Here is a 57671-nt window from a genome sequence, read left to right on the forward strand (position 1 = left end):
GCGGCACGTCAACGGGACGGTGTGAGGCGGCCACAGGACTTCTGGCCGAACAACGTCCCCCCGAACAGCCGGTGTTGATCGCTGAGCACAACCATCAACACCGGCACCGGCCGCGAACCGAGCACCGGTCAAACGGAGGGCCGGCCCCCCGGGCGACGCCGTGATCAACCGGCGGCCCAGTTCAAGCCAGACTGAAACCGTGCGCCTGACGTCCCGCGTCAGCGTGCGCGCGAAAGGGAGACACCGCCATGGCCAAATTCCTGCTCAGCATCCACGTGCTGGCGGCGATCCTGCTCATCGGACCGGTCACCATTGCGGCGAGTTTGTTCCCGCGTTTTGCACGCCAGGCACTGGCCGACGGACCCGAGCAGCAATCGGCCAAGGGATCGGTCCGGCTGCTGCACCGGATCTGCCGGGTCTACGCTGTGGCCGGCGTCTCCGTCCCGGCCTTCGGTATCGGCACCGCCCAGGTGATGGGCGTGATGGGCAGCGCCTGGCTCATCGCCTCCATGGCTCTGACAGCGGTGGCCGCCGTCCTGCTGGGCATCGCGGTGCTCGGCACCCAGGACAACGTGGTCACCCAGCTCGACAAGCCCGACCAGACGTCGACCGCCGCGGAGTCCCTGATCGCCCGGCTGCCCCGCCTGTCGATGATCACCGGCCTGTTCGCCCTCACCTGGCTGATCGTGGTGGTCCTGATGATCGTCCGCCCCGGCTCGACGACAGGCGCATAACGACTCAGCCACCGCAGTGAACCCCGCGCTCTACCGATGGCTGTTGACGTGGTCGTGCTGTTCAACGCAGAACTCGTTGCCCTCCGGGTCGGCGAGGCCCCCGGCCACACCCCGGCGATGTCTCACGCCCACCGACCCCCTGGGTGACTATCTCGACTCACTGGAGTGCATCGGCCGGCTCGGGGTCGCCGAGGTGCTGCTGGCCCACCAGTACGCGTTCACGGACGCGGCAGGGCCGTACGGGAACTCCTCGACCATCACGAGGAACGGCTGACCGGCCTGCTCGCGCTGTTGGCCACCCCGCTAACACCGTGGCAGCTGGCCGAGCGGATGGGGTGGAACAGGCCGTGGGGACAGATCTCGCACGGTTCACGGAACTTCGCCGTCTCCGGGACGGGGGCACATCTGCGCCGAAGCTGGGACCCGCGGAGACCGTGCCGGTGACATACGTTGCCGCGTGAGGGGCGCGAGTGATCCACCCGTGAGGAAGCGCCCAGCTCGCCCACAGAGACCTCTCGCCGCGGATTCGATGTCGGATCCGCGGCGAGATGCCGGATACAGGACCGGGCCGGCCGGTCGAGCAGATGCCGGGCTCGTCCGGCGCTACTGAGCCGTCAGGCCTTGACCGCGGCCTGATCGGATTCGGTGACAGGGGCGGTCTCGTCGCCGGAGCCTGCCACCACGCGGACTGCCGGAATGGCAGCTGCGATCACCGCGCCGAGCAGGGCGACGCCGCCGCCGATCATCAGAGCAGTGCGGAAGCCGTCCTCGGAGGCGAAGGTGTAGCCGCCCATCGTGGTGGTCATCTGGGCGAGGACCACTCCGATCACGGCCGAGCCGACCGAGGTGCCGAGCGAGCGCATCAGCGTGTTGAAGCCGTTGGCGGCGGCGGTCTCGGAGAGCGGGACCGAACCCATGATCAGGGCGGGCATCGCACCGTAGGCGAGGCCCACACCGCTGCTGGTCACGATGGTGACCAGCATGAGACCCCAGGCCGAGCCCATCAGTGCCAGCGACAGACCGTAACCGGCCGCGATGACCAGGACCCCGGAGATCAGCGTGAACTTCGGGCCTCGGGCATCGGTGAGCTTCCCGCCGAGCGGGGAGACGATCATCATCATGAGCCCGCCGGGAGCCATCCACAGGCCGGCGGCGAGCATCGACTGGCCCAGACCGTAACCAGTGGCCTCGGGGAACTGCAGCAGCTGCGGCACGACCAGCATGCTGGCGTACATGGCGGTGCCCACGAAGATCGAGGCGAGGTTGGTGAGCAGCACCCGGGGGCGGGCGGTGGTGCGAAGGTCGACCAGCGGGTCGCGGGTCCGCAGCTCCCACATCCCCCATCCGACCAGAATCACGACGGCTGCGGCGAACAGGCCGAGCGTGGTCGCCGAGCCCCAGCCCCAGTCGGCGCCCTTGGAGACCGCGAGCAGCAGGGAGACCAGGCCGGCGCCGAGGCCGAGCGCTCCCGGCAGGTCGAAGCGCTGACCCTTGGCGCCGGCCGGTACGTCCGGGATCAGGAACCAGATGAGAGCCGCAACCGCTACGGCCAGGACCGCGGAGCCCCAGAACAGCACGCGCCAGTTCGTGTACTGGGCGACCGCTGAGGCGATCGGTAGGCCGAGGCCACCGCCGATGCCCATGGAAGCGCTGACCAGAGCGATCGAGGAGCTGAGCTTCTCCGCAGGGACCACGTCACGCAGAAGGGCGATGCCGAGCGGCAGCATGCCCATGCCCATGCCCTGCAGACCACGTCCGATGATCATGGGGATGACCGAGGAGGACAGTGCGCACACCACCGACCCCGCGATCAGCGGCACCGAGCACGCGATAAGCATCCGGCGCTTGCCCAGCAGGTCGCCCAGGCGTCCGGAGACCGGCACGAAGACGGCCGCCACGAGCAGGGTGACGGTGATGACCCAGGCGGCGTTCGACGAGGTGGTGTGGAGGATCTGAGGCAGCTCCGCGATGAGCGGCGTGACCAGGGTCTGCATGATCGCTGCCGTGATGCCCGCGAAGGCCAGCGTGGCGACCACACCGCGTGAGCGGCTTGATGCCTGGGAGGCATCCATAGAGGACTCCTTGATTGCATGATGAGAGAACGATATGCATCGTACACGTCTCATGTATCCATCACATCTTGTGCGTGACACATATGCGCATGAGAGGATGCAGGAGAAGGCCGTCGCGAAGGACAAGGTCAGCGCGTCGGACTGGCAGGAAAGGGAAGGCAGCAGGCATATGGTCAGGCCCACGAGTGACGTCGAGTACGAGCAGATGTTGCTCAGCCGCCACGGACTCGTTCACCACAGGAACGTCCGGCGCGAAGGCGGGCTGGAGCGCAGCGCTTACATACTGCTGAGCCGCATTCGTGTCCAAGGACCCATGTCCATCGGTGAACTGAGCGCCGCCCTCGGACTCGACACATCCACTCTCAACCGGCAGACCGGCGCAGCGATGCGCTCCGGCCTCGTGGACCGCATCCCCGACCCCGACGGCGGGATGGCCCGCAAGTTCCGCGTCACGGACAAGGGTGCGAGCCTGCTCGACGAGGAACGCGAACGCACCGTCGACAACCTGGACCGGGTCATGGCCGACTGGTCGGACGAGGACATCGCGGGCTTCGCCGCCTACCTCAAACGGTTCAACACCGACATCGAACGTCTCGCCGGACGCCCCTGGCCCCGGCCGTGAACCCGCGGTCGCGAGCGCGGGCCGACCTCCGCCTCGTGGCCGGGCAGGTGGGTTTACGGCACGAACGCTTCCACCGGGGCCTTGCCCGAGGCCGCGAGGATCTCCGGCTTCCGGTCAGAGACGTTGCGCCGCACCATCCGGTAGGAAACAGCGCTCCTCGACGAGCCGGTGGAAGATCCGCGTGATCGTATGACGCTGTTTACTGATGGCTTTTGATTTCGAGGCCGTGAAGGGCCGAGATCGTCACTCGCTTGGCTCGGTGCCCCGTGGTTCAAGCGGCTGATCACTGAACATGAGTTGCATCTGTTCTTCTCGCCGACTCGCGACGAGCTGAAGTGGGCGGCCGAGGCGACGGACAGCGGCGGGACAGCAGGCATCCAGTCAGCGCGGCGGCGAGGCCGGCCAGCCCGGCCGCCGCGAAGCCGCCCGCCGGCACGGAGGCGTCGATTACCACCCCGACGATCGGGGATCCGAGCGCGAAACCCGCACTCTGCGCCGAGGATTGCAGACCTGTCGCCTCACCCCGCACGCTGGCCGGCGCCAGTCGGCTCACCGCGTCGGCCACCGCGGAAAGGGTCGGCGCGGCGAGAAACCCGGTGCCGACAACGGCCACGCACAACCAGGGCCAGTCGTGGGCAAGCCCCGCAGGAATCGTCACGAGCCCGAGCAAGCCGAGCAGCAACCACGTGGGCACCGACCGGGACAGCGCGCCGTAGATCAGCCCGCCGACGACAGAGGTCACGCCGAGCACGGCCACGACCACGGCGGCCCAGGACACCTGACCTCCTTCTTCGAGCGTGGCGACGATGGCGAGGTCGACGCCGCTGAGCAGCGTCGTAGTACCGAACGCCATCGTCAGTACGGCCATCATGCCGACGCGCAGCCACTCCCGTCGCGGGGGCCGTCCCGTCGCGCCGGCATCCGCCTCGTCCTCGGCACGCAGCGGCGGGTTGAGCAAGGCGATCCCGGTTCCGCCGGCCACGATCGCGGCGCCGAGCCCCCACGCCACCACACCGGGGGACACCTTCGCGGCGCACAGGATCACGACCGCCGGGCCCACCATGTACGACAGCTCGCCTTGCACCGACTCCAGCGCGAACGCGGCCCGGCGCTGTTCCGCCGTCGTCATCGCGGCGATCGCCTGCCTGGTCACCGGCTGGGCCGGCACCATCAGTAGACCCGCCGCAAAGGCGGCACCCAATAGGGCCCTGTACGGCAGGATCGGCACGCTCAGCCAGAACACGACCTGCACTGCGACAGTTACCAGCAGCACCGCACGCAGGCCCCGCCGATCGATCACGCGGCCAAGCAGCGGCCCGCCCAGCGCCAGCCCGGTGGTCAGAGCCGCCGTGACACCGCCGGCTGCCGCATAGCTCATATTCAGGCCCAGCACGACATACATCGTCAGTGCCATCACGACAGCCGTGATCGCGGTACGGGCGAGAAGGGAAACGCCCAACAGCGATGCCATCCCTGGCACGGCGAGTATCTGCCGGTATCCGGTCACTTGCGTGACGCTAGATCCTCCGCCATGCCATAGGTAGTGGTTCATTTACTGGGGCTGACATAATGAATCGTTATGGCCAGGGATCTTGAAACCGCATTGCTGCGGTCCTTCGTCACCATCGTGCAAGCGGGCAGCATCAGCCGCGCCGCGACCACGCTTGGACATACCCAGTCCGCGCTCAGCCAGCAGGTGCGCAAGCTTGAGAGGGCCATCGGCCGTCCGCTGCTTTACCGATCACCGTCCGGTGTTTCGCTGACCCGGGCGGGCGAGGAGCTCCTGCCGTACGCCGAACGCATTCTCTCGCTCTCCGCACAGGCACTCACCGAAACCGGGCGCACGCTTACCGGCCGCTGCGGCGTCGGGTTGCTCGAAGACCTCGCTGCGTCCCAGCTTCCGCAGGCCCTCGCCGACCTCGCCCGGCTGCACCCCGGCGCAACCCTGGAAGTGCTCAGCATGTCCAACGCCGCGATGCGGGAGGCCTACGACACGGGCCGCGTCCAACTCGTGCTCAACGAGGTGCCGGCCGTTCCCGGACCGCCGCGCTGGACGGTACGCCGCCCGCTGGTCTGGGCGATCGGCCAGGGTGTGGACGTGGCTGCCGATCCGCTGCCGGTGGTGCTGTTCTCGAACATGTGCTCCTGGCGTACGGCGGTGCTGGAAACCCTGGAACGCGCCGATCGGCCCTGGCGGGTGGCGTTCGAAAGCAACAGCCTGGTCGGTGTGCTCGCCGCAGTACGGGCAGGGCTCGGCGTCGCGGCGCTCATGCCCACGAACCTAGAACCGGCCATGGCCTGCCACGACGCGGACGCCCTGCCCACCCTGCCGGACGTCGAGCTCGGCCTCGCACGGCACCCACGATCCGAAGGCGATCCGCTGATCGATGCCGTTGAGACCGCGCTACGACGCATGATCTGAGTTTCGCGGCTGGCCAACGCGCCGGTTTGCGTCCAACCCGCAACAGGAATTGGCCAGACGCCCATGCGCCGGCGTCGTGAACTTTCCTGTGGTGCCGGAGCTCTGCCGGTCTGGAGCCGAGGTGGGAAACGTGGCTGCCAACTCCCCGTGACGCGGGAGACCAAACCAACGATTCCGCGGTTTCGTCCCGCCCTGCTGAGCGTCCTGAACCAGCTCGTGGAGGGCCTCTCACACTCCGGCTGAGAAGCCATGTGCTGCCGTCCGCTGCGCGATGCGGCGGCCGGGCCGAGGGTGGTCTTGGTCTCGGCGAATCCCTGGCCTCCCGGCTGGATGCCCCGCTGACGGATCCTGGCCACAACTTCCCCGCCGGCGCTGGCCGAAGGCCCGGCAGCCGTCGTCGCGTCCGACTGTCACGTCAAGGCCACAGGTCTCAACTTCTGAGCCCCCCGGATACGTCCCGATGGTAATTTCACCGGCCAATTGACCTTGCGATACGACACCTCAAAGGGGAACCACGTTGACCACTCCGCCGCCTGGCCGTGATCCGCACACCCAGCCCCTCAACGCTCCCTACGGTCATCAGGGCGGCAACCCGTACAGCCACCCCGCCGTCGCGCCGGTCCCTGCCCGCCGCATGAGTCTCAAGGGAATCGTGAGGGGAGTCGGCGGTGTCGTCGTGGCCGCCGTTGTCGTCTTCGGCATCTACGAAACCTGGTTTGCGGGCGCCGCGACCGCCGATGCGGGCGACTGCTTGAACGCTGCCAACTGGACGGCCACCAGCGTGGTCAGCGTCGGCGATCCTGAGTTCGAGATCGTGGACTGCGGTGACCCCAAGGCCGAGTTCAAGGTCATGAGCAGAGAATCCGGCACAGACGGAACCTGCGACCCCCAGCACAGGAGATACACCCAGGGCGGCTCCGGCCGGGACTTCACGCTCTGCCTCGATCCCGTTAAATGAGCAGTCTTATGAAGGGGTGAGTTCGCCGGCGCCCGGCGTTCGGCCTGCCGCCTCGCGCAGCACGTCATTCTCAGTCCCAGCAGGATCGGTGATGTGGCCTGCGTTGCCCTCGTTCTCAACGGGAGCTGGAAGTGATCACCGTTGAGAAAGCCTCACTGAGCCGGATTCCTTCATCATCGCCCCGGTCACCAACCAGCTCGGTCGCCTCCCGTATCTGGGGTTGACAAGCCGCAGCGGTCGACGCTGACGCCCAGTCAGGGGCGCTACGCGATCTCAGTAAGCGGGTGTGGTCTGCGATGGTGATTCGTGCCTGGCGGTGTTGTCCCCTCGAAGCCGATGCCACCGCCAGGCAGCCACGCCGGTCATCTGCCCGGTGGGGTGCGGCTGCCGGGAGCGCAGTTGCCCGGGTGTCGCCGATGGCCGGGTCGGGGTGCTGCACGGGGTCCCAGCAGGCGTACGAGGCCGGGTGCCGGGCGGCCGGTGAGCGGGCACCGGGTCACGGACGACGCGGCCCGCGACTGAGCGGCCCCGAAGTCGAGCCGCCCGTCGCACCAGATCACTGCCTCGCCGTCCAGCGCGGTGTCCGGCCGCAGCGCCATGCCGGCCAGGGCCAGGTCCATCCAGCACAGCGTGACGACCCTCCCGGACCGGGCGTACAGGATCACCGTGTCATCGGTACGCCGCAGCACGACTCGGCGTCTGCTGTTCTCCAGACTTCGGTGTGTCTCATGAGACACGAAGTGACCTGCTGGTGGGTGGCGTTGGGCGGTGAGGGAGTGCGCCGGCGTCGGTCCGGGTTACGCGAAGCGTTCGTGGTCCGCCAGCACCGCGTCGATCACATCGAGATGGATAGCGACTTGCCCGTCCCTGGGATCGGAGCACTGGGTCAACGTCAGCAGGGACTTCCACAGCGCCCAGCCCCTGGCCCTGGCCCAGGTGCCGTCATCCTGGTCGACTGTGTCCCGGAATGCCTCGCGGCTTTCCTCGCGGAGCATCGTCCAGGCGATCACGAGATCGCAGGCGGGGTCGCCGATGCCCGAGGTGCCGAAGTCGATGACGGCCGACAGCTTGCCGTCGGTGACAAGAAGGTTGTTGCCGCCGATGTCGCCGTGGAACCACACCGGAGTTCCACGCCATTGGGCCTCGAGTGCCGCTTGCCAGGTCTCGGTGGCCCTCACGGTGTCGATCCGGCCGCTCAGAGCGGTGATGCAGCGACGCGTCTCGTCGTCGTAGTGGGCGGGTGACGCGCCGCGATAGCCGCTGTGCGCCCCGGCGAGAGGACCGCCCGTGGGGTCACAGCGCTGAAGGGCGAGGATGAACCCGGCGAGACTGGTGGCGAACTGGGTCATGTCGTCGACGCGTTCGGGAGAAGCCGTCTCGCCGGGCAGCCAGCCGCGCACGGACCAGGGGTAGGGGTATCCCGCGCCGGGGGCTCCCTTGGCCAGGACGGTGGGGACAGCCACCGGCAGCGCGGGGGCCAGGCGAGGCAGCCAGTCGCATTCCTTGTCGACCGCAGGGGCGTAGCCGGCTGCGGTGGGCAGGCGGACCGTCATGCCGTCACCGAGGCGGTAGGTGCGGTTGTCCCAGCCGTCCACAGCCACCGGGACCACGGGCAGACGGCTCCACTGAGGGAACTGGGTGGTGATCAACCGCTTCACCAGGGCGGTGTTGATTCCCGCGCGCCCGTCCGCACCAGCTGTAAGCACCCGCTGATCCTCACCGGTGAGGTCGTACCAGGCAAGTGATTAACGACGCGAGACACATCTGAATGTCTGGAGAACCGTCGAACTTCGGCTCGTACCACCACCCCGGTCCCTCGGGCAGCGTCGGGACCGCCCGGGCCAGCGCCACCTTGACCCGCGCAGCGCGAAGGAGCGAGCCGAGGCGGTAGCTGCGCTGCGTCTACGGCGCGATCCGGGAGGCGGTCGAGCACCGCGGCCAGCGTAGCCAGTTCGCATGAGCTCACGGACAGGCAGGGCACGGGCGTCCTCGCAGTGGGGCGCGAGGACGCTGATCAGAGAAGAGCATGCGGGCGCGGCTCCAGGTCAATCTTCGGCCTCAGTAACCTTGATCATCTGGCGTCGCGTCCCTCCTTTCCGTGTCGGCGTTCAGGGGAATGCGCAGAGCCGTGTGCGGAGCGGCTGCATGTGGGCTGCGCTGTGTGTTGCCGGCGGAGTTCGGGGCAGTCGGTCCGGTGAGGGCTCCTGTCGCGTATTCCCCCGTCGCGACAGGAGCCCTTGTTTCCCGTGCTGTTGTGCGATGTGGGCCTGGGTGTGCGAAGAAACGTGCACGGTGCCCGTTACCAAGATCGTGCCCGTCCTGGGGGTGGTGCGCCGGGTGGTGTGGTGGGTTGTGCGCCGGAGCGTGGAAGGGCTTGCTGTTGATCATTCAAGGGGTGGGTGTAGCGGCCAGTGAAGGCTGGGGGCGCGCCCGCCGTGTATGGGTGTCAGCTGCAGGCGACAGTAACGGAAATATCCGCATTCGGTAACCGGCTGCGATGGGCCTGCTGCTGGCCTCGCCGACGGGTCACAGTTTGGGTCCTCGGCCCACGAGAGGCCGGGAACCCGTACCGACCTTCGGCCTGTATCGGCTGGTGGGGCACTGTTCTTGAGGGGGCATCACCATGTCTGCTTCTGTATCCGCCCGCCGTATCGCGGCCACTGTCCTGGCCGCCGGCGCCGTCGTCTCCGCTGTCGCCCTGCCGGCCTCCGCGCATGACAACGACCGCCACCGGCAGCCGCGGGTCGAGATCAGCGCCGTGCAGGCCGACAGCCCCGGCCGCGACACCCGCACCAACCGGTCGCTGAACGCCGAGTGGGTCGAGCTCACCAACAACGACCGCCGCGCGGTGAACCTGGATGGCTGGACGCTGCGCGGCGAGAACGGCCGCCGCTACCGCTTCGACGATGTCCGCCTCGCCGGCCGTGCCACCGTCCGTATCCACACCGGTATCGGCCGTGACACCCGCACCGACCTTTATCAGGACCGCCGCAACTACGTATGGGGCGACCGCTCCGACACTGCGACCCTGCGCGACGACCGTGGCCGCACTGTCGACACCGAGTCCTGGGGCCGGGGTTGGGGCCACTACCGCCGCTGACACCCGGCAGTGAGTGTCTGCCTGTCGACGGCGGGCTGAGAGCCCCGCCACGCGTGCGTGTGCGCCGGGACAGTCTGATCTGCCCGGCGCACACGCACGCGCGCAACGGTGCCTCGACAAGCTGGCATTGCTGGGCGCGTCCGCACCGCCCTGTCCGCGGTGATGCAGGTCACCCGCCCAAGGAGGGACGATCGGGCGGTATCGAGTGCTCGCACTCGGTACCGCCCGACGGCTGCGTCAGACTCCTGGCGCCGGGGCGGCAGTGATCTCCCGCTTGAGAATCTTGCCGGTGGGACCCTTGGGCAGGGCGTCGAGCAGCCAGACCTCCCGCGGGTACTTATAAGCGGCAACCCGCTCCCGAACGAAGTCCCGGAGCTCCTCGGCGCCGGTGTCCGCCTCTGCCCTCGCCATCGAGCGCGAGATGACCGGTCTCCGTGCACATCAGCGCCCGCTTCGGGGCTTGCCCGCCGCTCCGACACCCCTTTTACCGACTGTTTGTTGTCGGTGAAGGGGTACTTGAGGAGACGCGGCGCCGCGGGCCACGAGTAGCCGCGAACTCTCCGTTGCGGTGCTGGCCAGGGTTGGAGGGAGCGGGGTGGGTATGGCGGAGTGGCCGTACAACTCGACGGCTCGGCGCGGTGTTGCTGGCGCGGGGGGTGGTGAAGGTCGCGACGGTGGACCAGCTGCGGCAGTTGGTGCTGCCGGGCACTGCGGATCTGCAGACGGTACGCAACGCGTGCAAGGACCTGCGGCACGCCGGGCTGGCGGAGTCGGTCGGTCGGACGTCCAGTCCGGGGGCGAACGGGCGGCCGGTGCGGCGGGACTTGTGGAGCCTGACGACGGCCGGGTTGGCGGCGGCTGCGTCGGAGCTGGGGCGGCCGGTCCCGGAGATGGGCGGCACCGCGAGGGACGCGGCGAAGGCCGGCGCCCCGCACGCTCTGGCGGTTGTGGACACGATCGACGCGTTCCGCCAGTCCCCGCCGATGCCGACGAAGCCCGTCGCCCGCCGCACTACTCGCCCTGTCCCTGAGCGGGTGCTGCCGGTAAGGCCACGCGGGTTGGGGCATCTGCAGGGCTGGGAGACCGAGGCCGAGCGCCTCTGCTCCCTTGGGTGCAGGCGGCGGCGCGACCCGCTCCGGACGCGGGCTCACCCGAACGCGCGTACGTGTCGGTGGGGCATCGGTAGCCGGGCGTGCTGAGGTGATGTGGGCGGCGGGAACCGGGCCGGGATCGGCCGGCTCGCCGCCCGTCTGTTCCTTGTCGAGATGGGGAGCGTTCATGTACGGCGCACTCAGATCCGTTGCCGTGACGGCCAGTGCCGCCTGTGCGCTGCTGGGTCCAGCGATGTTCCCGGCCGACTCCGGCGCCGTGGCGGTGGTCGCGCCTCCCCCGTACGGGCGGCCGAGGACGTACGAGGCGGGGGAGACGGCACCCTCATCACCCGCCTGCGCACACCCCGTACCGGCACGTCGATCGCCTGACCCGCGCGCGACACCCTCTTCGCCTGCAAAGGGGGGACCCTCACTCGACCCGACCGCCCGTGGATCGACGCACGCGGTGTGATCGACGTACTCAAGCGCCCGTTCGTGTCGGGGACCATGCACTGGCACAAGTACCTGAGGGTGACGACGACCGCGACCGAGAGGCGCTTCAAGGGCAACGGGCTCCCGGACCATCCCACCGGGCGCTTCCCCGTCCAGAAGGGCACCCCCGCCTACAAGTACTACGCGGAGATTCCCGCGCACGGGTACCCCAACGCCGCCGCGATCCCCATCAAGCCGTGGAACCTCGACGTCACCGTTCCACGCGATCCGTCGGTCCAGGCGCAGCCCACGTGCATCGACCAGCTGACGACCGGGATGGCTCTGGCGGGCGGCACCTTTCACCTGGAGGTGGCCACCGACGCGGAGGACCGACCGGTCGACCCCAACGCAGCCCTGCCGCTGGACCGCTGCTGGGGCCATCCGTACGACACGCAGTACCACTACCACGGCCCCTCGCAGACCTGCTTCGGCAGCAAGCCTTCGAGGGGGTCCGCGAGCACCCGTTCCCGTTCCCGGCACTCACCGCTGGTGGGATACGCCATCGACGGCTTCGGGATTTTCGGGCCGCGCGGCGAGGGCGGAAAGATCGTCAGGAACAGGGATCTGGACGTCTGTCACGGTCACACACACGCGATCATGTGGGACAGCAAGAAGGTCGTCATGTACCACTACCACCTCAACGGAGAGTATCCGTACTCCATCGGATGTTTCCGGGGGAAGCCGGTGACGGTGCCCGGGTCCGGGCACGGCTGGCACTAGGGTGCGCTCAGAAGTGGTTCTTGATGTTTCGAGATCCACTTCGTGGGAGGCGTGCTGCTGCCGGCGGGCGGGCGAGACGGAGTCGGGTGCAGGCGGCGAGGATGAGCCAGGTCCAGAGGTCGGCCGCTTCCGGGGCGCGGATCTTGCAGGGCCCGTCCCGAGCGGGTTACAGGTAGGTGATGTAGAGGACGACAGCGGGTGGTTTGACGTTCAACTTTCCTGCGTCGTGGGTGAGTTCTTCCTCATAGGCGAGGAGATTCCCGTTTTTCGGGTCGAACAGCAGGGTCTGTTCTTTGGGGAGTCCTCCGTATCGCGATGCAACGGTGAAGGCGGCACCGACCCGGCCCGCGCGATCCTCGACGCTGCCCCGATATTTGATGCCCTGCGTGTCCTTGAGCGCACGCAGGACGGCTGCCCTCTGGGCGGGCGAGAAGTGCCGGTCCAGGAGGCGCTCGGCGACGGAGTCGAACGTCTCGCCGGGACCGGATGTTTCGTAGCCCTCGGCGAGCCAGCGCTTCATGGCGCTCGGGCCGGTGGGGGCCTCGTGGTTTCTCGGGTCGGACATGTCGGCGGGCCCGGAGGAATCCGAGTGCTCCTGCGGATCGGCGCCCACTGACCCGGCTGCTCCCCACCTCTCGCGCTGCGCGTCGTTCTGGAACTGAGGCTTGAGGGTACGGACGGTCCACTTCTGCGACCCGTCGGGCTTCTTCCAGGTCGTGCGCCGCTCCGGAATGATCGCCGAGGTCACCTGCGCGCCGTCGATCCGGGTGGACAGTGACCAGCTCTCCTGGACGAAGCGCTGTGTGCCACCGTGGGGTGCATCATTGGCAAGCCCCTCGATGCGCTGGGCGATCTCCTCCAGGACTTCCGCGGCCGGACGGTTACCGGCCTGGTAGGCCAGGGGCTTGGGGGTGATGGCGTACGCGGGCTGGGGCGCCGTCCCCCACATGTTGGTGACCACCGGAGCGAAAGCCGCAGCAGCCGTGGCCAGGCCACTGACCAGCAGCCAACGCCGGCCACGCCGATGCGAACGGCGAACACTCGCATGCGCGCCCTCGGCCGGCGTGGAAAGAATCGATGTGAGCACCCGCTCGTCAGCCGGCATGGCTGCCTCTCGAGCCGGGTCCAAAGACCGCAAGACACGATCCATCTCACGCACCTGCTTCACCCCGCTTCGTCGTTGCCGACTGCACCAAGGCATCCCATTGCGGTGCAGTTTCATCAAGAAGCCGGAGAGTGAGCCCGTTCTTGAGGCGCTTGCGTGCACGATGGAGACGTACCTGATAAGCACCCACGCCACAGCCAAGAATCTTGGCTCCTTGCGAGGAAGCCACCTCGTCCCACAACGCCAGCCGAAGCACCTCCTGGTCCGCTTCGCTCAGAGCGTCGAACGCAGTGGCCATCTCCAGGCGCAGCGCGACATCCTGGGTGTGATCCCCGCCCTCGTGGTGCGGCTGGGCCTTCAACCACTCGGACACGCGCAATCGATGCTCGTCCGACCGATAGGCATTGGCCAGGGTCCGGCGTGCCACCCCGTACAGCCAGGCCAACGCCTTGCCTTCGGGCAGCTCAGCAAATCTGCGCCAGGCGACCAGGAATACCTCGGCGACCACGTCCGCCACGTGGTCGCCGTGGATCCGCCGGCGCACGTAGGCATCGACGGCCGAATAGTGCCGCCTGTAGAGCTCGGTGAACCGCTGCTCGTCGCTCGTAGTCTCCACTTCCCCTCCACCCTGTCTATGTGCAGCGGCCACGGCTCCTTACCGATGTTCGGAAGATTCTTTGGGCAGACCCGCGCCTTCACATCCGCACGCCGTGTCCTGCCCTCGTGCCGAGGCAGGACGGCTTGAGACTGCTTGGCGCGCTGGCAGCCCGTGACCCGGGGCTGTGATGTCCGGGGGTATGCACCCCCTACCGTTCAGGCGGTTCAATGACGTGGCGTTGATCGGGTCACTGCGGTCGTCCCAGCGCAGGCGGCTGAGGACGATGCGGTAGAGGGCGGCGTTGGCTTGACGGCCGCCTCCGCGGTTCAGCCTGCGACGCTGGGTCTTGCCGGAGGACGCCTCGACCGGGCTGGTGCCGCATAGGGCTGCGAAGGACGCCTCGTTGGCGAGTCGCTCGGGGTTGTCGCCGGCCGTGATGAGTAGGGCTGCGGCGCTGTCCGGTCCGACACCACGGACTTCCCGCAGGCCCGGCGTACTCGCTTCGACGGCTCGGCTGTCCGCTTGTTGAGTTCGTCGATTTCCTCGGACAGGTGCCGGATACGGCGGGCCGGCAGCCTCAGAGTGTGGCGGGCAGCCCCGGCCGGCCCACTTGAGCGCTGAGGTTCCAACTCGGCGCAACGCTTGAACAAGTGCGGGTTACTCAGCTTCGCCAGCGACTCGCGGAGTGCGGCGTCAGTCGACCCGTGTGCCCCATTCGGCTCGTCCGCCGGCGCGCGCCGGGTGACGATGGGCTGTGACGGTGTCGCGGCGGGAACACGTGGTGGATGGCATGGAGCGGGCCGGAAGGCAGGATGCCGAGGCGCTCGGTCGTCTGGAGCGCAGGCATTTTCTCGCCGTTGCTGTGGCTGGTGCGATGGCGGCCGGCTGCCGCTCCTCCGGCCCCAAGGGGCCCCACACCGAGACCGCCTCGCCCGGCTCCACCCGGTTCACCGGGGACGGTGAGCGAACGCGGGCAGGAAACCCCGACTGGCGTATCCGTGGGGAGGGAACGCCCGAGGCCGTCCAGGGGTACACCGACAGATCCAGCGTGCTGCCGGGCGAGGAGTTCGGTCTGTACGTGTCCACGACCGCTTCCAGCTTCCGGGTCTCGGCCTTCCGGGTCGGCTGGTACGGGGGACAGCAGGCGCGCCTGGTGTGGCGTTCGCCCCGTATCGCCGGATCGGTTCAGGCCCGGCGCCGCCTGCTGGAGGTCACTCGTACCGTACGGGCCGACTGGAACCGCACGCTCGGCGTACGCACCGACGGCTGGCCGGAGGGGGCGTACCTGCTTCGACTGGAAGCGGACAACGGGCACCAGCGCTACGTGCCGTTGATCGTCCGTTCGGCGTCCGGCGCGGGCAGGACCGTCCTGATGCACGCGGTGTCGACCTGGCAGGCATACAACGCATGGGGCGGGTACAGCCTCTATCACGGCGAGGACGGTGCGTACGGGACACGGTCGCTCGCGGTCAGCTTCGACCGGCCATACGATCGCAGCGGCGCCGAGAAGTTCATGGTCTACGAGAGGGCGGTAGTGGTGCTCGCGGAGCGGCTGGGAATTCCGCTCGCCTACACCACGGGGGTGGACGTCCACCGCGAACCCGGCGTGCTTCACGGCGCGCACGCGGTGCTCTCCCTCGGGCACGACGAGTACTGGAGCCAACAGCAACGGGACCACGTGACCCGGGCTCGTGACTCCGGTACCAATGTGGCCTTCCTCGGTGCCAATGCCTGCTTCCGCCGGATCAGGCTGGAGCGGGGACCCACCGGCGACGCACGCACAGTGGTCTGTTACAAAACCGACTACCGGGCGGACCCGTACCTGACCGACCATCCGACCATGCCGACCAATGACTTCCGACGGCAGCCCGGAGCCGACCCCGAATCCTCCCTGACCGGCGTCCTCTACGAGGGCTATCCGGTCGACGCTCCGTATGTGGTCCACGCCGACAATCACTGGCTCTTCGAAGGGACCGGGGTCAGACGCGGAGACTCCTTCGACCATCTGGTCGGGGTGGAGTACGACCGGGTCACCCCGGGGACGCCCACCCCGGCGCCGCTCGAGGTCATTGCGCACTCCCCAGTCTTCTGCAAGGGCGCGCCAAGCCATGCCGACTCCGCGTACTACACCGTCCCGAGCGGAGCGGGCGTCTTCGCATCCGGGACGATGCGATGGGTCGAGGCCCTCATGGCCGGAACTCAGGACAACGGCCACAACCATGGCATGGACGCACGCACCGGACTGTTCGTCACCCGCACCACGGAGAACCTGATCCGCGCGTTCGCGGAGGGCCCGTGCGGCAGGAACCGGCCGAAACCCCAGGAGAATGCGAGCACCCTTTACCCATCGCCGACACCCTGAACCTCTCCGCCATCGCCGATGAGGTCCCGGTCGAGCAGGCCCACACCGTCGCCAAGTGGGCGACCCAGCCGGCTGGCAGTCGCCGGCGACCGGTGGGCGGAGACATGACCGTGCGACTTGCCGGAAATCACCGAACGGTCCGTCAAGTCACCGCTACACCCTGTGTGATGTGAGTAAAAGAAGTGCATCCTGTGACGAGATTCTTCCCGTGAAGATTTGAATGATCACAAGATGGTCACTAGGGTCGAGCCTCGAACCTTCGCTCGATTGATCACCCATTCGGGGTGGCGGTGAAGGAACCGCCGAGTCCGTGACGTGCACGGAGCCGGGGATTCACATCCCCTCATAGCCCGGTAGGCGGCTCGAGGAAGAAGGAGCCCGCCTCCGTGGCGTCCCACCGTCGTCCCAAGCAGCCGAGCCGTACCCGCGTGACCGTGCTCACCGCGACCGCCGCTGCGGCCGTTGCCCTGACCTCCCAGGCCGCCCATGCCGACCCCAAGCCGACCAAGAGCGAGGTCAAGGCGAAGGTCGACAAGCTCTACCACGAGGCGGAGGAGGCCACCGAGCAGCACAGCCTGGCCAAGGAGAAGCAGGAGAAGCTCCAGAAGCAGATCGGCGCGCTCCAGGACAAGGTGGCCCGCGGTCAGCAGGAGCTCAACAACCTCCGCAGCGGCCTCGGTTCCCTCGCCGCCGCGCAGTACCGCTCCGGAGGCATCGACCCCTCCGTGCAGCTCTTCCTTGCCTCAGACCCGGACAGCTTCCTTGAACAGGCCTCCGCGCTCGACCAGTTGACGGCCAATCAGACCGAGTCGCTGGAGAAGATCCAGGAGAAGCAGCGGTCCCTCGCGCAGCAGCGCAAGGAGGCCCAGGACAAGCTGAGCGACCTCGCGGACGTCCGCAAGACGCTCGGCGAGAAGAAGAAGCAGCAGCAGGCGAAGCTCGCCGAGGCCCGCGAGGTGCTCAATACTCTCACCGTCGCCGAGCGCAACAAGATGCGCGAGGACGACCTGCGTGCCAGCCGCGCCGCCGGTGACCGGGTCGACCTCGGCAACGAGGTCCCCGCCTCCGCCCTCGGCGCCGCCGCCCTCCAGGCCGCCGACACCCGGGTGGGTAAGCCGTATGTCCGCTCCGCCACGGGTCCCGGCTCCTTCGACTGCTCGGGCCTGACCCAGTGGGCCTACGCCCAGGCCGGCGCCCAGATCACCCGCACCACGTACACCCAGATCAACCAGGGCACCCGGATCGCGCGCAGCCAGCTGAAGCCGGGCGACCTGGTCTTCTTCAACAACACCACGCACGTGGGCCTCTACGCAGGCAACAACACCGTGCTGCACGCCCCGTACCCGGGCGCCTACGTCCGCTACGAGTCGATGAACACCATCGGCAGCTTCCAGGCCGCGGTGCGCATCTGAAGCTCAGTGCGTCACGGCTCACCACCGGACCATGCCCCTCTGACAATCGCCTGATGATCCCTGGTCCGTCACGCGGCAGTTGTACCGCGTGGGCCTGCCCGATCGTGCCCGCCACACAGGACCACACCGCCCAAGTTCGTCACCGCGGACTCCGACGCCACCTACGTCAGCCGCTTCGGTGACGACAAGGTGGCCGCCTTCCACTCGCTGCGCAACACATTCGGAGTCCCCGACCTGACCGAACTCGCGACTGCGCACCAACACGCCCTTGCCTGACGCGCGCAGCGCCTGCATGCGCGCGTAGCGCCTTTTCTCGCCTTCGGGGTGGGGCGTTGCGCGGACCGTGCCGGGTGGCGGTGCGGGGGCGCTGCGCTGCGGCCCGGTCCGAGCGCTGCGCGCTCTCACGCCCTCGCCGGCCAGCCACCGCAGATTCGCTGTCGGCACCGCAGGAGCGCGATCTGGCACAACGGCCATACCGGACAGCCAGTACTGCAATCACCAACCGCCTTCGATTCCTAATCTTTTTGTCAAGCGGCGTTCGTGATGGGGGGTATGGGTTCGTAGCACCGTCCGTCGCGCAACAGGGCCCACAAGACGTTGACCCGGCGGCGGGCGAGGGCGAGGACGGCCTGGGTATGGCGTTTGCCTTCGGCGCGTTTGCGGTCGTAGAAGCGGCGGGACTCCTCGCAGCAGCGGATGCTGATCAACGCCGAGGTATAGAACACGCGCTGGAGGCGTCGGCTGTAACGTCTGGGCCGGTGCAGGTTGCCGCTGATCTTGCCCGAGTCACGCGGAGCGGGGGCGACGCCGGCGAACCCGGCGAGGCGGTCCGGGCTATCGAAGGCCGTCATGTCGCCGCCGGTGGCGGCGAGGAACTCGGCGCCGAGCAGGGGTCCGATGCCGGGCATGCTCGCGATCACCTCAGCGTGTTTGTGCTCGCGAAACCGGGCCTCGATGAGCTTGTCGGTCTCGGCGATCTGCTCATTGAGGCGCATTACCTCCCTGGCGAGCGTGTGCACGAGCTGGGCCGTCGGCTTCTCCCCGGTCACGCTGGTGTGTTGGTTCTCGGCAGCCGCCAGGGCCGTCTCTGCGAGCTGGGCAGCACCGCGGACCTTGCGGTTGCGCAACCAGGTCTGCAGTCGCCGGGCGCCGGTCCTGCGGATGGCGGCCGGGGTCTGGTAGCCGGTCAGCAGGATCAGCGGGCCGGTGTTGGTGAGGTCCAGTGCCCGGTCCAGAGAGGGAAAGATGCTGGTGAGGTGGTTGTGGAGCCGGTTGATCACGCGGGTGCGGTCGTCGGCGAGGTCGCGGCGATGGCCGGTGAGTACCTTGATCTCGGCGACGAGTTCGTCGCCGGGCCGCAAGGGCTGCAGGTCCCGGCGGATCCGGGCCTGGTCGGCGATGATCGCGGCGTCCTTGGCGTCGGTCTTGCCTTCGCCCCGGTAGCCCTCGGAGGCGCGGCTGACGGCTCGGCCAGGGATGTAGAGCGTGTGCTGGCTGTGGTTGAGGAGCAGATCGATCAGCAGGGCGGCGCCGCCGTCGGCAAGGTCGATGCCCCAGGTGACCTCATCGCCCAGGGCGAGGACATCGGCCAGGAGCTTCAGCAGTTCCGGCTCGTCGTTGGCCACGCGCCGCGACAGCAGCCGTTTGCCGGTGTCGTCGATCACCACGCAGTGGTGATGGGTCCTGCCGGCGTCGATGCCGGCCCAGATCGCTGTCACGCGCTCTCCACGGGTCGTTTGCCTACATGCACCACAGACGACCTCGCTGGCGAGTCCCTACTCAGCGATCGGATCGCAATTCCTAATCAGCAGCCGAGTCGTCGGGGGGTGTCGGGCGGCGAATCGTAGGAAGCCACACGGACGGCAGACCACTGAAAGCCACACCCGACACCCCTGGGTGAGCCAACCCTACGAATGGCTCGCTCATCCCGATCAACAAGGTAGGGACCACTGACCCCTTGGAATCGATCAACTAGGCGCTGTTTCTTGGATCATGTGCGGAGCCAGATGAAGAGGGTCGCGAGGGTGATGGTGCCGAGGTAGATGTAGGCGCGTTTCTCGTAGCGGGTGCCGACGGCGCGGAAGCCTTTGAGTCGGTTGATGGCGTGTTCGACGGTGTTGCGTTTCTTGCAGCGCTCGCTGTCGAACCCAGTGGGCCGGCCGCCTCGGGAGCCTCGGTTCTGCCGGTGTCTTTGCTGGTCGAGGCGTTCGGGGATGATGTGCTGGATTCCGCGTCGTCGCAGGTAGCGTCGGTTCTTTCGGGACGTGTAGGCCTAATGGGAAGCGAAGGTCGGCGGGAGCTGATCTTCAGGGCGCGAGCCGAGCCTTTGAGTAGGCCCGGGCCTGAGAGTCCTGTTGACAAGACGAGGCTGGCTCGCGCCCAGCAGCATGGACCTCAAGTGGGCAAGAACAGGTACAGATCCGTCTCCGACGGCATTCACGTGGTCCCGTTTGTGTAGGCAGGCCCGTATCTGACTGCTCCGCGGTTTGCTGTTCGTAGTCCGAGCCGGTTATGCGGATCACCTCTCACCTCTGCCTGAGCCCTCAGCTCTGACACGGACCGAGGACCGTATGACTCGCTGGGGTTGCGAACGGCTGGTGGGATGACGTGCCTTGAGCACTTCCATTAGGGAGCACGCGCACCCTGCACAGGCTCTGGCCTGGGAAAAGAGCCGGGACGAAGGAGAGCCGGATGGAGATCGTCGGGTTACCGACGCCAGTTTTCTGTGGGGTGGACTGGGCCGAAGGCCACCACGACATAGCCCTGGTTGAGGCCGGGGGAAAGCAACTCGCCAAAGTGCGGATCAGTGACGACGCGGCGGGGTTCGCCCAGCTCACGGCCCTGCTGACTGAACATGGCGATAGCGAGGACGCCCCGATCCCCGTGGCGATCGAGACATCGCGCGGGCTCCTCGTCGCCTGCCTGCGGGCCACCGGCCGGCCGGTCTTCGCGATCAACCCGCCGGCAGTCGCCCGCTATCGGGACCGTCACTCCGTCGCCCGCAAGAAGTCAGACGCCGTCGACGCCGCGGCCCTGGCCAACATCCTGCGAACCGACATGGCCGCCCACCGGCCGCTGCCCGCGGACTCCGAGCTCGTGCAGGCCATCGCCGTGCTCGCGCGTGCCCAGCAGGACGCCGTCTGGGCCCGCGGCCAGGCCCAGAACAAGCTCCGTTCTCAGCTCAGGGAGTTCTACCCGGCGATCCTCGACGCCTACGCCCAGCACAAACACGGCCTGTGCTCGAGAGAAGCCCGCAGCATCCTGGCTGCAGCCCCGACCCCGACCATGGCGGCGAAGCTGACACGGCGACGCCTGCAGTCCCTGCTCAAGCAGGCCGGCCGGGTCCGCGGCATCCAGACCGAAGCCGAAAGGCTCCACGAAGTCTTCAAGCGGGAGTATCTCCACCAGCTCCCGCAGGTCGAAACAGCCCTCGGGCATCAGACATCCGCCCTGCTCAGGCAGCTGAACACCGCCTGCGACAACGCTGAACAGCTCGAAGAAGCCGTCACGCAAGCCTTCGCAGAGCATCACGATGCCCCGATCATCCGCAGCTTTCCGGGACTTGCCTCACTGACCGGCGCCCGGATTTTGGCAGAGATCGGCGATGACCGGACCCGCTTTGCCAACGCCCGATCCCTCAAGGCCTACGCAGGAAGCGCCCCGGTCACCAGGTCCAGCGGCAAGAGCTGCATGGTCATGAGTCGGAAGATCAAGAATCAGAGATTGGCTGCCGTCGGCTATGTCTGGGCCTTCGTCTCCCTTACCCGCTCACCAGGCGCCAGAGCCCACTACGACCGCCGCCGAGCGGCCGGCGACCGCCACGTTGCCGCACAGAGGAACCTCTTCAACCGCTTCATGGGAATGCTGTTCTACTGCCTCCAGAACGGTCACATCTACGACGAAACAATCGCCTTCCCGCAGCCGTCACCCGAACTTGCTGCAGCAGCGGCTTGACGCTTATCGGCGTGGGATGTCTTGTCCGCCAACAGGCGGTCGGGACGGGTGCGAGGCCGTCCAACTCCGGCACGGGGAACGGAGACCTGCTCTCCAGCACGCGCTCGAGTTGAGGGCCGTCACCGTAGTGGCCGGGTGTCAGGACGAGAGCGAGGGGCCGGCATCGCCCCTCTGCGACAAGGTGGATTTTGGTGGTGAAGCCTCCCCGAGAGCGTCCCAGGCATTCGCCGAGCTGACCACCTCCGCCAGCCGGACGACCAGTCTCCGCAGCACCGGATCGACCTGGTTCGTCCCCCTGTCGGCCCCCTTTTGAGGAGCTGCGGCAGGCGGCGCTTTCCTCGCCCCGGCTGCGCTCGCCGCTACCTTCGCCACGTCCCTTGTCGGCGCCGCCGCCTACGCGCTGCTGTCACTCGTGAGCTCCAGAGAGGTCGCCCCCGACTGGTGGCTTGGCCTCGCCTGCGGCATCGGTGGACTGATCGGCGGTTACCTCGGGGCCCGCCTCCAACCCCGCCTGCCCGAACGAGCCCTACGGCTTCTGCTCGGCACCCTCGCCACAGCCCTCGGCGCTCTGTACGCCGCCCAGACCCTGAACTGAGCCCACCCCAGTGGGGAACTACGACGGAGGACCTGAACCGGCGTTCGGCATTGGACGGACCTAGCGCTGAGGCGCGGGCCCACTTCACCTGGGCCTTCACTCCCTCTTTCACCACGCGCCACCCTCGACAGCTATCAGGCCCAGCCTCCCGCGCACCGGCGAATCCAGAAACCAGTGATCCGAACCTGGAACAACCCCTAGCGCCCGTCACATTGAGGATGTTTGAGGGACTTAATACGCAAATGGTACGCAGGTTGCCACGTTTGGCTAGTTGATGATCTAATCAATTTGCACGAGACTAATGAATGCTTCAGGACAGTGGTGAAATCAGGTTCGCCACGGGTACCCGTCGCGGTTCGATCGTCAAGGAGGGAAATGTCAACGCGATTCAAGAAGGTCCTGTTGGGGGCGGCTGCGAGCCTTGCTTTGGCTGGCGGCCTCGTCGGCGCTACCAGCGGGTCCGCTGTCGCGGTACCGGCCACCGCCGATTCCTCTGCCGCCGCCACGGAGACGTGGAATGACGCGAATTTCACGGGGACTTACGGGTACTTCGCGCCCTGGAACACCTGGTCTTTGCTGAGCTACCCCTACAACGACGCAATCACCTGATCTCCACCCAGAAGCGCAGTTGACCGCAGGGTGGGCTGCTGCCTCTGGGGCCCGCGATCAGGTCGCATCAGCCATCCCGGGTGAACCACGAGCGTCGTGGCAGCTCGAAAGAAAGCGGGAGGATTTCCGCCATGCTCGAAGCAGCTGGCCTCACATCGGTCGAAGAGACCGTCTACCGGCTTCTGGTCATGACGTCCACGGCCTCGGCCGACGAAATCGCCTCACAGACCGGACTCGCCCTCAACCAGGTCGAGAGCGTGCTCGCGGCGCTCACCGTCAAAGGGCTGGCCAACCGCAGTGACCGGAATTCCCTGCACTTCACCGCGTCCCCTCCCGACGTGGCATTGCTGCCGCGTCTGCAACGCCGTGCGGAAGCTCTCGACCTGGCCCGGGCTTCGATCGCCGACCTCCTGGAGAGCTACCGCAGCACCCGGCGGCACCAAGCCGACCATCTCATCGAGGTCATCACCGGGGCCGGGGCACTGCGCCAGCACCTGCGTCAACTCCAAGACAACGCACGACACGAAATGCTGTGGTTCTGCAAGGCCCAGTACGTGGCCATGCCCTCGGGAAGCAATCGCGCGGAGTTCGAAGCCCTGGCCCGCGGGGTTCGCTACCGGGTCCTGTACGAGCGAGCCTTTTTCAACGATCACGGCGCCGTCGACAACGTTATCTCCGGTGTACGTGCCGGGGAACTCGCGCGTTCCGTGCCCCATCTCCCGCTGCGACTTGCCATCGCCGACAGAGAGATAGCCATCTGCCCCTTGGTGCCCGGCGGTCCGCACGGCAGTCCGAACGAGCCCACGGCTGCACTGCTGCGCGACAGCAGCCTCCTGGAAGCCATGACCGCCCTCTTCGAGCGCTACTGGGAGGACGCAGCACCCCTGCACCTCAGCGACTCAGGCACCATCGCCGGCGCGGACGACACCGAGGCCACGGGGTTCCTGCCCGAGGCCGACCGGAGGCTGCTCTCCTTGCTGTTCGCCGGCCTCGCCGACAAGTCGATCGCCGGTCAGATGGGGCTGAGCCGCCGCACCGTCCAACGCCGGATCCAGCACATGATGGCCGTCGTCGGCGCCACGACCCGCATGCAGCTCGCATGGCACGCCACCCGTCGGGGCTGGGTCTAGAGTCCCCCTTCGGATCAGGACCGCCGATCGCCTCTTCTTCGGGTACGTCGATGGGCAGGTCCAGCGAGACCGTCTTGCCCCGTCCGTTCGGCGAGCTGCACCACACTCCGCCCAATGCATCCACGATCAGCAGACCGCGGCCGTGCTCCGCCTCCGCGTTGCCTTCCTCGCAGAGCGCCAGCGGTGACGGGACAGGCGGGTTGCTGCCGGAGTCCCGTACCTCGAGCCGGACATGGTCGTCGAACGCCCGCAGGCGGACGTCGACGTCGCTACCCGCGTGGATGAGCGCGTTCGTCACGATCTCGGAGACGATCAGCTGAAGGCTGTCCGCCATGTCGGTCAACCCCCAGGCGGTCAACTGCTGGTTGACGAAACTGCGCGCCGCCTTGACTCCCTGCAGGTCACGCTGCTGGATGTGCAGGCTCTCCGTGCGTGGTGCCATGAGGTCGTCGGAGCCATCCGCTCGTCCGGCAACTTGATCACGTCGTACCAGTCGCCGCCCGCCTTGGAGGTGATGGTGGCGGGGCGGTAGCGCGCCTGAGATGGTGAGCCTGGGCGACTCAGGGAGCGCCGACGGCAGTTTCACGGGGCCCTTGGAAGGAGAGGCAGCAGACGCCGACCACGTAGCGGCTCTTGAGGAAAGAGAATTTCAGGAGCTCCCCGCCTCCCGTGAGGGGAAGGCGCGCCTCGGCCTGTGAACCGGTGGAGTCCCAGTCGGAGAACGAGGGCCGGCCGTCCGAGATGAAGAGGGGGCGACCACGGTAGGCCTTGGCCGCCAGCGTCTGGGCGTCCAGGCCGGCCCCGTGGAGGTTACGGACCAGCCTGGAGGACTCTCCGCTGTGCCCCAGGACCCACAGACGGCCCTCACTGGCAGCCGTGAGCACCAGGGCGTGGGCGCGCAGCGGGAGCATGACGCAGTACCGGGCAGCCCTGACGCCCTGTCCTCCATCGTCGTGGCCTGGTTGAGCAGCTCCGGGAGTCGCCGTACGGGATACATCATGCTGATTCCGGCGGAGCCCGGGACCCCGGACACCCCCCAGCCCGGCGTGGCGTCGCTCGTGTCCGCGTCGAACCATCTGGGCGCAGGCATCGGCATGGGACCGGCTTCGATCGCCGTCCCCTTCTCGGCGAACTCGACGAGGGCCAGGACGTCGCCGATGTCCTGCAATTCGGTGTGGTCTGCCGCCTGGTAGTCACCGTGGGTGGCCGTCGCCCCTGCTTGGGGACGGGGCCCTGTCCGGAAACTACGTGGCCCCTCAGACAGCACCCGTGGGACGGATGCGGAGACCCATGGAAGGGAGGACCGCAGGCTGCGGTCCCCTCGTTACGCGGGTGAGGTCACCTGAGGCCGAAGGCCCCGGAGCAGGGGGCGGTGCGGGCGACCCCGAGGCCATGGCGGACGCCAGGGCCAGCAGCACTTGGGCAATACACAGCACTGTGAGTGGATTTCGGATGGGAATCCGGAGATTGGCAACGTCACGGTCAGCCGCAGAACCGGTTGAAATTAGCAGAGTTGGCCATTTCACAGAATGGACACCGTGGACACGGGCAATACGACTCCAACCGACCTGCGGTCCACCCGCCGTTGCACACCACCCGTGGTGGCCCGGCCGTTCACCGGACTCGATACCGTCGCGGGCAATGCACAGGCCGACGCCTCCGCCGAGTAGCCACTTCGCAAACCAGGGACCTCGTGGGCTTCGTCGGCGTGCAGGCCCCGGGGCTCGAAGCAGCGGCGTCGACTTCTCGTCACACGACCGCGCTGAACGTCCTGAAGACGGTTCAGGCGACGCATGGCGCCTCTGGGACATGGCCATTCGTGCCACGTGAGATCGGTGACACGTCCGCTTGGTGTGGCTGATGATTCCGGACGGGCAGTGAACCGCAGGTGTACGAAGGGTTTTGCCACCGGCTCACGGTTCGTGTGATCGAGGGATCCGCGGTCACCGGCGAGGCCTGGTCGCAGGCCGGCGGGGCCGGTCGACCTCGGCCCTGACCCGCAACACCGTCAACTGCGGTCGGGTGCCGCGGCGATGCGCCATGACGCCCACTCACAGATGTTCTGCCCAGATGCCGATATGACAGAAGGAGAGTAGACACCCATGAGACGGATCCGCCTTTGGGCGGTGATATCGATGTCGGCAGTGATGGCGACGGGCGCGGTGGTGCCTGTTGCCGCCCAGTCTCCGCCAGGGACCGAGGCACGGACGCCGGCACCGCACGACCGCACGACCACCGTGCGGTTGATCACCGGCGACCTGGTCACCGTCAGCGGCGCGCCGAACGGCAAGAAGACAGCATCGGTGCAGCGCGCACCGGGCCGTGAGAAGGTCTTCTTCCGGATCACCGAGAAGGACGGCGCTCTGACCGTTCTGCCTTCCGATGCGGCAATGCTGGTCCGCACGGAGCAGCTGGATGCGGACCTCTTCAACGTTACAAGTCTCATCGCCCAGGGGTACGACGAAACACACGCCGAGGCCCTGCCCCTGATCATATCCGCGCCCAAGGGCTCGGCGCGTGCGGCCGTCAACCGGCTGGATGCCCTCGCGAAGTTCCACGAGGGCTCCGCCGGGCCGCGGCAACTGCCGAGCATCGACGCCCAGGCGCTGCGCGTCGCCGACCAGGACCTGGCCGCTTTCTGGAAGCAGCTCGCACCTGCGGCGGGCGCGTCCATGACGAGTGCGGCGGCGACGACCCCGAAGATCTGGCTGGACCACAAGGTGCGTCCCACACTGGACCGCAGCACCGCGCAGATCAACGCGCCGGCCGCGTGGGCGGCCGGCTACCACGGCAAGGGAGTCAAGGTCGCGGTCCTCGACACCGGAGCCGACCAGAACCATCCCGACCTCGCGGGCCGCGTGTCCGAGGCGAAGGACTTCTCCAGCAGCGGCTCGACCGAGGACCACTTCGGACACGGCACGCATGTCGCCGCCACCGTCGGCGGCAGCGGCGCGGCTTCGGACGGCCTGCGCAAGGGCGTCGCACCGAGTGCGGACCTGCTGATCGGCAAGGTGCTCGGGGACGACGGCTCCGGCGGCGAGTCCGAGGTCATCGCGGGCATGGAGTGGGCCGCGGCGCAGGGCGCCAAGGTTGTCAACATGAGCCTGGGCGCGGACATGGAGACCGATGGCACGGACCCGATGAGCCTGGCGGTCAACGAGATCTCCCGCAGCAGCGGGGCGCTCTTCGTCGTTGCCGCAGGCAACAGCGGTCCAGGCCCGACGACAGTCGGGTCGCCCGGTGCGGCCGACGCGGCCCTGACTGTGGGCGCCGTCGACCGCGACGACAAGCTGGCCTCCTTCTCGAGCCGTGGTCCGCGCTTCGGCGACAGGGCGGCCAAGCCGGACATCACGGCACCGGGCGTCGGGATCGTCGCCGCGCGCGCCGCCGGCACGCTACTCGGCGACCCGGTCGGCGACCACTACGTCAAGATGAGCGGCACCTCGATGGCCACGCCTCACGTGGCCGGTGCGGCGGCGCTGCTTGCCGGGCAGCACCCGGACTGGAGTGCGCAGCAGCTCAAGGACGCGCTGATCAGCACGTCCCGTACGGCGTCCGACCAGGTGCCGACCGAGCAGGGCGGCGGCCGCGTCGACGTCAAGGCGGCAATCTCCGCCCCCGTCACCACCACCGGCACAATCGTCCTGGACCCGGTCGACAGGGACAGCTCCCCGGTGGAGCGGGCCGGCGTGGTCCGCTACACCAACCACTCCGACGACGAGGTCTCGCTGAATCTGCGCGCCGCGCTGGCAACCAGGGGCGGCAAGGCACTCCCCGCGCAGGCACTGACACTGGGCGCGGAAACGGTCCGGGTCGCCCCGGGCGCGACCGCGGAGGTGCCGGTCGGCATCGACCCCTCGAAGGCGGGCCGCGGCTCCTACTACGGCTACGTCACCGCCACGTCCGCCGACGGCGTGCCGGTCCACACCACCGTCAGCCTGTGGGTGCGCGCCCCGATGCACAAGCTCACCATCGAGTCCCACGGACCGACCGGCGACCCCATTCGGTGGGAACTGTTGAACCTCTTTGGAGGGGACGCGGAGACCCAGGTCACCAGCCTGGACCCCCTGGTCGTCGAGGTCGAGGAGGGCACGTACCAGGTCGATGGCACGACGGTGGAATGGACCGCCAACGGCGCACGGATGGTCCAGGTCGTGGAGCCCGAGGTGAAGGTCACCAAGGACATGACCGTGACCCTGGACACGCGTAAAACCAAGCTGGTGCGCGTCCGCACGCCCAAGCCCGCCGTGCGGCGCAATGACCTGACGTACCAGATGTACCGGAAGATCGACGGGCTATCGCTGAATGCCACCCTCAAGTTCGCCCTGGGGGGGGCCGAGGCGGTGGACCTGTACGTGAACCCCACGTCCAAGGTCACCGACGGCGAGTTCGAGTTCAACTCCCGCTGGGAGATGACGGCTCCCCAGATCAGGACTGAGGTCCGCGGCACGGACATCGACCTGAAGTCGTACTACGTCCAACTGTCCACCCCGTTCGACTCCAAGGGGGAGCAGCTCACCGCCGTGGACGCGGGGACCAGGGAGAATCCGGACCTGCGGTCCAGCACCGTGCAGGGCAAGCTCGCCGTGATCCGCGACGAGACCGCGGCGGCCGAGTACGACCTCGCGGAGAAGGCCGCGAAGGCGGGCGCCAAGGGCCTCATGATCGTCCTGCCCAAGGGGATGCTGGCCTGGACCCCCTGGAAGCCGACGGACACGCGCTCTGCCATCCCCACAATCCGGGTGGACGCGACCGACGGTGCGGAGCTGCTGCGGTACATGGAGAAGCACAAGGCCGTCATCGACATCTCCGGGACGGTCGAAAGCCCGTACCTGTACGACATCCGGGCGATCTGGGAGCACCAGATCCCGCAGGACGTGACCTACACCGTCTCGGACCGCAACACCGCACAGGTGAAGGCGACCTACACGGACACCGGCGCACTGGACTGGTCCAGCGAGCAGCGCTTCAGCTGGCGCCCCTACTCGGATTACAGTTTCGAGACCTCGCGTTGGGTGCCGACGGGCAAGACACGCACCGAGTACGTCACCTCCGGGGACACGCAGTGGAGACACCACGTCGATTTCTTCCCCAACCCGTGGGCGGACATCCCATTGCTGTCAGGCCTGCGGGACGCCCCCCGCACCTTCGCGTCGGGCGAGCAGCTCAAGGAGGAGTGGTACAAGGCCGTGGTGCGGCCGTCCATCCCTCGCGGCTGGAACCGTCACTCGGTCCGCTCCGGTGACGTCCTCAGCCTGGCGATCCCGGAGTTCACCGACGCGGTGACCGGCCACTGGGCGCGCCGGGCGCTTCCCCTCGATTTGGGTGGCATCGGGAGGGCGGGAACGCCCGGGACGATGGACGTACCGACCTACCCCCAGGGCGACACCGTGGCGGCCGTCCTCTACCGCGACGGCGAGAAGGTCGGCGAGGCCGCAGCCGCCTGGGGAGACTTCGAGGTTCCTGCCGGAGCGGCCGACTACCGGCTGGACCTGACGACCGAGCGTAAGACCGAGTACTGGCAGACCGGTACAAGGACCGCCACGTCGTGGACGTTCCGTTCGGACACCGCGGCGGAGGACACGCTGTTGCCTCTCCTCCAGGTCGATTACGGGGTCCCGGCCGACCTGTGGAACAGGGTCGAGGGCGGGAAGCGTCACGAGCTCGACCTGACGGTGCGGCACCAGGACGGGCTCGCCGCCCCCACCGGGGTCGAGCTCAAGGTCGAGGCCTCCTTCGACGACGGCAAGACCTGGAAGGGCCAGGTCCGCGTCAAGGACCGCGGCCACAACCGGTTCACCGCCACCGTCGAGCGGCCGGGCGACCAGCGGCAGGGCGCGTACGTGACCCTGCGGGTCACGGCCTCCGACAAGGCGGGCAACACGGTCCGGCAGACCGTGGAGCGGGCCTACCTGCTCGGCAAGTGAGCGAGCGCCTCCGCGGGATTCCCGCGGAGGCGCTCGCCGGACCGTCGCGGCGGGTGCCTGGGGTGAGATCCCCGGCACCCGCCGTCGTCGCACGGTGGCCTGCCTCATGGTCGGCGAGATCAGGCCCTTCGCGGACCGGGGCGCCTCACGAGTGAGCCCACGCGCACCCCAGCCGAGGCGACGCCTGCATGGTCCGGTGCTGCCGCTACGAGGAGGGGAGCGTGAGGCCCGTAAGCATGACGTGTTTTTGGCGCGGCCGCGGGGGTGGCGTAACCAGGTGTGGGAGACCGAATCATGTCCAGGCGCCGGTGCTGGTCGATGTCGACGGTGTGACGCGCAAGCCGTGGATCACGTGGTTCACCGACTGCGCGACGAACGCGATCACCGGCGTCACGGTGACGCCGGTGTATCCGTCGAGGGAGTCGGTGCTGGCTGCGTTGCGCTCCGCGGTGCTGCGTGAGGACCCCTACGGCCCGTTCGGCGGGCTGCCGGAGGAAGTGCGGGTGGATCGCGGCAAGGACTTCTTGTCCAGGACGGTGACTGCCGCATTTGAGGTCCTGGACGTGACGGTGGAGGATCTGCCCGCCTATACCCCCCACCTCAAGGGCACGGTCGAGGGCCTGAACCGTGCGGTGGAGACGATGTTGCTGGCATCCCTGCCCGGCTACGTCCGCCAGCCGCGCCCCGGCAAACGGTCTTCCCGTCCGAAGGACGAGGTGCTGCTCGGTTTCGAGGACTTCACCGCGCGCTTTCCGGGACGAATTCCCGCCGTTGCCACTGCGGGGAGTCCATGCTGGTCGTCTGCGGATGGGTGTGGTGTGTGGAAGTCGCTATCGGGCTGTGGCCACGAGCTGTGGTGGTTTTTTCGGGGCTCACCACGGCCGGCCGGCGGTGCGGCTGGCGAAGGTCGCCCGCCTGCCGGTCGTGGGTGCCGTGGCTCCCGGGAGGGCGGTGACACGGCGCCGTTCCGGGAGCTTCAGGGGGCTGGCGCCATACAGGGTCGGCCTGGGCGCTGCTGACTCACTCTCCGTGCCGGGTGGGGTGCGTGGGTGGTGACGCGCGAGCGGGCGGTGTGTTCGTCACCTGGTTGGCCTTCAGCCGACTCGTCTGCTGGTGTCTGCTCGCTCATGGGGCGTGCATCCGGTGCAGCACCGGAGCTCTGCCGGTGATGTGCTGCTCCCACCTGTGTAGCCAGTCAGTGTGCTCGGGAGCGCCCGGCTGTGGTGTGGGGCACGCCGAGGCGTTCGAGCAGCAGTCCTTCTCGGGTGGACCAGGGGCAGATCTCGACGTTCTTGGCCCCGCAGGCTTCCATGAGGGCTTGTGCGATCAGGGCTCCGGCCAGGGACTGTTCGGCGCGGTGTCGGGAGATGCCCGGCAGCTTGGACCGGCGGGACGGTCCCGCGGCGGCCAGCAGGGAGACTGATGCGCGTAGTTGGGGTAGCGCGAGCTGCTGTCCGGCTTGCGGTGTCTTGCGCTGAGCGGCGGCGAGCCGGGCGAGCTGTTCGAAGGTCTTGGAGCAGGCCAGCACCCGCCCGCCCGGTTCGGCCCGCGGCAGGCCGGGGACGGCTTCCAGGGACCGGCGGAGGTGCTGCCGGACCTCGGCCAGCCGGTGTGGGGATGGTGCGGTGCCGCCGGGAAGCCAGTCCCGGGTGATCCTGCGGGCGCCCAGCGGCAGCGAGTAGACGACGCGGGGCCGGTCTCCGGTGCCGGAGGCGATCTCTACAGTACCGCCGCCGATATCCAGGACCAGCAGCTGCCCGGCCATCGAGCCTGCCCACTGGCGGGCGGCCACGTAGGCCAGCCGCGCCTCCTCCTCGCCGGTCAGCACGCGAAGGCGGGTGCCGGTGGTGCGTGCCACCCGCGCGATGATCTCGTCGCGGTTGGGCGCGTCCCGGATGACGGAGGTCGCGAACGCGAACACTTCCGGCCCGCGCAGACGCGGGTCAGCGGCGACGGCCTCGGCCACTGCCCGTTCGACGCTCTTCACGCCGGCCTTGTCCAGCCGTCCCTTGCGGTCGAGGGTCTCGTGCAGGCTCAGCCGCACCTTGCGGGAGAACACCGGCTCCAGCACCGTCCCCGGGCGCCGTCGCACCACCGTCAGCAACGCACTGTGGCACCCGACATCGAGCACACCTGCCTGTCGCATCCCATCGCCTCCCCTGGCACGGCCCTCGACCGGACCGGCTCCTTCCCCGATCCTCCGACAGCCCCGACGACGGCGCGACGGGATTCCAGCCCACCGCGTGAGCATAACGTCACCATCCGTGCCCCCTCCGCCCAGGCCCACAGGGGTAGAGCTGCGCCGACGGACGGGTGGTGTCGGTAGCCTCGCCCGGGTGATGGTGGCCAACGAAAGGACGAGGCTGGTCGTGCTGCGAGGGAACAGTGCCTCGGGGAAGTCGTCCGTCGCGGCCGGCCTCCGCGACCGTTTTGGCCGCGGTCTGGCGCTCGTGGGTCAGGACAACCTCCGCCGGATCGTTTTGCGTGAGCGGGACCGGGCCGGTGTGGCGGACATCGGCCTGATCGACCTGACGGCCCGCTACGCGCTGGACGCGGGGTACCACGGGTACCACGTTGTTCTCGAAGGGATCCTGTACGCCGGCCACGACGGCGCCGTGCTTGCCCAGTTGCGCGCCGACCACCTTGGCCCGAACCGCGGCTACTACCTGGACGTGCCGTTCGCGGAAACCCTTGCCCGGCACGCGACCAAGCCGATCGTGAACGATGTCGGGGAGGAGGCGTTGCGCGACTGGTACCGGGAACGTGATGTGTTGCCCGGGTGCGTTGAAACCGTCATCGGGGCGGACAGTTCCCTGCCCGAGACCGTCGACCGGATCATGCGCGACACTGGCCTGGCCGGCCTACCCGCACTGAAGAACTGACTGAATGAAACCCCGGCCAGCGGCGCAGGTCGCCCTACGCCCTGCAGGTGATGTCTCCCTACCGCACCTCGGGTCAGGCACATCGTCGCCGAGTTGAATTCCATTGTGTCGCCCTCCCGCGACCGGGTCTTGGCACGCCAGGTGGTGGTGCGTCGTCTGCTCGCTCTGGATGAGCCCGGCAAGCTGGCGTCTGTGCATGTGCGGATCGCCGCCGATACGGCGGGGGTCTGTGTACGTACGGTGTGGCGCTGGTTGGCCGTGGCCCGTGCGTCGGGGTGCGCTGAGACGACGTCGCTGCGGCGTGGTGGTTTCGCGTTCACCAACGAGTTATGGGCCCAACTGTCTGACCTGGGCGGAAACGTAGCGGCGCTCCACCGGCAGCTGCATGTTCCTTACGTGGCGCCTGCTATGCCGGAAATCGAACTTGGTCGCGGCGGTGGTTTCCTGCCCTGCTGGTAGTCCTCGACGGCCTGCCGGATCTCCGCCTCGGTGTTCATCACGAACGGGCCGTAGCGGGCGATCGGCTCCCGCAGCGGCACGCCGCCCAGCAGCAGCACCTCAAAGCGGCCGGTGCGGCCGCGCTGATGGGCCCCCGCCTGGACGGTGAGGACATCGCCCGCACCGAACACCGCCAGTTGCCCATCCCCGACGGGGCGCCTGTCGGCGCCCACGCTCCCCGCTCCCTGCAGGACGTAGACCATCGCGCTGAACTGCGGATCCCACCCGGTACGCAACTGCGCCTGGGGAAGCAGACTCGCGTGCGCATAGACGATGGGGGTGTAGGTCACGCCCGGTCCCTGGTAGCCGCCAAGCCCACCGGCGATCAGGCGTACCAGCGCCCCGCCGTCATCGGAGGTGAGCAGCCGCAGCTTGTCCGCCCGGACGTCCTGGTAACGCGGCTGCGCCCACTTGCGGGTGCGGGGCAGGTTCACCCACAGCTGGATGCCGTGGCTGAGGCCGCCCTTGGCCAGGACCTCCTCGCTGGGGACCTCGTCGTGCAGGATCCCCGACCCTGCGGTCATCCACTGTGTGTCCCCGTCCGATATCACGCCTCCGCCACCGTTGGAATCGTGGTGCACCACCGTGCCGTCGATGACGTAGGTGACAGTTTCGAATCCGCGGTGCGGGTGCCAGGGGGCGCCCTTGGCCTCGTAGGGCTGGTAGACGGTCTCACCGACGTGGTCGAGCAGCAAGAACGGGTCCGCATCGGGCAAAGCGGCACTCGGGAACGGGCGGTGCACCAGAAAGCCGGCCCCCTCCCGCTGCTGGGGTGCGGTGACCAGGCGGCGGACGGGGCGGTCGATGGCGGTCGCGTCAAGGCGCGGGAGGCGGGGGAGGACCAGGAGATCCTCGACGGTCACGGCCGGCATAGCGGTCCTTCGTATGTACGGTGCGGACGACGTCCAGCGCGACGACGTTCCGCTAGGAGGGGGGTACTTGCGTACCTCTGCCGAGGAGAACCCCGGCAGGCGGGCGGCGTCTCAGGGGCGGTCGGGCAGTCGTCGATGCGTCTGCCCCGACCCACGGGGCCGGCCCTATCGGCCGGTATCGCCCCGGGACGGTGTACCGCCGAATCTAGCTCGCGGACCTGGCACGGTCGCTGCCCGAAGCGGTCACACCTGCCACACATCGGGACCTCGTGGTGCGCCCCGGTCGACGCCCCTGCCCACGAGTGACGGATACCCGGTCCGCCGTAAGAACCACCACCGCGGCGCGCTCACCTGTTGAGGGGAGACGCGACCTCGGCCACGCGGCTGAGGCGACCACGGCACCCGCCATCGAGGCTGGATGGTGCGCCGCTTCCCCGTTGGTGGCGTCCGCCGTCCGGGCGGGAGACCGGGTGATCAGCCGGTCTCCCGCCCGGCTCTGGGGCGGGCGCGGCGGCGCGTGACCTGGCCGACAGCAGCCTCAGCCACGTCTCCCGGGCCGTGCGCTGGATCCGCGAGCACTACGCCGAGCCCTTCCGGGTCGACGAGGTGGCACGCATGTCCGGCATGAGTGTCTCCGCCTTCTACCGCAACTTCCAGGCGGTGACCGCGATGAGCCCCATCCAGTTCCAGAAGCAGATCCGGCTGCAGGAGGCCCGGCTGCTGCTCGCCACGCACCCGGGCGACGTCACCGGGGTCGGACACCGCGTCGGCTATGACAACCCGTCACAGTTCAGCCGGGAGTATCGCCGCCAGTTCGGCGCGCCGCCCAGCCGGGACGCCGCCCGCCTGCGTCAGGCTGTGCGCACCCCGGCAGGTGTCCTTCCTTGAGCAGGCCGCGCCACGCCGGAGGATCGTGCAAGGGCGAGTGAGAATCAGTGCCAGTTTGCGTTGGATCGCCTCGGTGGCCGGCCCGGTGCCCGGACCGAGTTCCACCACCACGGGCTCGCCCCGCTCCGGCACGGCGGCGATGAGCCGCTCGACCAGGCGGGCCGAACTCGGGATCAGGGAGGCCGTCCGGAGCGGGCTGCGCAGGAACTCGCGGGCGAAGAGCGCTGTTTCACTCATGCTGTGGCCCTTGCGGTGTGGTGGGATCCGGGGACGGGCAGGCATTTTCCTGCTCCGTAGGAGAACCGGTGATCCCGTGGCCAGCGCGAGAAGCGCGGTGTACCGACAAGGGTGGGCGGGCAGGCCATGGCGGCGGAGCTTGCGTGCGAGGGTGGCGGCGGAACGATGGGTTCCTGCGCTATAGCCGGGGAAGATCCAGGCGGTGCCAGGAGGCCGTCAGGGCACCGCGGCAGCTCGCCCAGCCCCACTGGGCGGTAACCGGGGCGCGGTGTGGCGGGGAGGGTGCGGCGCTGCGGGGCGCAGCGTTCGTGCTTTTGCTTCGGGGCGGGGCGGGGCGGGGCGCTGCGCCGTCCGTGCCGCGCGGCGGTGCGGGTCCGCTGCGCTTCCCCGTACCGTCTCACCGTGTGCCGGGCATCCCGCGCTCTCACGAGCTGCGGGTTGGGGCAGCCGGTCATCGGCCGCTCCGCGCCCGGCTTCCTCGCTTCGCGCTGCTTCAAGGAGAGCCCGCCGTGGCAGAGACGGCAGAGACGGCCGAGACGGCCGAGTCCGCGGGGCGCTATGCGCAGAGAGTCCACGTGGAAGTCGGGAACACCTCAACGTCTTGTCGTCTCGCCGTGTCGGGCGGGTGGACGAGTGTGGCTGTCTCTCCCGGCCCGAGGGGCGAACGTCACGTGGGGTCGGGTTGTTCAGGGAATGTGGCCGCTGAAGGCAATGTGGAGGATGAGCAGTAGCACTGCCATTAGCACGATGCCCCACGCCCTCAGGTACTCCCGCCAGAATGGCGGCGCGGGGTGGGCTGTTTCGTCGCCTGCCGCGGCTCGGCAACGATCGGAGCGGGCTACGTGCCAGGCAAGCAGTAATCCGAAGGCGGGCAGCAACCCGTAGAGAAGCAGAGCCCTGAAGTTCACTACGCCTCCCTTGAGCAGCCATAGCCCCGGTCAGAGGAGCCGAAAGCCACGGCCCTCACCTTTCTTCCCCGCTTCTCCGCCAGGCCAGACACCCGTCCATGCATTGATCAGACCGAAGACGCCGTCGCTGCACCACTGACCGAATGATTCCTTTGTCACACTCTCAACCCCCAAGCTTTGCTTGTGCAAGAGGTAAGTGTGTAATAGGTTCGTATCATGGCAAACCGGGGCGACGCATTCCACTCATCCAGCCAGAACACAACAAACCGAGACCAACCCGGATTCCATGACTCGAATTCGAACGAAGCCTGAACAGGCGGGCAAGGGGGCCATCGGCTCCTCGCCCCGGAAGACCTCGGGCGCCAGGCGCCTGGACGACTGAGCGGATGCTCGTAGAAGGAACGGAGAATGTGATGGCCGGTGTACAGGGAGTGACCTGGAACGAGCGGCGGCAATACGCGAGCCGTCTCTTCGAATCCCAGCGTTACCGCGCGGCTACCCGGGTCCTCACCGACCTGGTTGCCGCGGCACCCCGCAACCTGGACCTCCGCATGCTCCTCGCCCGCTCCTACTACTACACGGCACAGCTCTCCCTGGCCGAGGCGGAGCTGCGCAAAGTCCTGCGCGCCGAACCCACCCACGCCTCGGCCCACCTCGCTCTCGCCCGCGTCCTGGAACGCCAGCACCGCTGCTCCGAGGCCGCTCCGCACATGAGGATCGCGGACACAATGACCGCACGGGACCTCCTTGCCCTCAGGCACCCCAGCAGTTCATCCCCCCGCATGGCTGCCTGAAGCCGCTCCGGTAGGGCTTTGTCAGGTGTCTGGACGGGCGGTGCGCTCTGGTGGTCCGCCGCCAGTATGAGGGCGGATGAACTCGCGGCGTCTCATAGGTGGTTGGCGGAGTTGATCGGGTAGGTCACTGCGCCGGCGCGTGCTGACCAGCGGGTGAGGGCGACTGCGTCGGCGCAGCCCGATCGGGCCGATGAAGGGAGCCGATCCGCCGGACAGGCCCTTAAGGGGGTGGGCTGGGTTGCATGATGACGTTCAGGCAAGTGAGCACGGGCTCCGAGTACCGTTACTACCTGCGCCAGGTCGCGGTCGGCGACGGCCGTCGGCCCCGGGGGGAAAAGAACCTGGATCAGGCGCAGGAAGAGGCCGGGGCCCGCCCGGGGTGTGGATGGGCAAGGTGAAGCAGGCAGGACGCTTCGTGGGGTCCGCCAACTGATATGAGACATCTTGGTTGGGCGTGCCTTGCGAGGGGCGGGTCGCAGATGGAGTGCCTGACCCGCCCCGGTGGTCGACGACTGGGTGCCGGTGCGGTCGTAGGCGTGAGCTCATATGTCGTGCTGTTCGGGACCGGTCCGGGTCGGCGTCAGGGGAACTTCTCCGTGCGGCAAGTCTTACGCGTGGTCGCTGAGCCAGCCGGTGAGGAGCGGGCCAACGATCTCGGGGGCCTCGACCTGGGGGAAGTGCCCGACTGCCGGGTCCCCGTGTCGGACATGATCGCTCCGTTCATAGTCCACGGCAGCCTTAATAGGCTGGGCGCGTGAAATCGGTCCTCAGCCCCACCTTTTCCACGGTGAGCGCACAGGACAAAACAAGGGGCTCGGACGCACCGTAAGCCGGTCTCCACTCGACGAATGGCGGGGCCACTCCTGGACCGGGTACGGATCCCTGATCGGCGTGCTGATCGTGCTCGGCCCGGTGGTCCCCTCCCGCCGCCCGGCGTCCGCTGCCGGCCCCGACGGACAGCGCGGCCGAAGGGCCGTAGCCTCAAAGGCGAGGTACGGCTCAGTGGATGCCGCAGATGACACACAGACTCATCTGTCGCTGGCCAGACGGCCCGGCCCGCGCGCCGACCGGACGCGGACGGTTAGTCCTCTCCGGGGCGGCAGGCTGCTGCTCACCATTTGGAAGGCTCCCATGACTACGACCTACGCACCGGCCGCACTGATCACAGGCGCGTCCTCAGGGATCGGATGCTCCTACGCCGAGCAGCTGGCCCGGCGCGGGTACGCGCCAATCCTGGTTGCCCGCCGCGCGGACAGGCTGGCCGAACTCGCTGAAACCATCCACCGGGACACGGGACTCAAGGCCACCGTGCTCGCCGCCGACCTGGCTGAGGAGGCCGGCTTGGCAAGGGTCGAGAAGGTGGTCATCGACCACGACACCCTTGCCGTGGTCGTGAACGCGGCGGGTCTAGGCGGACTGGGCCCGGTGCTCCAGATCGAGCCCGCGACGCTCAACCACGTCGTCGCGGTGAACGTGCTGGCGCTGACCCGCCTGTCCCGCGCGGCGCTACTCTCCTTCTCCAAGCGCGACTCCGGCACTTTGATCAACGTGTCGTCGATCGGCGCGTTCAAAGTCCCGCCCAACGGCGCAGCCTACGGCGCCTCCAAGGCGTACGACCTGCTCTTCTCGCGTGGACTGCAACACGAGGTCGAGGGCAGCGGAATCCGCGTCCAGGTGGTGCTGCCCGGCCCCGTCCGCACGGAGTTCTTCGACGCCGCCGGCATGGAGTCCTCTGCATTCCCGCAGGAGTCGTTCGTCGATGCGGACGACTTCGTCCGCGCCGCGCTCGTAGGTCTGGACCTCGGCGAACTCGTCTCCATACCCACGCTTCCCGACACGGCAATACTGCAGGACGTCACGTCTCGCCAGGAGCGGTTGCGGGACGCCGCAGGGCTCCGCGGCATCATCGCCGACCGCTACACCGAGCCCCGCAGTGGATGACCCCTCTGTCGACGACACCACCAATGTTCCTCTCCGGGAATGGATCGACAAGAACTCAGCGCGTGCCCCGTCAGCAAGCCCCCGGCCTCAGCGGAGCTGTCGTCGTGTGCCCGCCAGGGATTACGGGACAGCCCTTGACTACGTGGCCAATCTCCCGGCCTACCGGGCGCCGCAACGCGCCCAGATCGCGTCGTAGACGGCGCGGCGGCATCCGGACTGGTTCCGCCGCCTGCGCATCCGCTGGGAGATCCGCGACGACATCCACCACGCGTTCGTCGCCCTTGGCTGCGCCGCCATCTGCTGGCGACGACTGCGCACCGCACTTTGTCGAGAGTAAGGGCAGGCGATGCGCCCCAGGGGATGGCCTGCTCGATGCGTCAGAACGCATTCGTAGCAGTCGGGCCCGCGCAGCCTCACATCCGGGATCTCAGCACGTCGACCTCACAGCCCGGCGCGAACGGGTCGAAGCCGTGCTCGATCAGCCAGCGAACTGCCAGCAGGCTTCGCAACGACCACCACGCGTGGATCACGTCGAGGTCGATGTCGGTGCCATAGCCGGCGATGACGTCGTCGAGGTGCTCCTCGTGTCCGAGCGTGAAGGTGGCGAGGTCGTACAGGGCATCACCCTGGCCCGCCTCGGACCAGTCGATGACGCCCGTGACCTCGTCGCCGTCGACGAAGACGTGCGCGATCTGCAGGTCGCCGTGCGTGAACGCCGGAGTCCACGGCCGGAGCGCGGCCTCGGCGACCTGGCGGTTGCGGGTGACCAGGTCAGCGGGCAGGAGGCCGTTCGTCACGAGCAACTCGCACTCGTCGTCGAGTTCCGCCGCCAGCGCGACGATGCTCCGGCCGGCCCGGCCGGGCCGGGGCGGCAGCGGCGCGTCGTGCAGCTTCCGGATGGCGGCGCCCGCCGCGGCCCACGCCGCCGACGACCCGGTCGACGGCCCGCCGAGGCGCCCAAGCGTCGTCCCCGGGAGTGCGGCGATGGCGAGCACGGGCGGCTTGCGCCACAGGACCTCCGGGGTCGGGACCGGCGCGAGGGACATCGCATCGACCTCGACGTCGATGCGTGCCTGATCGGCGTCCACCTTCAGGAACACGTCGCCGACGCGCAGGGTCGCGCGCTCGGAATGGGCGACAACGACTTCGACCTCATCCATGGGCGACCAGTATCCCGGGGATGATCGCCGACGTCGCCGGGTTTATCGCGTGCGATTACACGGCTGACCACGTCCCGATACCCGGCGGTCTCGTGCACGACACCGACCTCTGACCAGGTCAAAGCCCACCACTTTTGTTAGGAGTCCTAAGCCTCGGCCTACTTTTGCGACGAATCGGGTACATGATTCGTCCACCCCCACACGCAATAACAAGCACACAGAGGGGGCGATATGAGTCTGAAACAGCACGTCCGGACCCGGGCCACCGTGATACGCACCGGGGACACCACAGCCGGTATCTCCGCCGCCCGGTGGTCCTGACCCCAGTTCGGGTACAGGTTCTTGCTCATCAGGAACGTGTTGTACGTCAGAACCCGCAGCGACGGGGTGTCCGCCGCCGATGCGCGCGGCGTGTTGGCGGCCGGCGTGACGGCGACGAGCGCGGCGGTCAGAGCCACGCCGGAGGTGCGACGGAGCGCGGTGAGCGGCACGGGGTCTCCTGCTTCTGCTGATGAGGTGTGGAACAGGCAACACACATCACATCAGCAGGAGTTACTCACGGGCAGAAGTTGGATGTCGGGAGTCCTTCCATCGGCGTACCAACGGCTGTGGAGGTGCCTCAGCGCAGCGTCGCGTAGACGATGAGGTTGTCCACCGGGTGGCCCTGAGCGTCGAATGCGCCGTCGCAGGTGATGAGGCGGAGGACGCGGTCGTCGGTCGCGCCGTACACCTTCTTCGTGGGGAACGCCTTCTTGCTCACGGATTCCGTGCCGGTGACGGTGAAGTGGGCCACCTGACCTCGCTCGTTGCGGATGACGATGTCCGCGCCCTTGCCGATCTTCTTCAGATCGTGGAAGACGGCCCTGCCGAATCGGGTGTCGTTGTGCCCGATGACCACGGCTGCTCCGCGCTCGCCGGGGATCGCGCCTCCCGTGTACCACCCTGCTGTCATGCCCTTCTCCGCCGGCGGGACTTCTACGGTGCCGTCCGCGTTGAGGCCGAGTCGTATCAGGGAACTCGTCACGCCGATCGAGGGGATGGCCACTTGGGTGGGAGCCGCGGGTTGTTCGGCCCTGGGGGTGACGGAGGAGCCGGACGGCGGCGTGGTGGCGGAGCGGTGCGAGGGGGCGTGGGCTGGTTCCTCCGCGGCGTGGGTCATGCAGCCGGTGAGTGGGGCGAGAGCGAGGACGAGGGCAAGGCAGACGTGCGTCGGGTGTGCGGCGGATCGCCGCAGCCGGTGGTGCGTACGGGGCATGTGGGTTCCAGTGCGGAGAGGTGGTGCGGGAACAGGCAGTGGCGCCGCCCTGAGGGGCGGCGCCACTGCTGGTGGTCAGCCGTTGCGGTGCGCGGCCGCGCGGCGGCGCAGTACGAGGGTGCCCGCGCCCGCCAGGACGAACGCGGCAGCGGCCGAGCCCGCGAGGGCAGTGGTGTTGTCGCTCGTCGGTCCCAACGGGCGCTCGCCCGCGGCCACGCCGCCACGGGGCTCGGCGGAGTCGCGCTTCGAGGGACGGGCCGGGACCGCGCTGGGCCGGTCGCCCGCGGCCACGCCGCCACGGGGTGCCGCCGACGGCGCCTCGCCCCGGGTGGGCTTGCTCGCATCGGTTCCCCTGGTGGGCGCCGGGGTCCGCTCGGTGGCGGCCACCGATGGCTTGGGCTTTGCGTCGGAGGCGACCGATGCGACGGCCGTGGCCGACGGGACGAGTACCGCGCCCGCCGCGACAGCGGTCAGGACGGCGGTGCGCAAGGACATTCGGGGACGGTGGGACATACGTGGCTCCAGTTCCAGCCCGGCTTTGGTGGTGCCTGGACGCCGATTCGCACCAGGCGCCGGACATGCCGTCAGCCTGGCGGGACCTTGTGAAGAAGCTGTCAGAGCGCTGTGGTCATCGCATCAGCCCGGATGACCGGCGGACGATCCCCGACGGTCCGCGCCCTCTGGTCGCCGGCCCGGGACCTGCACCGGCTCGCTCGCTGGCCGGCCTGCCGGCAGCCGTAGCGTGAAGACCGAGCCTTCCCCTTGCGTACTCACCGCGCTCGCGCCGCCACCATGCGCCTCGGCGAGCTTCCTGACGATCGCCAGGCCGAGACCGCTGCCGCCGGTGCGGCGGGTCCGGGATTTCTCGGCTCGCCAGAAGCGGTCGAAGACGTACGGGAGGTCCTCGGCCGAGATACCGGTTCCCGTGTCGGCGACGTCCACGACCACCTCGTCACCCGACTCGGTGCCGTACGCGCACAGGGTCACGCGTCCCCCCGACGGCGTGTGACGCACCGCGTTGGACACCAGGTTGTCGATGGCCTGCCGCAGTCGCACCGGGTCGGCGGTCAGTTCGGGGGACGGGGATCCGGGCGCCGGCTTGCGTACCGTCAGGGTGACACCGGCCGTTTCGGCCCGGGCCCGGTGCGCCGCGGTGATCTGTCCGAAGAGGTCGAGGATCCGTACCGGCTCCGGGTGCAGACGCAGCGCGCCCGCGTCGGCCGCGGCCAGGTCCTGGAGGTCGTCGATGATGTGTTGCAGCTGGACCGCTTCCTCCAGGAGCGAGGAGATGAACGCCGGCTCGGGGTCGGCCAGGCCGTCCTGTGCGGCCTCCAGCCAGCCGCGGATGTTGCTCAGCGGGGTACGCAGCTCGTGGGCGACATCGCTGACCATCATCTTCCGCTGTTCCTCGAGGCGCGCACGGTGCGCCGTCATGTCGTTGAAGGCTGCGGCCAGGCGCCCGATCTCGTTGTCATCGGCGACCAGTACGGCCGCCGATTCCTCACCGTCCCGCATCCGCTGGGCGGCCCCCGTGAGCGCCCGCAGCGGACGTACGAGCCGGGCCCCGGCCAGCACCGAAGCACCGACGGTGAGGGCGAGGACGAGGGCGGCGACGCCTGCGATCCGAGCAGTGTTCGCCGGTGAGAGGTCGAAACCGGGCACGGTGGCGCCGTTCGCGTCCCCGATGAACAGCAGCGCGGGCGAGGCGACATACGAGCTCAACTGCTCGTGGCGGGCGGTGCCCACGCACGACGCGATGGCCCGGTCGGCGTCACTGCTCCGGACGGCCGGTACGGGTGTGGGGGCGGAGGACCGGCGGACCGGTGCCGCGCTCGGCTCAGGCTTGCTTCCCTGGTCCCAGGAGAGGTCCAGCCGCAGGTCGACGACCATCCGGCCCTGGCGGTCCAGACAGGCATTGGCCAGCTTGTTGAGCGTGCCGAGCGCCTTCTTCTCGGTCCTGGTGGGCTCGTCCAGTGCGTCGGTGCTGCATCTGGTGCCCAGGATGCGGTCGGGATCGTTGCCCACGATCTGGATGCGAGGGCGCCCGCTGGGCCCCTCGACGACGTCCGAGGCGATCCCTACATCATTGAGACACGACACGACTTCGTCGGCGGCTCGGCGCAACTGCGTACGTTCCGCCGTCGGCAACCGGAACGGCCCGACGGCCCGCGGGTCGACGCGGTCGGCCGCTGTGTCGCTCGTACCGGTGGTCTGCGCCGCGAGCGCGGTGTCCACGGACAGCGGGTCGACGATCGCGGAGGCCTGCGTGGGCAACGCCGGCGGCGAGGACCCGGCCGCGGAGTCGACGATGACCTCCCGGTTCTGGGTGGTCAGTGCGATCCGGCGATCCGACTGGCGGGCCAGATCACGCACCGTCGCCCCGACGTCGTCCCATCGGGGGTGGCCCGCCGCGAAGCCGAGCAGTTCGTTGTAGATCCGGGCGTCGGCGGTCAGGTTCTGGCCCTGCTCCTGTTTGATCGCGCCGGAGGTGGTCTGGACGGCGAGCCATGCGGTGGCCGCCACCGAACAGGCCGCCACCAGCACCGATACGGCAAGCAGCCGTCCGAGCAGGCTCTTGCGGAGCGGCAGCCGCTGCGGGTCCCACGGCCGGCCACGCCGGTCCTTCCGGCTACGACGAGGCACGCGGCGCCCTCTTGGCGGCCGGGTCGGTCAGCTTGTAACCCACACCGAAGACGGTGAGCAGCCGGGTCGGCTTGCGCGGCGCGGGCTCGATCTTCTTGCGCAGGTTCATGATGTGCACGTCGACCGTGCGGTTGCTGATGTACCGGTCGAAGCCGTGCAGTTCCTCCAGGAGCCGCTGTCTGCTGAAGACCCGCTCGGGTTCGGCGGCCATCGCGGCGAGGATACGGAACTCGCCGGGGGTGCACTCCACGTACGCCCCGTCGACCGACACCTCGTACCGGACGGGGTCGACCCGGAGCGCGCCCACGGACAGCACCTCGTCGGTGGCGCCGGTGGCGCCGGTGGCGGGGGGCACATCCGGTGTCCGGCGGGTGCGGCGCAGGAGCGTACGGACCCGGGCCATCAGCTCACGCGGGCTGTACGGCTTGGTCATGTAGTCGTCGGCGCCGAGGTCGAGGCCGAGCAGCAGATCGTCCTCGGTGGTGCGGGCCGTCAGCATCAGGACGGGCAGTTCCCGGCGCTCGGCACGCAGCACACGCAGCACGTCCAGACCGTCCGCCCGCTCCATCATCACATCGAGAACAAGCAGGTCGGGCTCTTTGTCTTTGTGCCGCACCTCGTCGAGCGCGGCGAGCCCGTCCCCGACGACCGTGACCGCGTGGCCCTCGTGTTCGAGGTAACGGCGTACGAGTTCGGCCTGCTTCTCGTCGTCTTCGGCGACTATCACGTTTGCGCACACGAGGTCGATCGTAGGCGAGTGCGGGGTGCGGTCCGGTGGGCGAGCCCGCGCGGCAGACCGGCTCGGCCGGCGTGCCGTCTTGCCGCTGGGGTGTGTGCTCGCCCTGGCCGGAGTCGCCCTCATGTCGGTTGACGCACTCGTGTTCGTCGTGGGCGGCCTGAGCGTCCTGGTGATCGGATTCTTCATCATCCACGGACTCGCGAGCGGTTGGGTAACGGCCCGCGCCGCCGACATCAGCACCGGCCAGGCCGCGTCCTTCTACCTCTGTTCTTGGCCAGTGCTCCGCCCTTCAGGGCGGGGGTGAAGGCCATCCTTGGCCCGGAGGCGCGCAGCGCCGGAGTGCTCTGCGGCTGCGGGGTGACGGTCAGATGGGACGCTGCTGGTTTTCGATGTACTGCTTTACGACGGTCAGGGGTGCCCCGCCGCATGATCCTGCGAAGTAGGAGCCGGACCAGAAGTGTCCGCCCCACAGGTACCGGCGGACGTGGCTGTCGTACTCCTGGCGGAGCCTGCGGGAGCTGACGCCCTTGAGGGAGTTGACCAGCTTGGAGAGCTGGACCTTGGGCGGGTAGTGCACGAGCAGGTGGACGTGGTCCTGCTCGCCGTTGAACTGTTTAAGCTCGGCCTCGAAGTCGGCGCAGACCTCCCGCATGATCTCTTCGGTGCGGGTCAGCATGGCGTCGGTGAACGCCTTCCGCCGGTACTTCGTGACAAAAACCAAGTGAACGTGCAGGTTGTAGACGACGTGACGTCCGGTGCGCACATCGGGATTGGGTTTCCAGCGCGGTGACATAGACCAATGCTATGCTCTCGGTTGTGAGTCAAGGCACCCTGGTAAAGCGGCAGTTCGGGCACCGTGCCCGGCTTTCGCTGTCTCCTGCTGGGATTCGCACGGCGGATGATCAGGCGCACGCGGCCCGCACGATGTGGAATCTTCTCCACGCGTGGTGGCGGATGATGCCGAAGGAGAGGCGGACGCTCGCGAACGCGGATGAAGCGATCCGTCAGGCACGTAAGGACATTGACTTCCTCGCCGTGCTGCCGGCCCAGGCCGCGCAGGCCGTGCTGAAGACGTACTTCCAGGCGTGGAAGAACTGCTGGGAGGGTCGCGCCGACGCCCCGAACTTCAAGGGCCGCTTCCGCACGGTGATGTCGGTGGACATCCCGCAGGGCCGGGACCTGAACGTCGTCCGTGTGCACCGCCGCTGGGGCGTGGTCAGCATTCCCAAGGTGGGCCGGGTCCGCTTCCGGTGGACCCGAGACCTTCCGGTCGGCAAGCGTGCAGGCGCGGAGAACCGGATCACCGGGGCACGGCTGGTCAAGGACGCGCTCGGCTGGCACATCGCCTTCCGTGTTCAGACCTTGGAGGTCAGGCCCGAGCCTCACCGGGGGCCGGACGTCGGCATCGACGTGGGTGTCACCGTGCCGCTGGCCCTCTCGGACGGCGAAACGTACGAGCACGGCGAATGGCTGACCGGCAAGGAGAAGGCCAGGCTTCTGCACCTGGAGCAGCGCGCCGCGCAGCGTAAGCGGCACCGCAAGCCCGGCGAGCGCACCAGCCGCCGGCTGCACCGCACCTACGACCAGATCGCAGGACTGCGCGCGAAAGCCAAGCGCCGGGCCCTGGACTGGCAGCACCAGACGACCACCGTCATCGCTAAGCGGTACGGCACCGTAGTGGTCGAAGCACTCACCATCACGAACATGGTCAAGTCAGCCAGGGGAACCATCGAGGAGCCGGGGAAGAACGTTGCCCAGAAGTCTGGGCTGAACCGCTCCATCAGCGGGGAGGCATGGGGCCGGACGGTCACCATGCTGACGTACAAGACCGCCCAGCTCGGCGGCACCCTGCACAAGGTCCCCGCCCCCGGCACCTCCCAACGCTGCTCAGCGTGCGGCTTCACCACGCCCGGCAACCGGGAGGACCAGGCCGTGTTCGTGTGCAAGAACCCGGACTGCGGCTGGTCGGGCAACGCCGACCACAACGCAGCCCGGAACATCTTGCACCTGTACCGCATGGGCCTCGCGCTCATCCCGGCTGCCGGGAGGGCAGTCGTCAGGCGCGCGAAGCGCGTCAAGCCCGCTGCCGCAAGGTAAGCAGGAATCTCCCGGCTTCAGCCAGGAGAGCACTTCAACTCGTGTCCTTCTACATCGGCTCGTCGATGTTCGGAAACCTCGGCAGTACGGCGTGGTCGCACGCCGGCTGGCCCGGCGTACTGGCGCTCGCTGGCAGTCTGCTCACCGTGGCGAGCGTGCTGGCAGGGGGTTGCGGCGCATTCCGGCGCTAACGCCCTGAGCGGCTGCGGGCCCGGCTGCGCGGCTCAGAGTCCCGAGCAGGTCGATGCTGCGCTCCTACGGCGCCACCATCTCTGCCGTGAATGCCTCAAGCGAGGACGGACCTCGCACATCTCCTCAGGGGTCACACCTGATACAAGCTCACGCGGTACCCGGCAGACGGCAGTTGGGGTACCTAACGAAGCTCTACTAGTAACTCGTAATTTAGGAATTATTATTGACACGCGCCGGTAACCGCTGCAAGATCCTGGAAACCGACCGCAGGCGCGCGGGGATTGACTGGTCCGAAGGCCGACCGCCGCACCCTCCACGAGGGAGCGGTACCTCAGACTCACGACCAGTCCGGGTCGGCACGCCTGATCGAAGGATCCGATGTGAAACGACATCTCACCGTCCTCCTCGCCCTCCTGACCGGCTTGCTGGTCGTGGCAGCACCCGCCCACGCCGGGCCGGCGGCCGGCACTGTCGCCGTCACGGCGCCAGCACCTCAGCAGGTGCTGAGCCCGACGCCGTACATGGGCTGGAACACTTACTACGCGCTGGGTGGCGATCCGACCGAGGCCGAGGTCAAGTCAATAGCCGACTTCTTGGTCAGCAGCGGTCTGCGCGACGCCGGCTACCAGTACGTCTGGATCGACGGCAATTGGGCGGCGCCGACCCCACGCAGCTCGGCCGGCGACTTGGTGGCCAACCCCGACCAATTTCCGAACGGGCTGAAGCCGCTGGTCGACTACATCCACGCCAAGGGCCTGAAGGCCGGCATCTACACCGACGCCGGCCCGTACATCCCGGGCAAGTGCGGACTCGGCAGCCACGGCTACTATCAGCGCGACGCGGACCAGTTCGCCGCCTGGGAGTTCGACGCGGTCAAGGTGGACTACCTCTGCGGGATCGCCGCGGACCTCGACCCGAAGACCGTCTACACCGAGTTCGCGCAGGCGTTGCGGAACAACGCCAGCGGGCGCCCCATGATCTTCAACCTCTGCAACCCGGTGACCTCCCCGGACTGGGGCAACTACCCGGAGGAGCAGCAGTCGACGCACTCCTGGACCTACGCGCCGGCGATCGCGCAGTCCTGGCGGACGTACACGGATGTGGGTTTCGTCGGCGAGATCAAGTTCAAGGACGTGCTGCGGAACTACGATGCGAACGCGCGGCACCCCGAGGCCGCCGGGCCGGGGCACTTCAACGACCCGGACTACCTGGGACCTGAGCTGGGGATGACCGACGAGGAGTTCCGTACCCAGATGACGCTCTGGTCGGTGGCGGCCGCGCCGCTGCTGATCGGCAGCGACGTCCGTAAGCTCAGCCAGACCTCGCTCGACATTCTCGCGGACCCCGATGTACTCGCGATCAACCAGGACACCGCCGGCATCCAGGCCGTCCGCGTCGGCCCCGCCGGTACGACGGAGACCTGGGTGAAGCGGCTGGTCAACGGTGACCGTGCCGTGATGCTGCTGAACCGGGGCGACAGCCCAACGACCCTGACCACGAAGGCGTCGTCGGTCGGGCTGTCCGGGGATCGGTTCACCCTGAAGAACGCCTGGACCAACCGGGTCACCGAGAGCGCCGGCACCATCAGTGCCGCCGTCCCGGCCCACGGCGCGGCCCTGTTCCGGGTCGGCCCGGCCACGGGCAAGCCCGGTGTCCCGCACGTCGTCGCCGGCCTTCCGCAGGTGACGCAGGTCGGTGGCGACGCGGTGCCGGCCGGGGCCGCCCCGCTGGTCGCCGGCGGCGACCAGGCCCGGGTCGAGGTCACCGTCCGTAACGACGGTGCGCAGCCGGTCTTCGCGCCGCAGGTTGAGCTGACGGTGCCCGCCGGCTGGACGGCCCGTCCGCTCGGCAAAGCGCCGAAGCTGCTGCGCTCCAACCATTCCGCGACCTTCGCCTTCACGGTGACCCTGCCGGCCACCGCCGCGCCGGGCAGCACCGCGCTGACCGGCAAGACGTCGTACAAGGTGATCGGTAAGGGACGCCTGCGGCAGGAGACGGCCACGGCGGTAGTCGTCGCACCGGCAGCGCCGGACGGCGACGTCGTACTGTCGCACCACAAGTGGATCAGCGCCACCAGCGGGTGGATGAGCCCGACGGTCGACCTGAGCGTCGGTGGTTCGTCGCCGATCAGCATGCTCGGCCAGGTCCACCCGACCGGTATCGGGGTCGCCTCACCCTCCGCGGTCCGCTACTACCTCGGCGACAAGTGCAGCCGGCTGACCGCGACCGTCGGCATCGACGATGCGGTGCGCAACGTCGGCCCGGACGGCGGCACGTCGACCTTCCAGGTGATCGGTGACGGCCGGGTGCTGTTCGACAGCGGTGTGCTGACCCGCGACGACACCCGCCAGGCCGACATTGACCTGACCGGCGTCCGCGTGCTCGACCTGGTGGTCGGCGACGGCGGCGACGGCGGCTACAACGACCGCGCCAACTGGGCCGGTCTGAACGCCACCTGCTGATTCGGCTCGGCCGCACCCAGGTGACACCTCACCTGGGTGCGGCCGATTCGCCAAGACTTTGAGACGCCGTGGCGCGGTTACATGCCACGGCGTCGTGATGTTGGGCCGGCCCGCATGGGGAGCGGACGGCGTCAGGCGCGCCGCAGCACAACGAGTTCGGGGCCCTCGATGACTTGAGCCTGATGCGGACCTGGGAGTAGAACGTCGGCGACGCCACATGCAGCATCGGGAAGATCACGAATTCAAGTGGCGTCCCTGTCCGCCTCATGGTGATCACAGCAGATCGCACGGCATACCCGGTCACCTCGATGATCTGCATGATGCCGGGCCGCGATCGGTTCGTCATTGCCGAGCAGGGCGGATGGGCCCTGCACTTCAAGGTGCTGGCGATCTTCATGAGTCTTCCAGCTAGGAAGTGCTGCAAGGCGACAAGGTCACGTCCAACGGCGCGACGTCACGAATGCCGGGCTGCTATGACCTGAACTTCGTCCGTTGCCCTTCGGAGATCACCTCGACGGAGCTACGGCCCGGACCGGCTGCGGTTTGTAGAAGGTGCCGTCTCGGAGCATCGCGAAAAGGACATCTGCCCGGCGCCGGGCGAGGCAGAGCAGGGCCTGCGTGTGGTGCTTGCCCTGGCTGATCTTCCTGTCGTAGTAGGCCCGCGATGCCGGGTCGCCCAAGGCAGCGAACGCGAAGAGGAAGAAGGCCCGTTTGAGCTGTTCGTTTCCCCTCCGGGAGGGCTGTTCGCCGCGGATCGAGGACCCGGAACTGCGGGTCGCCGGGGCGAGGCCGGCGCAGGCGGCGAGGTGGTCGGCGGTCGGGAAGGTGCTGGAGAGCCCGGGCAAGGATCACCACCTGCTGTCGCGCACCGGCACAACCTCGATCACGCGGACATGTCACCTGCGCACCGTCGATCCGGGTGGCCGCGGTGACGGGCCCCGGGGCGCAGGGCGGCGCCGATGCCGTGGCGGCGTCGAGCGGTCTGGCTCACCGAGAGGCCCACATGGATCAGATGAGGCTCGCGAACGGGTGTGGTTGACGGTGCCGACCGCCTTCGCGCGAAAATGCAGCAGGGCCTGGTCTATCTCTGAAGGTCCATGGGCCGACGGTGGCCCGGTGTCCCGCCCTCCCGATCGGGGTAGCCGTGCGGGCAGCCGACGCCCGCCGATGCCCTACCGGAAAAGGAGCACGCCCATGCGCCTCTACGCCCAGACCCCGGCACGTCGGAGCCGCCAGGTCCTCGCAGACCTGATCGCGGCGGCCCTGATCTACGCCGCGGTGAAGCTGGCCTTGGCCGTGCACGACGCGATCGGGCGACTGGCCGGTCCGGGCCGCAAGGCGGAAAGTGCCGGCAACAGCCTCTCCGACGGACTCGTCGACGCGGGCGACGCCGCCTCGAAGGTGCCGTTCGTCGGAGGTCAGTTGAAGAAGCCGCTCAGGTCCGCCGCCGAGGCCGGCACCGGGCTGGCCGACGCAGGTCGTTCGCTCCAGGACACGGTGGGCCACGTGGCGATGCTGACCACGGTCGCCCTGATCGTCATCCCGGTGGTGTTCGTGCTGCTGCTGTGGCTGCCCCCGCGCCTGCGCTGGATCCGCCGCAGCGCCGTCACCCGGCGCCTCGCCGCCGATCCGGGCGGCGCCGACCTCCTCGCGCTGCGCGTCCTCACCGGCTCGCAGCGCGAACTCGCAGCGCTGCCCACGCCACCCGGCGGCCTCGCAGAGGCTTGGCGGCGCGGCGACAAACAGGTCATCGCCGACCTGGCGGCGATCGGCCTGCGGCAAGCGGGTCTACGCGCCTGACTGCGATGTGCCGGTTTGGTGTCGGTGGGTGGGTGTCAGTGACGGCATGTCAGGCCAGGCTGTTTTTTGCTGCTGGTGGGGTGTTGAGCACGGGGGAGTCACTGACATGGAGCGGTGTCTGGTGCCGTCGTGGCTGTCATGGGGCGGTACACCCCGCCTTGTTTGAACGGCGCTTCTGATCCTTCGGTGGCTGTGCGGCGGCACGGTGGTCGGTGTCGGTTTTGCGCGGTGCCGGCCCAGCCATGAGTGTCGCGGCCGTCTTGGACGTTCGCGTACGTCTCGCGCCGGGCCGGGCTCCACGCCGCCTGCTCGGAGTGAGAGAGCCGGCCATCGTCAGTGGAACGAGCTCACCGCGGCCGCCACGTGACACCACCACCCGCAAAGATCACGATCTACAGCTGCCGTGTCTGACCTCCAACTTCCTTGTACGTCCATCGAGTTGTTGCATCCATGCTTGCGCTGCCGATGGCGCTCTGGCAGCATGCCTCGGGATTACGGGGGGCAAGATCAACGACTTCCACATCCAGCGGATCGGCTTCCACCAAGTCGCCGACTCTGGTTTCGTGCATTTTCCTGCAATTAGTTCAGCGCGTTGTCCGGGATGCTTCTTCTATATCCCGTTCTGCGAGACCATCTGCTCCTTCTGCACACTGAACCGAGGTCTCGGCACGACCGGCGACGAGGCGATCGAGCTCTACGTCCAGGCGCTGATCAAGGAAATCCAGATCAAGGCCCAGTACGAGTCGGTCACGTGCCGCCCGATCAAGGCCATCTTCTTCGGCGGAGGAACGCCGACCACGCTGACCCCGGCGCAGATTCGCCGCATCGGGAAGGCCATTCACGATCACTTCGACATGTCCCAGATCGAAGAGTTCACCTTCGAGATGGAGGTGAAGAGCATCGACGAGGAGAAGGTCGTGGCGATGCGGGAGATCGGAGTGAACAAGGCCCGCTTCGGCATGCAGACGTTCGACCCGGTCTACCGGGAGCTCTTCAACATCACCGCGACGCTGGACCAGACGTACGAAGCCGCCGCCCTGCTCCAAGTACTTCGACTACACCAGCTTCGACATCATCTACGGCATGCACGGCCAGACCATCGAGCAGTTCAGCAAGGAAATACAGTCGGCCGTCGACATGGGCACCGAAACGATCGAGTTCTACCCGATCACCAACATCGTGACGCAGGCCTCGCTGCACCATGGATATGTGCGGAACAACCTCAAGCCGCTCAGCTTCATGAACAAGATGGCGATGTCCATCTATCTCAACCACTACATCCGCGCCTGCGGCTTCCAGCAGCACAACGGCAACGGGTTCTACCGGATCCCCGAAGGTCGGCAGCCCGACCCGACCTTCATCTCGCGGGCGTACACCAACCTCTACAACAGCTTCTTCTGGTCCCACAGCGACGACGACCTCATCGGTTTCGGCAACTCTGCCGTTTCGCAGACCGGCGCCTACACGATCTCGAACGACGAGAACCGGGCCACCTACACCAAGAACCTCCTGGAGACCGGCGACTTCAGGATGAACCTGATCCAGGCCGACGACATCCCCTACGAGAAGTCCCTGGTCTTCCGACTCCCGTTCTTCGGCTACGTACCCAAGAGCCGCCTTGAATGGGACCGTATTCCGCAGGAGTTCAAGGACAAGCTGGGGAACCTCATCGCCGAGGGTCTCATCGTCGAGGACACGGACGAATACCGCATCACCGAGCTCGGCTGGTACTGGTACGTCAACATGATGTACTACATGTCCCCCGATTCGGACCAGAAGATCCTGGACGACTTCGTTGCGCTGAAGGACCGCGTGCGGGGCATCACGGACGGCGAGCGCCGTATGGTCTCCCTCCCCATCGTCTGACGCACAAGCATCACATTGCCGGCAACGAAGACCAGGGGATACACGTGAAACCCGCACAGGAGTCCGCTCCCGAGGACAGCAATGCCAAGAAACATCGGGAAGCGAATCATCTAATCATCGCAGGCAGTCTGCTCAACGCGATTGCCTTCTTCTCGGCCTCACCGTTTCTGACCCTGTACCTCAAGGACCACAGCCAGCTCAGCCTGGCGGTGATCGGCGGGGTCGTCGGAAGCATCGCGCTGATCAGCGCCATCGGCGGCATCGTCGGCGGCGTCATGGTGGACCGCCTCGGCGCCGTGATCTGCATCAGGGCGGGCCTGGCCATCTACATCGTCATCTACCTCCTGCTCGCCCTGGTGGAGGCGACGGCCGTGATCGTCGCCCTGATCATGCTGCTGGGCTTCGGGCGGCTGCTCATCGAGCCGGCGATGAAGAAGTTGATGTCCCTCGCCGGAGGGGACGACGGCAGCATCTTCCGCTTCCGGTACATGACCCTGTGCATCGGCGCCATCGTGGGGCCGGCCGTCGGCGGCCTTCTCTATCTGGGCGGTTCGGTCTACCTCTTCGTGTGCCCTGCCGCGCTGTTCGCCGCGTACTTGCTGCTCCTGGCGGTCCGGGGTTCGACCCTCATCGCACTGGAGCCGGAGGCGGCCGCCACCGGCGAGGGTGAGGCCAAGCAGTCCTACGCCGACCTCTTCCGCGGCCTCGTCCGCGACCGCCGACTCATGGCCGCCATCGGTGCCGGCATGGTGATCTTCCTGGTGTTCTCCCAGATCGACTCGATCATCCCCCTGTTCATCAAGGCGGAGAACGAGGACCGGGCGGTGGCCATCATCGCCTCGCTCCTCATGGTCAACGCCGTCCTCGGCATCCTCGTGCAGGCGCCCATCGCATGGCTCGGGAAGAAGCTGCCCGAGCGGTCCCTCGTCGTGATGGGCTGCGTCGCCTTCGCCGCGGGGCTCATCCTGTTCCTGGGCATGCAGGTGAGCCCGGTGTTCCTCTACGTGGGCATCGTGCTCTGGACCCTGGGCGAGGCGATCCTGCTGCCCATGCCCGACATCGCCATCCACAAGATGGCGGAGGACGGGCAGAAGGGCACCTACTTCGGGCTGGCGGAGCTGCGCTACGTCGGATTCTTCGTCGGCCCCGTCATCGGCGGTGGTCTGCTGGCGATCGGCGCCACGATCTACTTCGTCACCATGGCGGTAGCGATCTTCGGGTGTGTTCCCCTGCTCGTACGGAACATCGCCCGCCGCGCACCGGTAGCGGAGGTCGTGCCGTGATCGTGGTAATGAATCGCGTTCCTGCCAGCCTCACACCGCTGAGCGAATGGCTCGCCGAAGTCGCGGACGACGTGGCGCTCGTCACGAGCCTGCAGGCGGCCGACGGCTACCGGGACGGGTTCCCAACGCTGATCGAGGTCGACGACTACCCGAACAGCGACGGCGTGGACGAAGCGCTCGACGGGCTGTGCCGGTCCAACGACGTCACGCGTATCGTGCACGTGACCGAGGAGGACATGGCGGGTTGAAGTACAGGCCCACGACGTCGTAGACCTTCTCCACGAACAACGGGTCCGTCGACAGCTTGAAGGTGTCCGCCAGATGCGCCAGGATCCGGCGGGCAGTCAAGGCCCGCGGACACTTCCCCAACGAGCAGGCCACCTTGAAGTGCGTCTACATGGCGATCATGTCCCTGGACTCCACCGGCAAGGGACAAGCCCGCTGGACCATGCGCTGGAAGACCGCACTCAACGCCTTCGACATCAGCGTCGACGGGCGCCTCTCCGCAGCCCGTCAATAACTCCAACAAACCCAGTACACCGCTCGTTTGGCAGGTCCTGGGCATCAGCCACGACGAGTTGATCTCTAAAAAACAGCGTTTGTCGACAGGTGCGGGAGTGAGTTCGTGATCACTCGGCCCGTGAATGTCGAGCAGACATGACGGCGCTGCCGTGGAGGCGGCGATAAATGGGGAGGCGGAAACCAGCGGCGCGTTGGCAGGATGGCCGCGCTCAACACCCGACAGGAAAGGACCCGACGACCGTGGCTCGTGCCATTACTTTGATCCGCTCCGCCTCTCTGTCCGACATCGCCGAGTACGCCTACGCGGCCACGGCGCCCGCCGAGTCACGCCTGATCTTCCTCGCTGGGGCGTGTCCGCTGAACGAGGACGGCTCCACGGCAGCGATCGGGGATTACGCGGGCCAGGCAGCGAAAGCCATGGAGAACATGAAGGCTGCCCTCTCTGCCTCAGGTGCGTCGCTGCAGGACGTCATCAGTACCCGGGTCCTCGTCGCATCGGCCCGGCGGGAGGATCTGGTGGCTGCCTGGCAGGTAGTCCGGGACTTGTTTGCTGACCATGATGCCCCCAGCACCTTGATGGGTGTCACCGTGCTCGGCTACAAGGACCAACTCGTCGAGATCGAAGCGGTCGCCGCCGTGCTCGATTCTTGAGACCTCTTCCAAGGACACAGCGAACGCGAGACGGCCAGCCGTCCGCCAGGGTGGTGGCCGTCGAGGAACGTAGGATGCGGTCAGACGGCCTTGGGGCTGCTCGTGCTCGGGTACTGGCGAGGCGGGGCTCACCAGTAGCTAAGTTCGCCGTTGCCTGTGTACGTGGGGGTCTGGCCCGTCCATTTGATGTCGCTCTCCGGAACCGCACCGACCAAGGCAGCGCTCAAGAAGCTGATCCTGCAGCTTGCTCGAGAGAACGCACAGTGGGGGCACCGGCGGATCCAAGGCGAGCCGGCCCGACTCGGACATCCCGTCGCCGCATCCACGGTATGGAAGATCCTCCACGCGGCGGGCATCGACCCGGCCCCACGCCGCGCCGGCCCGACCTGGCGGGAGTTCCTCACGAACCGGGCCCAGGGCATCATCGCCGTCGACTTCTTGCATATCGGCACTGTCCTCGGCAGACGCCTGTACGCGCTGGCGTTCCTCGAACACGGCACCCGGCGCCTACACATCGCCGGCATCACCGCCCACCCCACCCGCGAGTGGGCAGTGCAACAGGCGCGGAACCTGACCGCCGACCTGTGCACGCGCATGGAACCCCTGCGCTTCCTCCTGCGTGACCGCGACGGCAAGTACGGCCAGTCCTTCGACGCCGTCTTCGAGGCCGAGGAGATGGAGATCCTCAAGAGTGCACCGCGAGCTCCTCGGATGAACGCCCACTGTGAGCGGGTGATCGGCAGCATCCGGCGTGAGGCCCTCGACCATGTCCTCATCATGAACGAGGCCCACGCCCGGCACGTCCTGGCCGCCTACGAGCGGCGCTACAACGAGCACCGCCCCCACCGAGCACGCAACCAACTACCTCCGGGCGCCGACCAGCAGCCCATCACCGTGCACGACCTCGAAGTCCGCAGACTCCTGCGCACCCGCATCCTCGGCGGCGCCATTAACGAGTACCGCTATGCGGCTTGACCTGCAGCGACGACTTTCCGAGCTTCACGCAGGAGGACACCGCGCTGGTCATGGTCACCGACGGCGTGGTCGAAGGGCCGGGCCTGACGCTGGAAGCCGGACTGGAACGAGCCGGAATGCTGGCCGCCCAAGCCCTCCACGACGGACTGAACGCCGAGGCGACCGCTGACCGCATCCTCGACGCCGCGGTCGCGGTGGACCACCTCGACGACGTGGCCGTCCTGGTCATCCGGCGCACGTAACGCCGCCCTTCGCTGCGCGCTATGTGCCCGGTGGCAAGAGCTGATTGTCGAACCGGCCGGTTTGCGGATCGTTGCCACTGTATGTCTGAGCTGGCATTTTACGGTGCGAGTATATACTCTTATCCTGGGTGAGGAAGCTCTGGAGGGGATGATGGTCACTACACCGACGGACCCCGGCGATTCGTGCAACAACCTGGCTCTGCGTAAGGCGGCCCGGTATCTTGGCGCGACGTACGACAAGGCTCTGGCTTCGGTGGGTCTTCGTGCGACGCAGTTCAGCATCCTGCAGAAGCTCAGTGTTCACGGAGAAATGACGATCACCGGCCTTGCTGACATGATCGCCATGGACCGTACGACGATGGCCTCGAACCTCAAGCCGCTGGCGCGGGAGGGCCTGGTGACCGTCGAGCCGTCGGCGGCCGACCGCCGCGCACGGATCGTCACGATCACGCCGGATGGGGTCTCCCGGATGAAGGCGGCGCTGCCGCTGTGGCGGGAGATGCAGGACCGGTTCGAGGAGAGCTTCGGAGCCGACGATGCAGCCCGGTTGCGCGCAGCCCTCGAAGCCGTCCTCCAGACCGGCTTCACGCCCTGGGCCGAGTGAGGTACGACTTCTGCACCGCTGCCGAGAGGGCAGGAGAGCCTAGCCCCGGCTGCCGGGTAGTCACCGGATTCCTGTCCACCGACCGGCCTCCAGTGCGCCGCATCAGGCGCTTGCATTGACAGCACAGGAGCGTTCTGGCTCAGGTTTCCAAGATGGGCACCTCCACCGAGACTGTCTTGCCCCGGCCGTTCGGGGAGCTGTTCCACAGTCCGGCCAGGGCCTCCACGATGAGGAGACCGCAGCCGTTCTCGGCCTCT

45 protein-coding genes and 13 pseudogenes (1 of these 58 only partly in view) are annotated in these 57671 nt (G+C 68.0%); 34 read left to right on the forward strand and 24 right to left on the reverse strand.

Annotated elements, in window-relative coordinates; all coding sequences use genetic code 11:
* The first annotated feature begins 248 nt into the window (after window positions 1-248).
* Window positions 249-734, forward strand: a complete 486-nt coding sequence (locus OHA88_RS43095) for a DUF2269 family protein (protein ID WP_267007533.1) — start codon at window positions 249-251, stop codon at window positions 732-734.
* 130 nt (window positions 735-864) lie between these two features.
* Window positions 865-1195, forward strand: a pseudogene (locus tag OHA88_RS43100) (MBL fold metallo-hydrolase); the annotation flags it as partial.
* 153 nt (window positions 1196-1348) lie between these two features.
* Here OHA88_RS43100 and OHA88_RS43105 read toward each other — a convergent pair.
* Window positions 1349-2806 (reverse strand): MFS transporter, encoded by a 1458-nt coding sequence (locus OHA88_RS43105; protein WP_328623828.1) that lies wholly within the window; start codon window positions 2804-2806, stop codon window positions 1349-1351.
* Between the two features lie 169 nt (window positions 2807-2975).
* On the opposite strand from OHA88_RS43105, the gene OHA88_RS43110 reads away from it, so the two are divergent.
* Complete coding sequence (locus OHA88_RS43110) at window positions 2976-3428, forward strand: MarR family winged helix-turn-helix transcriptional regulator (protein ID WP_267008261.1); 453 nt, start codon at window positions 2976-2978, stop codon at window positions 3426-3428.
* A gap of 283 nt (window positions 3429-3711) precedes the next feature.
* Here the strand turns inward: OHA88_RS43110 and OHA88_RS43115 are convergent, their stop codons facing one another.
* Complete coding sequence (locus OHA88_RS43115) at window positions 3712-4935, reverse strand: MFS transporter (protein WP_328623827.1); 1224 nt, start codon at window positions 4933-4935, stop codon at window positions 3712-3714.
* 72 nt (window positions 4936-5007) lie between these two features.
* Between OHA88_RS43115 and OHA88_RS43120 the strand changes: the two genes are divergently transcribed.
* Together OHA88_RS43120 and OHA88_RS43125 are read left to right on the forward strand one after the other, a co-directional pair.
* Window positions 5008-5850 carry a LysR family transcriptional regulator gene (locus OHA88_RS43120; RefSeq protein WP_328623826.1) on the forward strand — a complete coding sequence of 281 codons (843 nt, stop codon included), beginning with the start codon at window positions 5008-5010 and terminating at the stop codon, window positions 5848-5850.
* Between the two features lie 517 nt (window positions 5851-6367).
* Window positions 6368-6808, forward strand: a complete 441-nt coding sequence (locus OHA88_RS43125; protein ID WP_328623825.1) for an LppU/SCO3897 family protein — start codon at window positions 6368-6370, stop codon at window positions 6806-6808.
* 362 nt (window positions 6809-7170) lie between these two features.
* On the opposite strand, the gene OHA88_RS43130 is transcribed toward OHA88_RS43125, so the two are convergent.
* Together OHA88_RS43130 and OHA88_RS43135 are read right to left on the reverse strand one after the other, a co-directional pair.
* Window positions 7171-7545: a hypothetical protein gene (locus OHA88_RS43130; RefSeq protein ID WP_328623824.1), complete on the reverse strand. Its 375-nt coding sequence runs from the start codon at window positions 7543-7545 to the stop codon at window positions 7171-7173.
* Window positions 7546-7605: 60 nt separating this feature from the next.
* Window positions 7606-8514 carry an aminoglycoside phosphotransferase family protein gene (locus OHA88_RS43135; protein WP_328623823.1) on the reverse strand — a complete coding sequence of 303 codons (909 nt, stop codon included), beginning with the start codon at window positions 8512-8514 and terminating at the stop codon, window positions 7606-7608.
* 917 nt (window positions 8515-9431) lie between these two features.
* Here OHA88_RS43135 and OHA88_RS43140 point away from each other — a divergent pair.
* Window positions 9432-9908: a lamin tail domain-containing protein gene (locus OHA88_RS43140; protein WP_328623822.1), complete on the forward strand. Its 477-nt coding sequence runs from the start codon at window positions 9432-9434 to the stop codon at window positions 9906-9908.
* A gap of 237 nt (window positions 9909-10145) precedes the next feature.
* On the opposite strand, the pseudogene OHA88_RS43145 reads toward OHA88_RS43140, so the two are convergent.
* Window positions 10146-10292 (reverse strand): annotated as a pseudogene (locus OHA88_RS43145) (AMP-binding enzyme); the annotation flags it as partial.
* Window positions 10293-11467: 1175 nt separating this feature from the next.
* On the opposite strand from OHA88_RS43145, the gene OHA88_RS43150 reads away from it, so the two are divergent.
* Window positions 11468-12211 (forward strand): YHYH protein, encoded by a 744-nt coding sequence (locus OHA88_RS43150; RefSeq protein WP_328623821.1) that lies wholly within the window; start codon window positions 11468-11470, stop codon window positions 12209-12211.
* 166 nt (window positions 12212-12377) lie between these two features.
* Here OHA88_RS43150 and OHA88_RS43155 read toward each other — a convergent pair whose 3' ends face one another.
* From OHA88_RS43155 to OHA88_RS44800, 3 genes and pseudogenes are all read right to left on the reverse strand, one after another.
* On the reverse strand, window positions 12378-13316 hold the full coding sequence (locus OHA88_RS43155; protein WP_328623820.1) for a CU044_5270 family protein: 939 nt from the start codon (window positions 13314-13316) through the stop codon (window positions 12378-12380).
* A 46-nt stretch (window positions 13317-13362) separates the two neighbouring features.
* Window positions 13363-13932: an RNA polymerase sigma factor gene (locus OHA88_RS43160; protein WP_328623819.1), complete on the reverse strand. Its 570-nt coding sequence runs from the start codon at window positions 13930-13932 to the stop codon at window positions 13363-13365.
* Window positions 13933-14163: 231 nt separating this feature from the next.
* Window positions 14164-14373, reverse strand: a pseudogene (locus OHA88_RS44800) (transposase); the annotation flags it as partial.
* 331 nt (window positions 14374-14704) lie between these two features.
* Here OHA88_RS44800 and OHA88_RS43170 point away from each other — a divergent pair.
* Both OHA88_RS43170 and OHA88_RS43175 read left to right on the forward strand, forming a co-directional pair.
* Complete coding sequence (locus OHA88_RS43170; RefSeq protein WP_328623817.1) at window positions 14705-16276, forward strand: N,N-dimethylformamidase beta subunit family domain-containing protein; 1572 nt, start codon at window positions 14705-14707, stop codon at window positions 16274-16276.
* Window positions 16277-16662: 386 nt separating this feature from the next.
* Complete coding sequence (locus OHA88_RS43175) at window positions 16663-17688, forward strand: C40 family peptidase (RefSeq protein WP_328623816.1); 1026 nt, start codon at window positions 16663-16665, stop codon at window positions 17686-17688.
* Window positions 17689-18215: 527 nt separating this feature from the next.
* Here OHA88_RS43175 and OHA88_RS43180 read toward each other — a convergent pair.
* Window positions 18216-19406 (reverse strand): IS110 family transposase, encoded by a 1191-nt coding sequence (locus tag OHA88_RS43180; RefSeq protein WP_328623815.1) that lies wholly within the window; start codon window positions 19404-19406, stop codon window positions 18216-18218.
* Between the two features lie 272 nt (window positions 19407-19678).
* Window positions 19679-19945: pseudogene (locus OHA88_RS43185) on the reverse strand (IS5/IS1182 family transposase); the annotation flags it as partial.
* Between the two features lie 434 nt (window positions 19946-20379).
* On the opposite strand from OHA88_RS43185, the gene OHA88_RS43190 reads away from it, so the two are divergent.
* Window positions 20380-21642, forward strand: coding sequence for an IS110 family transposase (locus OHA88_RS43190; RefSeq protein WP_328623814.1), 1263 nt, complete (start codon window positions 20380-20382; stop codon window positions 21640-21642).
* A 20-nt stretch (window positions 21643-21662) separates the two neighbouring features.
* On the opposite strand, the pseudogene OHA88_RS43195 reads toward OHA88_RS43190, so the two are convergent.
* Window positions 21663-21862 (reverse strand): annotated as a pseudogene (locus OHA88_RS43195) (IS5/IS1182 family transposase); the annotation flags it as partial.
* 111 nt (window positions 21863-21973) lie between these two features.
* Between OHA88_RS43195 and OHA88_RS43200 the strand changes: the two are divergent.
* The 3 genes and pseudogenes from OHA88_RS43200 to OHA88_RS43210 all read left to right on the forward strand — a co-directional run.
* Window positions 21974-22237: pseudogene (locus OHA88_RS43200) on the forward strand (TSUP family transporter); the annotation flags it as partial.
* 375 nt (window positions 22238-22612) lie between these two features.
* Window positions 22613-22846, forward strand: a complete 234-nt coding sequence (locus OHA88_RS43205) for a hypothetical protein (RefSeq protein WP_328623813.1) — start codon at window positions 22613-22615, stop codon at window positions 22844-22846.
* A gap of 131 nt (window positions 22847-22977) precedes the next feature.
* On the forward strand, window positions 22978-23976 hold the full coding sequence (locus tag OHA88_RS43210) for a helix-turn-helix domain-containing protein (RefSeq protein ID WP_328623812.1): 999 nt from the start codon (window positions 22978-22980) through the stop codon (window positions 23974-23976).
* A gap of 109 nt (window positions 23977-24085) precedes the next feature.
* Here OHA88_RS43210 and OHA88_RS43215 read toward each other — a convergent pair.
* Window positions 24086-24319, reverse strand: a pseudogene (locus OHA88_RS43215) (ATP-binding protein); the annotation flags it as partial.
* Here OHA88_RS43215 and OHA88_RS43220 point away from each other — a divergent pair.
* Window positions 24209-24508, forward strand: coding sequence for a hypothetical protein (locus OHA88_RS43220; protein ID WP_328629952.1), 300 nt, complete (start codon window positions 24209-24211; stop codon window positions 24506-24508). The pseudogene OHA88_RS43215 and the gene OHA88_RS43220 sit on opposite strands and share 111 nt — an antisense overlap.
* Window positions 24509-24536: 28 nt before the next feature.
* On the opposite strand, the gene OHA88_RS43225 is transcribed toward OHA88_RS43220, so the two are convergent.
* Window positions 24537-24887: a hypothetical protein gene (locus tag OHA88_RS43225; RefSeq protein ID WP_328623811.1), complete on the reverse strand. Its 351-nt coding sequence runs from the start codon at window positions 24885-24887 to the stop codon at window positions 24537-24539.
* 627 nt (window positions 24888-25514) lie between these two features.
* Between OHA88_RS43225 and OHA88_RS43230 the strand changes: the two genes are divergently transcribed.
* The 3 genes from OHA88_RS43230 to OHA88_RS44805 all read left to right on the forward strand — a co-directional run bounded on the left by OHA88_RS43230 (window position 25515) and on the right by OHA88_RS44805 (window position 30922).
* Entirely contained in the window at window positions 25515-25646 is a 132-nt protein-coding gene (locus OHA88_RS43230) for a hypothetical protein (RefSeq protein ID WP_328623810.1), read from the forward strand.
* A gap of 432 nt (window positions 25647-26078) precedes the next feature.
* Window positions 26079-29903: a S8 family serine peptidase gene (locus OHA88_RS43235; protein ID WP_328623809.1), complete on the forward strand. Its 3825-nt coding sequence runs from the start codon at window positions 26079-26081 to the stop codon at window positions 29901-29903.
* Between the two features lie 308 nt (window positions 29904-30211).
* Window positions 30212-30922, forward strand: coding sequence for a hypothetical protein (locus OHA88_RS44805; protein WP_443044145.1), 711 nt, complete (start codon window positions 30212-30214; stop codon window positions 30920-30922).
* Window positions 30923-31098: 176 nt separating this feature from the next.
* Here the strand turns inward: OHA88_RS44805 and OHA88_RS43245 are convergent, their stop codons facing one another.
* Window positions 31099-32049 carry a Ppx/GppA phosphatase family protein gene (locus OHA88_RS43245; protein ID WP_328623808.1) on the reverse strand — a complete coding sequence of 317 codons (951 nt, stop codon included), beginning with the start codon at window positions 32047-32049 and terminating at the stop codon, window positions 31099-31101.
* Between the two features lie 193 nt (window positions 32050-32242).
* On the opposite strand from OHA88_RS43245, the gene OHA88_RS43250 reads away from it, so the two are divergent.
* A complete protein-coding gene (locus OHA88_RS43250) occupies window positions 32243-32785 on the forward strand; it encodes a kinase (RefSeq protein ID WP_328623807.1) in 543 nt (180 codons plus the stop codon).
* 392 nt (window positions 32786-33177) lie between these two features.
* Here OHA88_RS43250 and OHA88_RS43255 read toward each other — a convergent pair whose 3' ends face one another.
* Window positions 33178-34155, reverse strand: coding sequence for a pirin family protein (locus tag OHA88_RS43255; RefSeq protein ID WP_328623806.1), 978 nt, complete (start codon window positions 34153-34155; stop codon window positions 33178-33180).
* A 519-nt stretch (window positions 34156-34674) separates the two neighbouring features.
* Here OHA88_RS43255 and OHA88_RS43260 point away from each other — a divergent pair.
* The 3 genes and pseudogenes from OHA88_RS43260 to OHA88_RS43270 all read left to right on the forward strand — a co-directional run.
* Window positions 34675-35043, forward strand: a pseudogene (locus OHA88_RS43260) (helix-turn-helix domain-containing protein); the annotation flags it as partial.
* Between the two features lie 1558 nt (window positions 35044-36601).
* A complete protein-coding gene (locus tag OHA88_RS43265) occupies window positions 36602-36982 on the forward strand; it encodes a tetratricopeptide repeat protein (RefSeq protein WP_328623805.1) in 381 nt (126 codons plus the stop codon).
* A gap of 1131 nt (window positions 36983-38113) precedes the next feature.
* Window positions 38114-38923 carry an SDR family NAD(P)-dependent oxidoreductase gene (locus tag OHA88_RS43270; protein ID WP_328623804.1) on the forward strand — a complete coding sequence of 270 codons (810 nt, stop codon included), beginning with the start codon at window positions 38114-38116 and terminating at the stop codon, window positions 38921-38923.
* Between the two features lie 413 nt (window positions 38924-39336).
* Here the strand turns inward: OHA88_RS43270 and OHA88_RS43275 are convergent, their stop codons facing one another.
* The 7 genes and pseudogenes from OHA88_RS43275 to tnpA form a co-directional block, all read right to left on the reverse strand.
* Complete coding sequence (locus tag OHA88_RS43275) at window positions 39337-40083, reverse strand: phosphotransferase family protein (protein WP_328623803.1); 747 nt, start codon at window positions 40081-40083, stop codon at window positions 39337-39339.
* A 293-nt stretch (window positions 40084-40376) separates the two neighbouring features.
* Window positions 40377-40574: pseudogene (locus OHA88_RS43280) on the reverse strand (sphingomyelin phosphodiesterase); the annotation flags it as partial.
* A gap of 128 nt (window positions 40575-40702) precedes the next feature.
* Window positions 40703-41338 carry a class F sortase gene (locus OHA88_RS43285; RefSeq protein ID WP_328623802.1) on the reverse strand — a complete coding sequence of 212 codons (636 nt, stop codon included), beginning with the start codon at window positions 41336-41338 and terminating at the stop codon, window positions 40703-40705.
* A 75-nt stretch (window positions 41339-41413) separates the two neighbouring features.
* A complete protein-coding gene (locus OHA88_RS43290; RefSeq protein ID WP_328623801.1) occupies window positions 41414-41851 on the reverse strand; it encodes a hypothetical protein in 438 nt (145 codons plus the stop codon).
* A 123-nt stretch (window positions 41852-41974) separates the two neighbouring features.
* The gene (locus OHA88_RS43295; RefSeq protein ID WP_328623800.1) at window positions 41975-43981 is read right to left on the reverse strand and encodes a sensor histidine kinase; all 2007 of its coding nucleotides are present in this window, start codon (window positions 43979-43981) and stop codon (window positions 41975-41977) included.
* Complete coding sequence (locus OHA88_RS43300; RefSeq protein WP_328623799.1) at window positions 43968-44720, reverse strand: response regulator transcription factor; 753 nt, start codon at window positions 44718-44720, stop codon at window positions 43968-43970. Before OHA88_RS43300 ends, OHA88_RS43295 begins: the two co-directional genes overlap by 14 nt.
* 364 nt (window positions 44721-45084) lie before the next feature.
* Window positions 45085-45513, reverse strand: a complete 429-nt coding sequence (gene tnpA / locus OHA88_RS43305) for an IS200/IS605 family transposase (RefSeq protein WP_328623798.1) — start codon at window positions 45511-45513, stop codon at window positions 45085-45087.
* A 23-nt stretch (window positions 45514-45536) separates the two neighbouring features.
* Between tnpA and OHA88_RS43310 the strand changes: the two genes are divergently transcribed.
* From OHA88_RS43310 to OHA88_RS43320, 3 genes are all read left to right on the forward strand, one after another.
* Window positions 45537-46817 carry an RNA-guided endonuclease InsQ/TnpB family protein gene (locus tag OHA88_RS43310; RefSeq protein WP_443044144.1) on the forward strand — a complete coding sequence of 427 codons (1281 nt, stop codon included), beginning with the start codon at window positions 45537-45539 and terminating at the stop codon, window positions 46815-46817.
* A gap of 41 nt (window positions 46818-46858) precedes the next feature.
* Complete coding sequence (locus OHA88_RS43315) at window positions 46859-47008, forward strand: hypothetical protein (RefSeq protein ID WP_328623796.1); 150 nt, start codon at window positions 46859-46861, stop codon at window positions 47006-47008.
* 381 nt (window positions 47009-47389) lie between these two features.
* A complete protein-coding gene (locus tag OHA88_RS43320) occupies window positions 47390-49471 on the forward strand; it encodes an NPCBM/NEW2 domain-containing protein (RefSeq protein WP_328623795.1) in 2082 nt (693 codons plus the stop codon).
* A 506-nt stretch (window positions 49472-49977) separates the two neighbouring features.
* Here OHA88_RS43320 and OHA88_RS43325 read toward each other — a convergent pair.
* Window positions 49978-50295, reverse strand: a pseudogene (locus tag OHA88_RS43325) (transposase); the annotation flags it as partial.
* 370 nt (window positions 50296-50665) lie between these two features.
* Here OHA88_RS43325 and OHA88_RS43330 point away from each other — a divergent pair.
* The 10 genes and pseudogenes from OHA88_RS43330 (at window position 50666) to OHA88_RS43375 (ending at window position 57414) form a co-directional block, all read left to right on the forward strand.
* The gene (locus tag OHA88_RS43330) at window positions 50666-51271 is read left to right on the forward strand and encodes a hypothetical protein (protein ID WP_328623794.1); all 606 of its coding nucleotides are present in this window, start codon (window positions 50666-50668) and stop codon (window positions 51269-51271) included.
* A 242-nt stretch (window positions 51272-51513) separates the two neighbouring features.
* Window positions 51514-52257: pseudogene (locus tag OHA88_RS44810) on the forward strand (radical SAM protein); the annotation flags it as partial.
* Between the two features lie 97 nt (window positions 52258-52354).
* Window positions 52355-53137, forward strand: coding sequence for a hypothetical protein (locus OHA88_RS43340; protein WP_328623792.1), 783 nt, complete (start codon window positions 52355-52357; stop codon window positions 53135-53137).
* 44 nt (window positions 53138-53181) lie between these two features.
* On the forward strand, window positions 53182-54420 hold the full coding sequence (locus OHA88_RS43345; protein ID WP_328623791.1) for an MFS transporter: 1239 nt from the start codon (window positions 53182-53184) through the stop codon (window positions 54418-54420).
* Window positions 54417-54668 (forward strand): hypothetical protein, encoded by a 252-nt coding sequence (locus OHA88_RS43350; protein WP_328623790.1) that lies wholly within the window; start codon window positions 54417-54419, stop codon window positions 54666-54668. The genes OHA88_RS43345 and OHA88_RS43350 overlap by 4 nt, the downstream gene beginning before the upstream one ends.
* A gap of 77 nt (window positions 54669-54745) precedes the next feature.
* Window positions 54746-54940 (forward strand): annotated as a pseudogene (locus OHA88_RS43355) (transposase); the annotation flags it as partial.
* Between the two features lie 242 nt (window positions 54941-55182).
* On the forward strand, window positions 55183-55593 hold the full coding sequence (locus OHA88_RS43360) for a RidA family protein (protein ID WP_328623789.1): 411 nt from the start codon (window positions 55183-55185) through the stop codon (window positions 55591-55593).
* 198 nt (window positions 55594-55791) lie between these two features.
* Window positions 55792-56568 (forward strand): annotated as a pseudogene (locus OHA88_RS43365) (integrase core domain-containing protein); the annotation flags it as partial.
* Window positions 56565-56810, forward strand: a complete 246-nt coding sequence (locus tag OHA88_RS43370; RefSeq protein WP_328623788.1) for a SpoIIE family protein phosphatase — start codon at window positions 56565-56567, stop codon at window positions 56808-56810. The pseudogene OHA88_RS43365 and the gene OHA88_RS43370, both read left to right, overlap by 4 nt.
* Before the next feature lie 61 nt (window positions 56811-56871).
* Window positions 56872-57414 (forward strand): MarR family winged helix-turn-helix transcriptional regulator, encoded by a 543-nt coding sequence (locus OHA88_RS43375; RefSeq protein ID WP_328623787.1) that lies wholly within the window; start codon window positions 56872-56874, stop codon window positions 57412-57414.
* A 139-nt stretch (window positions 57415-57553) separates the two neighbouring features.
* Here the strand turns inward: OHA88_RS43375 and OHA88_RS43380 are convergent, their stop codons facing one another.
* A protein-coding gene (locus OHA88_RS43380) for a hypothetical protein (RefSeq protein WP_328623786.1) crosses the window boundary here: on the reverse strand, window positions 57554-57671 show its 3' portion. The gene runs 80 nt beyond the window's last position; only the last 118 of its 198 coding nucleotides appear in the window; the start codon falls outside the window, past its right edge; the stop codon is at window positions 57554-57556.

Source organism: Streptomyces sp. NBC_00353, from assembly GCF_036108815.1.
Taxonomy (GTDB): Bacteria; Actinomycetota; Actinomycetes; order Streptomycetales; family Streptomycetaceae; genus Streptomyces.

Excerpts from the sequence above, each read along its gene's own strand:
- OHA88_RS43250 (WP_328623807.1), top strand. The coding sequence starts at position 32,243 with ATGGTGGCCAACGAAAGGACGAGGCTGGTCGTGCTGCGAGGGAACAGT.
- OHA88_RS43205 (WP_328623813.1), top strand. The coding sequence starts at position 22,613 with ATGTCAACGCGATTCAAGAAGGTCCTGTTGGGGGCGGCTGCGAGCCTT.
- OHA88_RS43340 (WP_328623792.1), top strand. The coding sequence starts at position 52,355 with ATGCACGGCCAGACCATCGAGCAGTTCAGCAAGGAAATACAGTCGGCC.
- OHA88_RS43155 (WP_328623820.1), bottom strand. The coding sequence starts at position 13,316 with ATGCCGGCTGACGAGCGGGTGCTCACATCGATTCTTTCCACGCCGGCC.
- OHA88_RS43265 (WP_328623805.1), top strand. The coding sequence starts at position 36,602 with ATGGCCGGTGTACAGGGAGTGACCTGGAACGAGCGGCGGCAATACGCG.
- OHA88_RS43270 (WP_328623804.1), top strand. The coding sequence starts at position 38,114 with ATGACTACGACCTACGCACCGGCCGCACTGATCACAGGCGCGTCCTCA.
- OHA88_RS43105 (WP_328623828.1), bottom strand. The coding sequence starts at position 2,806 with ATGGATGCCTCCCAGGCATCAAGCCGCTCACGCGGTGTGGTCGCCACG.
- OHA88_RS43285 (WP_328623802.1), bottom strand. The coding sequence starts at position 41,338 with ATGCCCCGTACGCACCACCGGCTGCGGCGATCCGCCGCACACCCGACG.
- OHA88_RS43110 (WP_267008261.1), top strand. The coding sequence starts at position 2,976 with ATGGTCAGGCCCACGAGTGACGTCGAGTACGAGCAGATGTTGCTCAGC.
- OHA88_RS43225 (WP_328623811.1), bottom strand. The coding sequence starts at position 24,887 with ATGCTCCCGCTGCGCGCCCACGCCCTGGTGCTCACGGCTGCCAGTGAG.
- OHA88_RS43255 (WP_328623806.1), bottom strand. The coding sequence starts at position 34,155 with ATGCCGGCCGTGACCGTCGAGGATCTCCTGGTCCTCCCCCGCCTCCCG.
- OHA88_RS43290 (WP_328623801.1), bottom strand. The coding sequence starts at position 41,851 with ATGTCCCACCGTCCCCGAATGTCCTTGCGCACCGCCGTCCTGACCGCT.
- OHA88_RS43140 (WP_328623822.1), top strand. The coding sequence starts at position 9,432 with ATGTCTGCTTCTGTATCCGCCCGCCGTATCGCGGCCACTGTCCTGGCC.
- OHA88_RS43210 (WP_328623812.1), top strand. The coding sequence starts at position 22,978 with ATGCTCGAAGCAGCTGGCCTCACATCGGTCGAAGAGACCGTCTACCGG.
- OHA88_RS43190 (WP_328623814.1), top strand. The coding sequence starts at position 20,380 with ATGGAGATCGTCGGGTTACCGACGCCAGTTTTCTGTGGGGTGGACTGG.
- OHA88_RS43275 (WP_328623803.1), bottom strand. The coding sequence starts at position 40,083 with ATGGATGAGGTCGAAGTCGTTGTCGCCCATTCCGAGCGCGCGACCCTG.
- tnpA (WP_328623798.1), bottom strand. The coding sequence starts at position 45,513 with ATGTCACCGCGCTGGAAACCCAATCCCGATGTGCGCACCGGACGTCAC.
- OHA88_RS43120 (WP_328623826.1), top strand. The coding sequence starts at position 5,008 with ATGGCCAGGGATCTTGAAACCGCATTGCTGCGGTCCTTCGTCACCATC.
- OHA88_RS43245 (WP_328623808.1), bottom strand. The coding sequence starts at position 32,049 with ATGCGACAGGCAGGTGTGCTCGATGTCGGGTGCCACAGTGCGTTGCTG.
- OHA88_RS43170 (WP_328623817.1), top strand. The coding sequence starts at position 14,705 with ATGGAGCGGGCCGGAAGGCAGGATGCCGAGGCGCTCGGTCGTCTGGAG.
- OHA88_RS43220 (WP_328629952.1), top strand. The coding sequence starts at position 24,209 with ATGGTCGTCGAACGCCCGCAGGCGGACGTCGACGTCGCTACCCGCGTG.
- OHA88_RS43330 (WP_328623794.1), top strand. The coding sequence starts at position 50,666 with ATGCGCCTCTACGCCCAGACCCCGGCACGTCGGAGCCGCCAGGTCCTC.
- OHA88_RS43095 (WP_267007533.1), top strand. The coding sequence starts at position 249 with ATGGCCAAATTCCTGCTCAGCATCCACGTGCTGGCGGCGATCCTGCTC.
- OHA88_RS43235 (WP_328623809.1), top strand. The coding sequence starts at position 26,079 with ATGAGACGGATCCGCCTTTGGGCGGTGATATCGATGTCGGCAGTGATG.